At 66.1% G+C, this 54,594-nt stretch carries 56 protein-coding genes (1 of these 56 running past the window's edge); 24 read left to right on the top strand and 32 right to left on the bottom strand.

Annotation, left to right across the window (positions count from 1 at the left end):
- Window positions 1-55 precede the first annotated feature (55 nt).
- The 3 genes from ACP16H_RS09125 to ACP16H_RS09115 all read left to right on the top strand — a co-directional run bounded on the left by ACP16H_RS09125 (window position 56) and on the right by ACP16H_RS09115 (window position 3,453).
- Complete coding sequence (locus ACP16H_RS09125; protein ID WP_425071974.1) at window positions 56-1,897, top strand: pilus assembly protein TadG-related protein; 1,842 nt, start codon at window positions 56-58, stop codon at window positions 1,895-1,897.
- 150 nt (window positions 1,898-2,047) lie between these two features.
- The gene (locus ACP16H_RS09120; RefSeq protein WP_425071973.1) at window positions 2,048-2,581 is read left to right on the top strand and encodes a TadE/TadG family type IV pilus assembly protein; all 534 of its coding nucleotides are present in this window, start codon (window positions 2,048-2,050) and stop codon (window positions 2,579-2,581) included.
- A gap of 11 nt (window positions 2,582-2,592) precedes the next feature.
- Window positions 2,593-3,453, top strand: a complete 861-nt coding sequence (locus ACP16H_RS09115) for a TadE/TadG family type IV pilus assembly protein (protein ID WP_425071972.1) — start codon at window positions 2,593-2,595, stop codon at window positions 3,451-3,453.
- Between the two features lie 18 nt (window positions 3,454-3,471).
- Here the strand turns inward: ACP16H_RS09115 and ACP16H_RS09110 are convergent, their stop codons facing one another.
- The gene (locus ACP16H_RS09110; RefSeq protein WP_425071971.1) at window positions 3,472-3,942 is read right to left on the bottom strand and encodes a hypothetical protein; all 471 of its coding nucleotides are present in this window, start codon (window positions 3,940-3,942) and stop codon (window positions 3,472-3,474) included.
- A 66-nt stretch (window positions 3,943-4,008) separates the two neighbouring features.
- Entirely contained in the window at window positions 4,009-4,953 is a 945-nt protein-coding gene (locus ACP16H_RS09105; protein ID WP_425071970.1) for an NAD(P)-dependent oxidoreductase, read from the bottom strand.
- Between the two features lie 104 nt (window positions 4,954-5,057).
- Between ACP16H_RS09105 and ACP16H_RS09100 the strand changes: the two genes are divergently transcribed.
- Window positions 5,058-5,510 (top strand): methylated-DNA--[protein]-cysteine S-methyltransferase, encoded by a 453-nt coding sequence (locus ACP16H_RS09100; protein ID WP_425071969.1) that lies wholly within the window; start codon window positions 5,058-5,060, stop codon window positions 5,508-5,510.
- A gap of 96 nt (window positions 5,511-5,606) precedes the next feature.
- On the opposite strand, the gene ACP16H_RS09095 is transcribed toward ACP16H_RS09100, so the two are convergent.
- The gene (locus ACP16H_RS09095; protein WP_425071968.1) at window positions 5,607-7,181 is read right to left on the bottom strand and encodes a hypothetical protein; all 1,575 of its coding nucleotides are present in this window, start codon (window positions 7,179-7,181) and stop codon (window positions 5,607-5,609) included.
- A gap of 102 nt (window positions 7,182-7,283) precedes the next feature.
- Window positions 7,284-7,685 (bottom strand): hypothetical protein, encoded by a 402-nt coding sequence (locus ACP16H_RS09090; RefSeq protein WP_425071967.1) that lies wholly within the window; start codon window positions 7,683-7,685, stop codon window positions 7,284-7,286.
- A 243-nt stretch (window positions 7,686-7,928) separates the two neighbouring features.
- On the opposite strand from ACP16H_RS09090, the gene ACP16H_RS09085 reads away from it, so the two are divergent.
- The 9 genes from ACP16H_RS09085 (at window position 7,929) to ACP16H_RS09045 (ending at window position 17,629) form a co-directional block, all read left to right on the top strand.
- Window positions 7,929-8,975 carry a rod shape-determining protein gene (locus ACP16H_RS09085; protein ID WP_425071966.1) on the top strand — a complete coding sequence of 349 codons (1,047 nt, stop codon included), beginning with the start codon at window positions 7,929-7,931 and terminating at the stop codon, window positions 8,973-8,975.
- Window positions 8,976-9,063: 88 nt separating this feature from the next.
- Window positions 9,064-9,987, top strand: coding sequence for a rod shape-determining protein MreC (gene mreC, locus ACP16H_RS09080; RefSeq protein ID WP_425071965.1), 924 nt, complete (start codon window positions 9,064-9,066; stop codon window positions 9,985-9,987).
- On the top strand, window positions 9,980-10,519 hold the full coding sequence (locus ACP16H_RS09075) for a rod shape-determining protein MreD (protein ID WP_425071964.1): 540 nt from the start codon (window positions 9,980-9,982) through the stop codon (window positions 10,517-10,519). Before mreC ends, ACP16H_RS09075 begins: the two co-directional genes overlap by 8 nt.
- Window positions 10,520-10,538: 19 nt before the next feature.
- Window positions 10,539-12,455 carry a penicillin-binding protein 2 gene (gene mrdA / locus ACP16H_RS09070; protein ID WP_425071963.1) on the top strand — a complete coding sequence of 639 codons (1,917 nt, stop codon included), beginning with the start codon at window positions 10,539-10,541 and terminating at the stop codon, window positions 12,453-12,455.
- A 208-nt stretch (window positions 12,456-12,663) separates the two neighbouring features.
- The gene (rodA, locus tag ACP16H_RS09065) at window positions 12,664-13,803 is read left to right on the top strand and encodes a rod shape-determining protein RodA (RefSeq protein ID WP_425071962.1); all 1,140 of its coding nucleotides are present in this window, start codon (window positions 12,664-12,666) and stop codon (window positions 13,801-13,803) included.
- A 164-nt stretch (window positions 13,804-13,967) separates the two neighbouring features.
- Window positions 13,968-14,894: a 2-hydroxyacid dehydrogenase gene (locus ACP16H_RS09060; RefSeq protein ID WP_425071961.1), complete on the top strand. Its 927-nt coding sequence runs from the start codon at window positions 13,968-13,970 to the stop codon at window positions 14,892-14,894.
- Between the two features lie 32 nt (window positions 14,895-14,926).
- Complete coding sequence (rpe, locus tag ACP16H_RS09055; protein ID WP_425071960.1) at window positions 14,927-15,604, top strand: ribulose-phosphate 3-epimerase; 678 nt, start codon at window positions 14,927-14,929, stop codon at window positions 15,602-15,604.
- Window positions 15,604-16,251: a phosphoglycolate phosphatase gene (gene gph, locus ACP16H_RS09050; protein WP_425071959.1), complete on the top strand. Its 648-nt coding sequence runs from the start codon at window positions 15,604-15,606 to the stop codon at window positions 16,249-16,251. The genes rpe and gph overlap by 1 nt, the downstream gene beginning before the upstream one ends.
- A 175-nt stretch (window positions 16,252-16,426) precedes the next feature.
- Window positions 16,427-17,629, top strand: coding sequence for a hypothetical protein (locus ACP16H_RS09045; protein ID WP_425071958.1), 1,203 nt, complete (start codon window positions 16,427-16,429; stop codon window positions 17,627-17,629).
- A 45-nt stretch (window positions 17,630-17,674) separates the two neighbouring features.
- Here the strand turns inward: ACP16H_RS09045 and ACP16H_RS09040 are convergent, their stop codons facing one another.
- From ACP16H_RS09040 to ACP16H_RS09020, 5 genes are read right to left on the bottom strand one after another with little or no spacing between them, the layout of a single operon-like run.
- Complete coding sequence (locus ACP16H_RS09040; RefSeq protein ID WP_425071957.1) at window positions 17,675-18,076, bottom strand: PaaI family thioesterase; 402 nt, start codon at window positions 18,074-18,076, stop codon at window positions 17,675-17,677.
- Window positions 18,069-19,091, bottom strand: a complete 1,023-nt coding sequence (locus ACP16H_RS09035) for a phosphotransferase family protein (RefSeq protein WP_425071956.1) — start codon at window positions 19,089-19,091, stop codon at window positions 18,069-18,071. The genes ACP16H_RS09040 and ACP16H_RS09035 overlap by 8 nt, the downstream gene beginning before the upstream one ends.
- Window positions 19,081-20,310 (bottom strand): acyl-CoA dehydrogenase family protein, encoded by a 1,230-nt coding sequence (locus ACP16H_RS09030; RefSeq protein ID WP_425071955.1) that lies wholly within the window; start codon window positions 20,308-20,310, stop codon window positions 19,081-19,083. The genes ACP16H_RS09035 and ACP16H_RS09030 overlap by 11 nt, the downstream gene beginning before the upstream one ends.
- Window positions 20,311-20,319: 9 nt before the next feature.
- A complete protein-coding gene (locus ACP16H_RS09025) occupies window positions 20,320-20,772 on the bottom strand; it encodes a MaoC family dehydratase (protein WP_425071954.1) in 453 nt (150 codons plus the stop codon).
- A complete protein-coding gene (locus ACP16H_RS09020) occupies window positions 20,762-22,390 on the bottom strand; it encodes a long-chain-fatty-acid--CoA ligase (RefSeq protein WP_425072009.1) in 1,629 nt (542 codons plus the stop codon). Before ACP16H_RS09020 ends, ACP16H_RS09025 begins: the two co-directional genes overlap by 11 nt.
- A gap of 110 nt (window positions 22,391-22,500) precedes the next feature.
- On the opposite strand from ACP16H_RS09020, the gene ACP16H_RS09015 reads away from it, so the two are divergent.
- Window positions 22,501-23,520 carry an NADP-dependent oxidoreductase gene (locus tag ACP16H_RS09015; protein ID WP_425071953.1) on the top strand — a complete coding sequence of 340 codons (1,020 nt, stop codon included), beginning with the start codon at window positions 22,501-22,503 and terminating at the stop codon, window positions 23,518-23,520.
- A 149-nt stretch (window positions 23,521-23,669) separates the two neighbouring features.
- On the opposite strand, the gene ACP16H_RS09010 is transcribed toward ACP16H_RS09015, so the two are convergent.
- Window positions 23,670-24,386: a helix-turn-helix transcriptional regulator gene (locus ACP16H_RS09010; RefSeq protein ID WP_425071952.1), complete on the bottom strand. Its 717-nt coding sequence runs from the start codon at window positions 24,384-24,386 to the stop codon at window positions 23,670-23,672.
- Between the two features lie 259 nt (window positions 24,387-24,645).
- Here ACP16H_RS09010 and ACP16H_RS09005 point away from each other — a divergent pair, with 259 nt between their 5' ends.
- The 5 genes from ACP16H_RS09005 to ACP16H_RS08985 are packed head-to-tail and all read left to right on the top strand — an operon-like array spanning window position 24,646 to window position 31,892.
- On the top strand, window positions 24,646-27,114 hold the full coding sequence (locus ACP16H_RS09005) for a vWA domain-containing protein (protein ID WP_425071951.1): 2,469 nt from the start codon (window positions 24,646-24,648) through the stop codon (window positions 27,112-27,114).
- Window positions 27,111-27,866, top strand: a complete 756-nt coding sequence (locus ACP16H_RS09000; protein WP_425071950.1) for a hypothetical protein — start codon at window positions 27,111-27,113, stop codon at window positions 27,864-27,866. Before ACP16H_RS09005 ends, ACP16H_RS09000 begins: the two co-directional genes overlap by 4 nt.
- The gene (locus tag ACP16H_RS08995) at window positions 27,863-28,132 is read left to right on the top strand and encodes an SH3 domain-containing protein (protein ID WP_425071949.1); all 270 of its coding nucleotides are present in this window, start codon (window positions 27,863-27,865) and stop codon (window positions 28,130-28,132) included. The genes ACP16H_RS09000 and ACP16H_RS08995 overlap by 4 nt, the downstream gene beginning before the upstream one ends.
- Before the next feature lie 8 nt (window positions 28,133-28,140).
- Window positions 28,141-30,930, top strand: coding sequence for a hypothetical protein (locus ACP16H_RS08990; RefSeq protein ID WP_425071948.1), 2,790 nt, complete (start codon window positions 28,141-28,143; stop codon window positions 30,928-30,930).
- The gene (locus ACP16H_RS08985; RefSeq protein WP_425071947.1) at window positions 30,927-31,892 is read left to right on the top strand and encodes a hypothetical protein; all 966 of its coding nucleotides are present in this window, start codon (window positions 30,927-30,929) and stop codon (window positions 31,890-31,892) included. Before ACP16H_RS08990 ends, ACP16H_RS08985 begins: the two co-directional genes overlap by 4 nt.
- A gap of 17 nt (window positions 31,893-31,909) precedes the next feature.
- Here the strand turns inward: ACP16H_RS08985 and ACP16H_RS08980 are convergent, their stop codons facing one another.
- The 4 genes from ACP16H_RS08980 to ccrA form a co-directional block, all read right to left on the bottom strand.
- On the bottom strand, window positions 31,910-33,448 hold the full coding sequence (locus ACP16H_RS08980) for an ATP-dependent DNA helicase (protein WP_425071946.1): 1,539 nt from the start codon (window positions 33,446-33,448) through the stop codon (window positions 31,910-31,912).
- 178 nt (window positions 33,449-33,626) lie between these two features.
- Window positions 33,627-34,265, bottom strand: coding sequence for an acyl-homoserine-lactone synthase (locus tag ACP16H_RS08975; protein WP_425071945.1), 639 nt, complete (start codon window positions 34,263-34,265; stop codon window positions 33,627-33,629).
- Window positions 34,266-34,450: 185 nt separating this feature from the next.
- Window positions 34,451-35,179, bottom strand: coding sequence for a helix-turn-helix transcriptional regulator (locus ACP16H_RS08970; protein WP_425071944.1), 729 nt, complete (start codon window positions 35,177-35,179; stop codon window positions 34,451-34,453).
- A gap of 381 nt (window positions 35,180-35,560) precedes the next feature.
- Complete coding sequence (gene ccrA, locus ACP16H_RS08965) at window positions 35,561-36,847, bottom strand: crotonyl-CoA carboxylase/reductase (protein ID WP_425071943.1); 1,287 nt, start codon at window positions 36,845-36,847, stop codon at window positions 35,561-35,563.
- Between the two features lie 391 nt (window positions 36,848-37,238).
- Here ccrA and ACP16H_RS08960 point away from each other — a divergent pair, with 391 nt between their 5' ends.
- From ACP16H_RS08960 to deoD, 3 genes are all read left to right on the top strand, one after another.
- Window positions 37,239-39,203 (top strand): methylmalonyl-CoA mutase family protein, encoded by a 1,965-nt coding sequence (locus ACP16H_RS08960; RefSeq protein ID WP_425071942.1) that lies wholly within the window; start codon window positions 37,239-37,241, stop codon window positions 39,201-39,203.
- A 299-nt stretch (window positions 39,204-39,502) separates the two neighbouring features.
- Window positions 39,503-39,826 carry an H-NS family nucleoid-associated regulatory protein gene (locus ACP16H_RS08955; protein WP_425071941.1) on the top strand — a complete coding sequence of 108 codons (324 nt, stop codon included), beginning with the start codon at window positions 39,503-39,505 and terminating at the stop codon, window positions 39,824-39,826.
- A gap of 10 nt (window positions 39,827-39,836) precedes the next feature.
- Complete coding sequence (gene deoD / locus ACP16H_RS08950) at window positions 39,837-40,541, top strand: purine-nucleoside phosphorylase (RefSeq protein ID WP_425071940.1); 705 nt, start codon at window positions 39,837-39,839, stop codon at window positions 40,539-40,541.
- 40 nt (window positions 40,542-40,581) lie between these two features.
- On the opposite strand, the gene ACP16H_RS08945 is transcribed toward deoD, so the two are convergent.
- The 17 genes from ACP16H_RS08945 to ACP16H_RS08865 all read right to left on the bottom strand — a co-directional run bounded on the left by ACP16H_RS08945 (window position 40,582) and on the right by ACP16H_RS08865 (window position 52,563).
- Complete coding sequence (locus ACP16H_RS08945; protein ID WP_425071939.1) at window positions 40,582-41,433, bottom strand: urea carboxylase-associated family protein; 852 nt, start codon at window positions 41,431-41,433, stop codon at window positions 40,582-40,584.
- Entirely contained in the window at window positions 41,433-42,140 is a 708-nt protein-coding gene (locus ACP16H_RS08940; RefSeq protein ID WP_425071938.1) for a DUF6065 family protein, read from the bottom strand. The genes ACP16H_RS08945 and ACP16H_RS08940 overlap by 1 nt, the downstream gene beginning before the upstream one ends.
- Complete coding sequence (locus tag ACP16H_RS08935) at window positions 42,137-42,352, bottom strand: hypothetical protein (RefSeq protein WP_425071937.1); 216 nt, start codon at window positions 42,350-42,352, stop codon at window positions 42,137-42,139. Before ACP16H_RS08935 ends, ACP16H_RS08940 begins: the two co-directional genes overlap by 4 nt.
- 120 nt (window positions 42,353-42,472) lie before the next feature.
- The gene (locus ACP16H_RS08930; protein ID WP_425071936.1) at window positions 42,473-43,918 is read right to left on the bottom strand and encodes a tyrosinase family protein; all 1,446 of its coding nucleotides are present in this window, start codon (window positions 43,916-43,918) and stop codon (window positions 42,473-42,475) included.
- Window positions 43,919-44,027: 109 nt separating this feature from the next.
- Entirely contained in the window at window positions 44,028-44,171 is a 144-nt protein-coding gene (locus tag ACP16H_RS08925) for a hypothetical protein (protein WP_425071935.1), read from the bottom strand.
- A 177-nt stretch (window positions 44,172-44,348) separates the two neighbouring features.
- On the bottom strand, window positions 44,349-44,705 hold the full coding sequence (locus tag ACP16H_RS08920; protein ID WP_425071934.1) for a DUF6455 family protein: 357 nt from the start codon (window positions 44,703-44,705) through the stop codon (window positions 44,349-44,351).
- Window positions 44,706-44,918: 213 nt separating this feature from the next.
- Window positions 44,919-45,698, bottom strand: a complete 780-nt coding sequence (locus tag ACP16H_RS08915) for a succinate dehydrogenase iron-sulfur subunit (protein WP_425071933.1) — start codon at window positions 45,696-45,698, stop codon at window positions 44,919-44,921.
- Window positions 45,699-45,708: 10 nt separating this feature from the next.
- Complete coding sequence (locus tag ACP16H_RS08910) at window positions 45,709-46,032, bottom strand: hypothetical protein (protein WP_425071932.1); 324 nt, start codon at window positions 46,030-46,032, stop codon at window positions 45,709-45,711.
- Window positions 46,023-46,325 carry a hypothetical protein gene (locus tag ACP16H_RS08905; protein WP_425071931.1) on the bottom strand — a complete coding sequence of 101 codons (303 nt, stop codon included), beginning with the start codon at window positions 46,323-46,325 and terminating at the stop codon, window positions 46,023-46,025. Before ACP16H_RS08905 ends, ACP16H_RS08910 begins: the two co-directional genes overlap by 10 nt.
- Before the next feature lie 187 nt (window positions 46,326-46,512).
- A complete protein-coding gene (gene sdhA, locus ACP16H_RS08900) occupies window positions 46,513-48,315 on the bottom strand; it encodes a succinate dehydrogenase flavoprotein subunit (RefSeq protein WP_425071930.1) in 1,803 nt (600 codons plus the stop codon).
- Between the two features lie 67 nt (window positions 48,316-48,382).
- Window positions 48,383-48,754 (bottom strand): succinate dehydrogenase, hydrophobic membrane anchor protein, encoded by a 372-nt coding sequence (sdhD, locus tag ACP16H_RS08895; RefSeq protein ID WP_425071929.1) that lies wholly within the window; start codon window positions 48,752-48,754, stop codon window positions 48,383-48,385.
- A gap of 12 nt (window positions 48,755-48,766) precedes the next feature.
- Complete coding sequence (gene sdhC / locus ACP16H_RS08890; RefSeq protein WP_425071928.1) at window positions 48,767-49,156, bottom strand: succinate dehydrogenase, cytochrome b556 subunit; 390 nt, start codon at window positions 49,154-49,156, stop codon at window positions 48,767-48,769.
- Window positions 49,157-49,460: 304 nt separating this feature from the next.
- Complete coding sequence (locus ACP16H_RS08885) at window positions 49,461-49,664, bottom strand: hypothetical protein (protein ID WP_425071927.1); 204 nt, start codon at window positions 49,662-49,664, stop codon at window positions 49,461-49,463.
- A gap of 160 nt (window positions 49,665-49,824) precedes the next feature.
- The gene (locus ACP16H_RS08880) at window positions 49,825-50,853 is read right to left on the bottom strand and encodes a MaoC family dehydratase (protein ID WP_425071926.1); all 1,029 of its coding nucleotides are present in this window, start codon (window positions 50,851-50,853) and stop codon (window positions 49,825-49,827) included.
- A 59-nt stretch (window positions 50,854-50,912) separates the two neighbouring features.
- Complete coding sequence (locus ACP16H_RS08875) at window positions 50,913-51,116, bottom strand: DUF1737 domain-containing protein (protein ID WP_425071925.1); 204 nt, start codon at window positions 51,114-51,116, stop codon at window positions 50,913-50,915.
- A gap of 4 nt (window positions 51,117-51,120) precedes the next feature.
- A complete protein-coding gene (locus ACP16H_RS08870; RefSeq protein WP_425071924.1) occupies window positions 51,121-51,666 on the bottom strand; it encodes an NnrU family protein in 546 nt (181 codons plus the stop codon).
- 48 nt (window positions 51,667-51,714) lie between these two features.
- The gene (locus ACP16H_RS08865) at window positions 51,715-52,563 is read right to left on the bottom strand and encodes an HpcH/HpaI aldolase/citrate lyase family protein (protein WP_425071923.1); all 849 of its coding nucleotides are present in this window, start codon (window positions 52,561-52,563) and stop codon (window positions 51,715-51,717) included.
- Window positions 52,564-52,885: 322 nt separating this feature from the next.
- Here ACP16H_RS08865 and ACP16H_RS08860 point away from each other — a divergent pair, with 322 nt between their 5' ends.
- The gene (locus ACP16H_RS08860; protein ID WP_425072008.1) at window positions 52,886-53,197 is read left to right on the top strand and encodes a hypothetical protein; all 312 of its coding nucleotides are present in this window, start codon (window positions 52,886-52,888) and stop codon (window positions 53,195-53,197) included.
- Between the two features lie 93 nt (window positions 53,198-53,290).
- On the opposite strand, the gene ACP16H_RS08855 is transcribed toward ACP16H_RS08860, so the two are convergent.
- Window positions 53,291-54,049 carry a sulfite exporter TauE/SafE family protein gene (locus tag ACP16H_RS08855; protein WP_425071922.1) on the bottom strand — a complete coding sequence of 253 codons (759 nt, stop codon included), beginning with the start codon at window positions 54,047-54,049 and terminating at the stop codon, window positions 53,291-53,293.
- Window positions 54,050-54,202: 153 nt separating this feature from the next.
- Here ACP16H_RS08855 and mdh point away from each other — a divergent pair, with 153 nt between their 5' ends.
- On the top strand, window positions 54,203-54,594 hold the start of the coding sequence (gene mdh, locus ACP16H_RS08850; RefSeq protein ID WP_425071921.1) for a malate dehydrogenase. It continues 571 nt past the right edge of the window; 392 of the gene's 963 nt are visible here — the first part of the coding sequence; its start codon is at window positions 54,203-54,205; the stop codon falls past the right edge of the window.

Raw genomic sequence — 54,594 nt, 5'->3', positions numbered from 1 at the left:
TTGTTGCATCGGGCAGAGAATCGCCCCGGTGTGCCGCTGTTGACAAGGTGCCGATATGACCATGTTCAAGACCCAGACGAAGGCCCGCATCGCTCCTGCCGCCCGGTCCGTGACCGGTGGCTGGCTTGGCCGCTTCTGGGGCGACCAGTCGGGCAACATGTCCTACGTTGCCCTCGTGGGGTCGCTCATCATGATGATCTTCGGCGGCATCGGCATCGACATGATGAACGCCGAACGCGACCGCAACAAGGTGCAGCACACGCTGGACCGCGCTGTTCTGGCCGCCGCGAACCTGAACAACACCCGCGACCCCACGACCGTGGTGAACGACTACTTCAAGGCGATGAACCTCGAAGGGTTCCTGGACGACGTGGACCCGGACGTGGTCTCCGGGTCGAAGCGTGTGACCGCCGTGGGCAAGGGGACGATCTCCTCCAGCTTCCTGCCGCTGATCGGGGTGACGGGCCTGAACATCGACGGTCTCGCCACCGCCGAGAACGCCGTGGCACCGACCGAGATTTCGCTGGTGCTGGACGTCTCCGGCTCCATGCAGGGCGCCAAGCTCGAACAGCTGAAAACTGCGGCGAAGAACTTCGTCAACACCGTGCTGGGCGACGGCGGCGACAACAGCCGCGTGACCGTGTCGATCATCCCCTACAACGCGACCGTGAACATGGGCCCGGAACTGGCCGCCCGCTACGCCATGGAGATGGAGCATACCTTCTCCACCTGCGGCACCTTCGACGACGCGGCCTTTGACTCGACGACCTTCGACCCTGCGAACGACCGTCTGGGCCAGATCTCGCACTTCGATCCCTATTACGAGGACCAGATGTTCGTGGCACAGCCGTGGTGCTCCACCGGCACGACCTCGAACATCATCGCGCACAGTGCCGACCCGGCGTTCCTGAACACCTTCATCGAGAGCCTTGTCGCAGAGGGCAACACCGCCATCGACCTCGGGATGAAGTGGGGCGTCAGCCTGCTCGACCCGTCGGCACAGGAAGTGGTCGCGGACCTGTCCGACAAAAACCTTGCCCCCACCTCGGCGCAGTACCGCCCGGCGGAATTCGGCGCGAACACGCAGAAATATGTCGTGGTCATGACCGACGGCGAGAACACGCAGCAGTTCGACCTCCGGGAATACATGAAGGACCCGGCCAACCTGTCGAACGTCTGGGTCGACGATCACGGCACGCCCGGCACGGGTGATGACCGCTGGTCGATCCGCGTGATCGACAACCCCGGCGACACCAGCGACGTGTTCTATTGGCCCCATGCCACCGGCAACACACCGCGCTATCAAAGCGGCCCCTACAGCTGGGTCCTGAATGGTGCGGCGCCGCTGGTGAACGGGGTGGCCGTGGTCAACGGCGACGACGAGACGACCAAGCAGACCTGTTCCAGCTACAAGGGCGCAGGCGCGAATTCCAGCCAGTCGACGCTGGTCGAGGGCATGACCTCGATCGATTACGCGGCCCTGGCGGAAACGGCGGCGGCCACGGGCACCGACTGCGCCAACTACCCGCCGGTGCGCCTGAACTGGATGGAACTCTTCGGCACGGTCAAGACCTCGTACTACGCCAACATCTGGATGTGGCAGGCCTACGTCGACAACAAGATCCCCTACCAGGCCTACTACGACGCCTACTACTCGTGGGAGGAAAAGGTGAACGGCGACATGGCAGACAACCGCCTGTCCCGCATCTGCGGCGCCGCCAAGGCAAAGGGCATCGTCGTCTACTCCATCGGCGTCGAAGCCCCCGAACGCGGCCTGACCGCCATGGGCGACTGCGCCTCCTCCCCGGCCCATTTCTTTGACGTGACCGGCAGCGAGCTGGTCGACACCTTCAGCTCGATCTCGGACATGCTGGTCGAACTGCGCCTGACCGAATGAGCCTGACTGAATGAACCTGACCGACTGAACCGGCACCACATCTGACGACCCGCGCCGCCTGTCCCCCGCCGGCGCGGCCCCACCGAAAAGACCTGTACCCAACCGATGCCGCGGCACCGGACCGAGTTACCCTTACCAAAGGCCACGACAATGACCCGCTTCCTTCTGCCCAGACTGCGCCATCACGTCGCCAGCGAAGACGGCACCATGGCCCCCTCCGTCGCCCTGTGGATGCCGGTGTTCCTGTTGCTGATCGTCTCCTCGATCGAACTGGGAACGCTGACCGCCCGCCACACCATGCTGGAAAAGGCGCTGGATCAGACCATGCGCGAGGTGAAGATCGGCATCGGCCCGACCAACCACCAGCAGATGAAGGAATCGATCTGCGAGAAGGCGCGTATCCTGCCCGATTGCACCGAGAACCTGCGTCTCGAGATGATCCCGATGGACATGAACGCCTGGGTCGAACCGCCCGCGATGGTCGACTGCACCGATGCGGCGCAGCCGCTGACCCCGCAGCGCCAGTTCACCATGGGCGGCGGCGGACAGATGATGTTCCTGCGCGCCTGCTTCAAGTTCCGGCCGGCGACCGCGATCAGCGGCTTCAACGCCAGCCTGGGCAAGGATTCCTCGGGCTACGCCGCGCTGGTCTCCACCACCGCCTTCGTAAACGAACCGAGCTGAGGACGTTTGCCATGTTGACCAAGTTTATCAAAGCCCCGCTGAACCGGTTCTCCAGGGACACCGACGGCTACGTTTCGGTTGAATCGATCATCGTCCTGCCCGCGATGCTGTGGCTGTTCGGGGTGGGCTGGACCTACTTCGATGCCTTCCACCAGCAAAGCGTCAACCAGAAGGCCAACTACGTGATCGGCGACATGGTCTCTCGCGAGACCGAGATGATCGACTCCACCTACGTGGACAGCGCCTTCAAGCTGCTGACCAACATGACCGTGTCGAACGCCGCGACCACCGACATGCGCATTGCCGTGGTGCAATTCGACTCCGACACCCGAAAATGGTCCGTGGTCTGGTCGCAGCAGCGCGGTGACGCCATGGGGTCGTCCAGCGCCGCGCTGGACGATACGGACATGGATGCCTACCAGTCCCGCCTGCCCCCGGGCATGAACAACGAACAGCTGGTCATCGTCGAAACCTGGGAAGACTGGCACCCGACCTTCGACGTGGGTCTCGGCAGCTTCGAGATCACGACCTACAGCTTCACCAGCCCGCGTTACGCGCCGCAGGTGGTGTTCGACATGGACAGCATCCCGGCAGCGGCTCAGATCGCGACGGCAGACCCGAGCTCCACCGGCTCCGGCAGCTCGAATGCGGGCGGAAACGGTTCGACGTCGGGCGGCTCGACCTCTGGCGGGTCCACGTCCGGCAGCACCCAAGCCGACCCGACACAGGGAACCACGGGCCAGACGAGCTCCAAGTCCGATGCGGACGGTGGTTCCACGGACGGTGGCTCCACCAGCGGCAGCACCAGCCTTGTCGGCGCGGTCGTGAACACCGTGACCAGCGTCGTGAGCTTCATCGGCGGCCTGTTCTGAGGTCCCGCGTCGGCTGGCTCAGGTCTCCTGGGTCAGCCGCGCAGCCATCATGTCGGCAACAGGCTTGGTCGCCGCGCCAGAGGTCACGCCGCCAATGGCGACCCGGCGGCCCATCCGCCACCACAGTCCCGGACGCCACGCGCGCGGGGCTGGTTCCTTGAGAAAGATGACAAAACCGTTCGACGGCTTCATGGCAAAAGGCGAGCGGTCCACCTTCTCGATCTCGTCCAGGCGCGCGATCACCGTGCCGTCGCTGTCCGTCAGGGCGTCTTCGGTCAGGGTCAGCACATGCCCCGTCGCCTGCCACATCTGGATCGAGAACCACAGCGCAAAGCCCCCGATCACCAGCAGGAACACCTGCCAGACCAGCATCTCGGGCGGTTTGGCCATGGCGACGTAGATCAGCAGCGCCCCCAACAGCAGCATCGCCCCTACTCCCATCACCCGCCGGGGCGGCGATGCGGTGATCTGTGCCAAGTGCTCTGCCATGCTGATGTCCTTTGTCGCCCTGGGTCTGCGCCCCCTGTTACCGACAACTCGCCCCGTGGGAAAGCGTCAACGGCGCGGCACGACCTCTGCCCCGAGGGCGGGCGGCTGGTCATCCACCAGTTCGGTCGGGAAACCGGGCGCGGTGACGTCCAGCCCGCAGGCGGTCTCCAGCCGTTCGATCATGCGGTCGGACTGCCCGCGCATCCCGAACCGCGCCGCGCCGTTCTGCATCATGCGGATCATCAGCGGCGAGATTTCCAGCGGCACGCCATGCGCCTCGGCCAGCGACTGGAACAGGCCGATGTCCTTCAACACGAGGTCGATGGTGAAATCCACGTCGCGGTTGCCGGACAGGATCAGCTGGCTTTCGGTCTCGTGCACAAAGGAATTGCCCGAGGAGATGCGGATCGCCTCATAGGTCGTCGCCATGTCCAGCCCGGCGGCGGACATGGTGGCCAGCGCCTCGCACAGCGTCAGCAGGTTCGCGGTGGCAAGGTAGTTGGTCATGACCTTCAACCGCGACGCGGTGCCGATCTCGCCGGTGTGCAGGATCTGGCGACCGAGAATGGTCAGCAGCGGCAGCACGGCCTCGAACTCGGCCCGCGCACCGCCCACGAAGATCGAGATATTGCCCGTCGCCGCCCGGTGGCAGCCGCCCGACACCGGCGCCTCGACCGCCTGCCCGCCGGTCGCGGCCACCCGCTGCGCCTGCGCCACGATCACCTCGGGATCGGTGGTGGACATCTCGACCCAGGTCTTGCCCGGTCCCATCTCGGGCAGCATGGCGGCCAGCACCGCCTCGGAGGCCGCCGGGCTGGGCAACGAGGTGATGACCACGTCGCAGGCCCGCATCACCGCCGCCGCATCGCTGGCCCCTGTCGCGCCACGCGCGACGAACTCCGCCACGCGCGCCGCGTCGAGGTCGTGCACCATCAGCGCCTCGCCATTGGCCAGCAGGTTGCCCGCCAGCTTGCCGCCCACCGCGCCCAGTCCAATGAAACCCGTGGTCATGTCGGTCCTCCCTGTCCGTCCGGGCGCAGCCTCGCGCGTCCGGCGGCAGGGGTCCATTCCAATTGCGACATCCGCGTGCCACCCTGGCCCGGAAAGGAACCGCCATGCCCGAGATCACCGTCGACACGCCCAACGGCCCCTTTGCGCTGACCGAAGCGGATGGCGTCCTGATCGCCTGCGGGTGGCGCAGCGGCGGCAGCGACCGCACGCCGCTCCTGCAAGAGGCCGCAGCCCAGGTCCGCGCCTATCACGACGGGGCGCTCAGGACCTTTGACCTGCCGTGGCGCGCGCCGGGCAGCGCGTTTCAGCAGGCGGCCTGCGCCTATATCGCCAGCATTCCCTTCGGCGACACCGTCACCTACGCGGAGATGGCAAAGGCGCTGAACGTCTCGGCGCAGGCCGCGGGCAAGGGCTGTGGCGGCAACCCTTTGCCGCTAGTCGTCCCCTGCCACCGGGTGCTCGGCTCGAACGGTCTGGGCGGTTTTTCCGGTACGGGCGGGATAGAAACCAAGGTCTGGCTGCTGCGCCACGAGGGCGCGGCGGGCCTGCTCATCTGATCCGGGGGCCTGTGGTCCGGGCACATGTGGTCCGGGCACCTGTGATCCGGGCCCCTGCGCGCACAGGCGCGAAGCCGCCTGTCATCGCGACGCGGGTCAGTTCCCGCCGACCTTGCAAAAGCTGCCACCGCCGCAGCCGCTGGCGCTGACACGCCCCTTCTGGCCGAAACGGTTGACCTTGATTTCTGCCCGCGGGACCGGGGCGGCAGGCGCGTCCAGTTCGGCCTTCTGCACCGGCGCGGCACGCGTGCCCTCCGGCGATGCGGGGGACACCGCCGCAGACTGCGTCCCGTTCAGCAGCCGCTCGCGCTGCTCCTGCCAGGTGATGTCCTTGTTGCTCCGCTGGTTGGCGTGACTGAAGCGCAGCCGCTCCGCGAGGATACCGCAGAACACATGCCCCGACCGGACCTGAAGGCAACTGCCCGTGGGCAGGCCTTCGACCGCCTCCGCCTCGCGCACGGCATAGCCCGGCTCGCCCTGCGCCATCTGCCCGGCGGCGTATCTCGCCGCATCCGCCTCGGCCCCCGGCCACAGGCCGTCATAGGCCAGTTCCATATCCGCGCCCTGCAACCCAAGGCTGACCTGCAACTCTGCCCGGACCATGCCGAACCTCTGGACGTCCTGATCGCCAAGCTGCTCGTAACGGGCCGCGATTTCATCCAGCCCCATGACGCGCATGTCCCCCGACAACGAACGGTCGGGAAAGCCCATCTCCGCGAACTTCTGCTCTTTGGCCCGCGCGGCGGCGATGCCCTGCGGGGTGGCATCGGCCATGGCCATCAGCGCCTTCCCCTGCCGGGCAAAGCTCTCGTTGGCCGCGTCGGTGCGCGCGGCGCTCTTTGCCCGCTCGGCCCCCAGCGTCTTGTTCCCGCTCGCTTCTTCCGCGCCCAGCGGCAGCAAGGGGGCCGCGCTTCCGATGCCGTCCACGGGCTGATCGAAGGAGGCATTCAGCCCGTCGTAGTCGATGCTTTCGAGGAAGGTCCGGATGACGACCTCGGGCAACGCCTGCGTACGCAGGTACAGCGCCACATCGCCGACGGTCGCCGTCAACACCCACTCCGGCTGATCCTCCGGACGAGTTTGTGCCATGCTGATGCGGTAGCGGCCCTGACGCGTCCAAGGAACGCCCTGCACGACCATGTAGGCCTCTCCCTGCTCGCCCTGTCGCATCGTGTTGGCAACAGCATCCATCGCAGGCGCGCTGAACATCCCCGTCTGCGCACCCAAGACCGGGATCGCGGACATCTCCACCAGCGCGGGTCCCTGCTCGTACATCCAGACGAACTTCTGCCGCATGTCGTTGAAAACCGCATCATCGCCCTTCACGTTGCGCACGACCGTGCCCGCGCCGGTGAAATATTGCATGGCCTGGCGCTCTTCCTCGGCACCGATGGAGCCTTTCAGTCGAAGCCCGTCGTCGGGCACCCAGGCGCGACGCGTCCAGCCCGCCGGAGCCTCTGGCAGGAACCGCTTCGGCCCCCGGGCCACCTCGGACGGCCGCGCCGCACCCTCGGCGTCGCTTTCGTCATTACCGTCCAGCATCCCCAGCCGCTTTTGCCAGGCCACGGCATAAGGCTCGCCCGTCTCCGCCGACGCGTGTTCGACGAAATCCGCCACAAGGACCAAGAGTCCGAAACCAACGAAGGCCAGAAAGGTCAGGACGTACTTCATGACGGGCACCCTCACACTGAATCACGCAAGGGTTGCACCACCAGCTTGGCAAAACCGTGGCAGACCTCGGGCCAAAACGGGCAATTCGTGATTAATCGCGCCTTAGCAGCTGGACATGTAGCTGAAGACCAGCACGTCCTCGCGCCATTGACCCGTCGGCGCGCAGTTGCGGTAGACCTCGCGCCGCCCGCGCATCTCGATCCGCAGCGGGTTCTGCAACACCGGGCCGGAGACCTCGTACTGCAGCGGCGCGCAGCCACCGCCGGAAAAGACGCGCGCAACCCCCGTGTACCACTCGCCCTGTTTCTGCCCCGAGAACAGCCATGTTCCGGGGCTGACGCCCACCTCCCACAGCCCCGATCGCGGCTGCTCATACAGGAATGTCCGCTGCGCCCCCGCCGCCGTCAGCCGCATGACGGAGCCGTTGTGGGTCCAGCAGCTGTCCGCCGCAGCCCCCTGAGCCAGGCCGCAAATCCCGGCGACCAGCGCAAAAATCCGCACCATCCGACAATCCCTCCCTGAAATATCCGGCCAGCCTGCGACCCCGCCCCGCCCCTGTCAAACGAAACCGCGCAACGCGGGACATCCACAGCGGGGACAGCCCTGCGGCGATTCCCCGCTGATTTGCCCGCGCCGCCCCCTTTCGCAACCCGCACCACCTGCCTATAAGGGCCGCTGTCAGCACTCCGGGAGTCGCGGGCTCTTCAGGCAATTGGTGCGCATCCCACGCGCAATGAGGCAGTACTTATGTTTGGCATGGACAGACTCCTTGGCATGTTCTCTTCGGACATGGCCATCGACCTCGGGACCGCGAACACGCTGGTCTACGTGAAGGGAAAGGGCGTCGTCCTGTCGGAGCCCTCCGTGGTGGCCTACCATATCAAGGACGGGGTGAAGAAAGTCCTCGCCGTGGGCGAAGACGCCAAGCTAATGCTGGGCCGCACCCCCGGCTCCATCGAGGCCATCCGCCCGATGCGCGAAGGCGTGATCGCCGACTTCGACACCGCCGAAGCGATGATCAAGGAATTCATCCGCAAGGTGCACCGCCGCTCGACGTTTTCCAAGCCGAAGATCATCGTCTGCGTCCCCCATGGCGCAACCCCCGTTGAAAAACGCGCCATCCGCCAGTCGGTTCTGTCCGCGGGCGCGCGCAAGGCCGGCCTGATCGCTGAACCCATCGCGGCGGCCATCGGCGCGGGCATGCCGATCACCGACCCGACCGGCAACATGGTCGTCGACATCGGCGGCGGCACCACCGAGGTGGCCGTGCTGTCCCTTGGCGACATCGTTTATGCCCGTTCGGTGCGCGTCGGTGGCGACCGCATGGACGAGGCCATCATCAACTACCTGCGCCGCCAGCAGAACCTGCTGGTCGGTGAATCCACCGCCGAACGGATCAAGACCTCCATCGGCACGGCGCGGATGCCCGACGACGGGCGCGGCTCGTCGATGCAGATCCGGGGCCGCGACCTGCTGAACGGCGTGCCGAAGGAAACCGAGATCAGCCAGGCGCAGATCGCCGAGGCGCTGGCGGAACCCGTGCAGGCCATCTGCGACGCGGTCATGCAGGCGCTCGAAGCGACGCCGCCGGACCTCGCCGCCGACATCGTCGACCGTGGCGTGATGCTGACGGGGGGCGGTGCGCTGCTGGGCGATCTCGACCTCGCGCTGCGCGAACAGACCGGCCTCGCCGTGTCCATCGCCGACGAATCGCTGAACTGCGTGGCGCTCGGCACCGGCAAGGCGCTGGAATACGAAAAGCAGCTGCGTCACGCCATCGACTACGACAGCTGACCTCATGGGGGCAGGATACGATTTTTCACCGAAAAATCGCCCCCACCCCCCACTTGCGACCCGCAACAAGGCTTCGGTAACCTGACCCATGGCCAGCGACCGCACAAACAACGACGATTTCACCGGCCCGCTGAAGCGCCTGCTTCTGGCGATCCTCGTCCTCTTCCTGCTCGCCATCTTCCTGATCTGGCGCATCGACAGCCCGCGCGTCGAACGGTTCCGCGCGCAGGTGATCGACCGCGTGGTGCCCAACATGGACTGGGCCATGGCGCCGGTCACCGGCTCCATCCGGCTGGTGCGTGACTTCCAAAGCTACCAGCGCCTCGCCCAGCAGAACGACGAACTGCGCCGCGAGCTGCGCCAGATGACCGCCTGGAAAGAGGCCGCGCTGCAGCTGGAGCAGGAAAACGCCCGCCTGCGCGACCTCAACAACGTGCGGCTCGACCCGCGCCTGACCTATATCACCGCCGTGGTGCTGGCCGATTCCGGCTCGCCCTTCCGCCAGTCGGTCCTCATCAACGTGGGCTCGCGCGATGGCATCGTGGACGGCTGGGCCACCATGGATGGCATCGGCCTCGTGGGGCGCGTGTCGGGCGTGGGGCGCAACACCGCCCGCGTGATCCTGCTGACCGACGCCACCTCGCGCATTCCCGCCGAGATCCAGCCCTCCGGCCAGCGCGCGCTGATCGTCGGCGACAACACCGCCGCGCCGCCCATCGACTTCCTCGAGAACCCCGACCTCGTGCGCCCCGGAGACCGCATCGTCACCTCCGGCGACGGCGAGGTGTTTCCGCCGGGCCTGCTGATCGGCCAGGTGGCCGAAGATCCCGGTGGCCGTCTGCGCGTGCGGCTGTCGGCGGATTACGAACGGCTGGAATTCCTCCGTGTGCTGCGCGACCACGGCGCGCGCCGGGTGGCGAATCCCTCTGGCCTGATTCTGCCCGAGGACCTCCCCGACGCAGGCCTCCCGCCCGAGGAACAGCTCCCCGAAGAGCTGCCCACCGATGGCTGAGAACAGCCCCGCCCGCCTCTGGACCATGCGCGCGCTCTATCCGCTGGTGGCGCTGCTGCTGATGTTCGCGCATCTCCTGCCCCTGCAACTGACGCCCTCGCGCATCGCCGGACCGGATGTGCTGACCGCGCTGACGCTCGCCTGGTGCCTGCGCCGTCCCGATTACGTGCCCGCGCTGTCGATCGCACTGGTGATGCTGCTGGCCGACCTGCTGTTCCAGCGCCCGCCCGCGCTTTGGGCGCTGCTGGTGCTGCTGGCCTCGGAGTTCCTGAAATCCCGAGGCCGCCACATCCGCGAGAACACCTTTGTCGCGGAATGGCTCGTGTTCGGCGCATCCCTGCTGACGATCACGGTCCTGTACCAGCTTACTCTCGCAATCTTGATCATCTCGCCCGGAATGCTGTCGTTGACGCTGATGCAATATGGTATGACCGTCGCCGTCTACCCGCTCGTGACCGCCGTGTCGTACCTCGCCTTCGGGGTGCGCCGCTCGGCACCGGGCGAATACGACCACACCGGACGCAGCCTCTGACCGCATTCAGGACACCGACATGAGACGCAGCCCCCGCGAGACCGCCGATTCCGCCCGCCGCATCACGCGGCGCGGGCTGATCCTTGGCGGGTTGCAACTGTCCGTCGCCTCGACGCTGGCCTTCCGGATGCATCATATGCAGGTGGACCAGGCCGACGAATTCCGCCTGCTGGCCGAGGAAAACCGCATCAACATCCGGCTGCTGCCCCCGGCGCGCGGGCGGATCTTTGACCGCAACGGCGTGGTGATCGCCGACAATGAACCGACCTACCGCATCACGCTGACCCGCGAGGACGCGGGCGACGTGGCCGAGGTCATCGGGCGGCTTGGCCAATTGGTCGAACTGGACGAAAACGACCTCAACCGCGCGCTGGCCGAGATGGAGCGCACGCCGCCCTTCTTCCCCGTCACCATCGCCGAGCGTGTCAGCTGGGAGGACATCTCGCGCGTGGCCGTAAACGCGCCCGCCCTGCCCGGTGTCACCACCGAGGTCGGCCTGTCGCGCCTCTACCCGCAGCGGGAACTGTATGCCCATGTGGCGGGCTACGTCGGCCCGGTGTCCGAACGCGACCTGTCGCGCTACGAGGACCCGCCACCCCTGCTGCGCATCCCGCGCTTTCAGGTGGGCAAGGTCGGCGTCGAGGCCAAGCACGAGGAAATGCTGCGCGGCCAGGCCGGGACCAAGCGGGTCGAGGTCAACGCCGTGGGCCGCGTCATGCGCGAACTCGACCGGCGCGAGGGGACCTCGGGCTCGGACATCCAGCTGACCGTGGACACGGACCTTCAGGACTACGTTCTGGCGCGGCTCGGGTCCGAGAGCGCCTCGGCGGTGGTGCTCGACCTGGAAAAGGGCGACATCCTCGCCATCGGCTCGGCGCCGTCCTATGATCCGAACCTCTTTGTGCGCGGGATTTCCCACACCGATTTCAACGCGCTCAACACCAACGACCACCGCCCGCTGGCGTCGAAGACCGTGCAGGACGCCTACCCGCCGGGGTCCACCTTCAAGATGGTCACCGCGCTGGCGGCGCTGGACGCCGGGCTGATCACGCCTGATGACACCTCCTATTGCTCGGGCAGCTTCGAGGTCGGCTCACGGTCGTTCCGATGCTGGAAGCGCTCGGGGCATGGACGCGTGGACCTGACCGGCTCGCTGCAACACTCCTGCGACGTCTATTACTACGAGCTCGCGCTGAAGGTCGGGATCGAGCGCATCGCCGCCATGGCGCGCAAGCTCGGCCTCGGCCAGCCGCATCCGCTGCCCATGTCCGCCGTGACCTCGGGGCTGGTGCCGGACAAGGAATGGAAGCTGCGCGAGCGCGGGGCGGAATGGGTCATTGGCGACAGCGTGAACGCCGCCATCGGCCAGGGCTTTGTCCTGACCTCGCCGCTGCAACTGGCGGTGATGACGGCGCGCGTGGCCACCGGTCGGTCGGTCTCGCCCCGGCTGGTGCGGTCGATCGACGGCATCGAGACGCCGCACATGGGCGGCGAGGATCTGGGTCTGAACCCCAACCACCTGATCCAGGTGCGCCGCGGCATGTACGAGGTGATGAACAACCGCCGCGGCACCGCCTACGGCTCGCGCATCATCGCCGACGGCATGCGTATGGCGGGCAAGACCGGCACGGCGCAGGTCGTGTCGCGCATCACCTCCGAGGCGGACCCCTGGGAGGACCGCGACCACGCGCTTTTTGTCTGTTTTGCCCCCTTCGACAATCCGACCGTGGCCGTGTCCATCGTGGTGGAGCATGGCGTCGGCGGGTCCAAGACCGCCGCCCCCATCGCCCGCGACATCGCCCTTCAGGCGCTGTACAAGGGCGATCCGCCGCTGGAGGCCTACCCCTCCAAGGACCGCGCGCGCATCAAGGCCCAGCAGGAGCGTCTTGCCCGCGAGAAAGTCGCGCGCCAGACCGAGAATTCGAGCCGCGCATGATGCTCCGGCCCGCAACACCCCGCCCGGCTGCGCCGGGGTTTCGCCGCGCTGACGCGCGTCGATCCGCGCGCCTGCGGCGCGCGGAAGGTATCCGGCGGCGCGCCCTTCGGGCGCACATCCTGGTCCTGGGGGGCTCTGCCCCCGTCGTCCGTACCGGACGACTCCCCCGCGGTATTTGTATCAAGATGAAGGTGAGAGGGCGCGCCACGTGACCTATCTCGAGTATAACGTCAAGACGGTTCCCACGGGCTGGCGCAAGGTGCTGCACCTGAACTGGCCGCTCGTGCTGCTGCTGTCGTCGGTGGCGGGGATCGGGTTCCTGATGCTCTACTCCGTCGCGGGCGGGTCCTGGAACCCCTGGGCCGAGCCGCAGATGAAACGCTACGCCCTTGGGCTGGCAGTGATGTTCGTCATCGGCATGGTGCCGATCTGGTTCTGGCGCAACATGGCCCTGGTGTTCTATGCCTTGGCCTTCTTCCTGCTTGTTCTGGTGGAACTCTTCGGTGCCATCGGCATGGGGGCGCAGCGCTGGATCGACCTCGGCTTCATGCGCCTGCAACCCTCCGAGCTGATGAAGATCGCCCTCGTGGTGCTGCTGGCCGCCTATTACGACTGGCTGCCTCTGTCCAAGACCTCGCGCCCACTCTGGGTGCTGCTGCCCATTGTCATCATCCTCGCGCCAACCGCGCTGGTGCTGATGCAGCCGGACCTTGGCACCGCGCTGCTGCTGATGATCGCGGGCGGATTGATGATGTTCCTTGCGGGCGTGCACTGGCTCTACTTCGCCACCGTGATCAGCGCCGGGGTGGGCGTCATCTACGCCGTGTTCGAAAGCCGCGGCACCGACTGGCAGCTCATCAAGGACTACCAGTTCCGCCGTATCGACACCTTCCTCGATCCCTCCTCCGATCCGCTGGGTGCGGGCTACCACATCACGCAGGCCAAGATCGCCATGGGCTCGGGCGGCTGGACCGGGCGCGGCTTCATGCAGGGCACGCAAAGCCGCCTGAACTTCCTGCCGGAAAAGCACACCGACTTCATCTTCAACACGCTGGCCGAGGAATTCGGCTTTGTCGGTGGGGTCTCGCTGCTGGTGCTTTACGTTCTGATCCTCGTTTTCTGCATCTCGGCGGCGATCCAGAACCGGGACCGGTTTTCCTCGCTTCTGATCCTTGGCATCGGGCTGACGTTCTTCCTGTTCTACGCGGTGAACATGTCCATGGTCATGGGCCTCGCCCCGGTGGTCGGCGTGCCGCTGCCGCTGGTTTCATACGGTGGCTCGGCCATGCTGGTGCTCATGCTCGCCTTTGGCCTGGTCCAAAGCGCGCATGTCCACAGACCCAGGTAAACGGGCCGCGGTAATCTTGCCCCGATAGTCGGACCGCGATAAATCCCCCAAGGGGTTGCGCCCCTGCTCCCCTGCTGCTTCTTCTTGGTCCAAATATCTCCGGGGGGAGTCGCGGCACGCGACGGGGGGCAGCGCCCCCCCCCTCTGCCGACCAAGGACACGCCATGCCCAATATCCTCTTCGCCGCCCTCACCGAAGCCTGGGCGGACTACGAAACCCACCTGCGCACGGCCCTCGACGCCCAAGGTCTCGACTACACGCTGGCCACCGATCTGCCGCCCGAAGGGGTCGACTACATGATCTATGCCCCCAACTCGACGGTGCAGGATTTCAGCCCCTTCACAAGGCTCAAGGCCGTGATGAACCTCTGGGCCGGGGTCGAGAGGGTGGTGAAGAACGACACCCTCACCGTCCCCCTCACCCGCATGGTCGACGACGAGGGCCTGACGCAGGGCATGGTGGAATGGGTCACCGGACATACCCTGCGCCATCATCTGGGCATGGATGCGCATATCGTGAACCCCGACCGCACCTGGGACGACACCCCGCCGCCCTTGTCCAAAGACCGCCCCGTGACGATCCTGGGCATGGGCGCGCTGGGGCAGGCCTGCGCCGCGGCGCTCGGCCAATTGGGTTTCCCCGTCACCGGCTGGTCGCGCTCGCCCAAGTCCCTGCCCTTCCGCACAACCCACGGCGCGGACGGCCTGCGCGAGGCGCTCACCGGCGCCCAGATCGTCATCCTGCTGCTGCCGGACACGCCCGCCACCGCCAATACCCTGAACGCCGAGACCCTCGCGCTCCCGGCGCCGGGCGCGGTGATCCTCAACCCAGGTCGCGGCCCGCTGATCGACGATGACGCCCTGCTGGCGGCGCTCGACGCCAACATCGGCCACGCCACGCTCGACACCTTCCGAACCGAGCCGCTGCCCCGCGACCACCCCTTCTGGTCCCATCCGCGTGTCACCGTCACGCCGCATATCGCCTCGACCACCCGGCCCGACAGCGCCGCCCGCGTCATTGCCGCCAATATCGCGCGGGCCGAGCGGGGCGAGACACTCCACCACCTTGTGGACCGGGCGTCCGGCTACTAAACGGCTTTCCAGACCCACGCAGGAGCATCCCCATGGCCTTCGACCGCTCGGTAAAAATCGCCCCCTCCATCCTTTCCGCCGATTTCGCCGACTTCGGGCGCGAAATTCAGGCCGTCGAGAAGGAAGGCGCGGACTGGATCCATGTCGATGTGATGGACGGGCATTTCGTGCCGAACCTCACCTTCGGCCCGCCCGCCGTCAAAGCCTTCCGCAAGCACGTGAAGACCTTCATGGACGTGCACCTGATGATCGCGCCGGTGGATGCCTACATCGACGCCTACGCCGACGCCGGGGCCGACATGCTGACGGCCCATGTGGAGGCCGGGCCACACCCGCACCGCACGCTTCAGGCGATCAAGGCGGCCGGCATGCAGGCCGGCATCGCGCTCAACCCCGGCACCCCGGCCGAGGCCGTGCGCGACCTGCTGCCGCTGGCCGACATGGTGCTGGTGATGACCGTGAACCCGGGCTTTGGCGGGCAGAAGTTCATCGACATGACCCAGAAGGTCCGCACCATCCGCGACTGGATCGGCGACCGCGAGATCCACATCCAGATCGACGGCGGCGTCACGCCCGAAACCGCGCCGCTGGTGGTGAACGCCGGGGCGGACGTGCTGGTCGCGGGCAGCGCCGTATTCAAGGGCGGCTCGGTCGACAACCCCGCCCCCTACGGCGAGAACATGCGCGCCATCCGCGCCTCCCTCGCGTGATGACCACCATCGCCTTCGACCTCGACGGCACGCTGATCGACAGCGTGCCGCATATCCACCACGCCGTCGCTTTGGCGCTGGCGGAGCTGGACTTGCCCACCATCACGGTGCAGGAGACCCCCGGCTTTGTCGGGCGCGGCCTGCCGATCCTGTGTGAACGGGTGCTGGCCCATATCGGCGCGGACGCCGCGCTACAGCAGGCGCTCTACGACCGCACCATGGTGCATTACGTGCACACGCCCAGCGATCCCTCGCAGCTCTACCCCGGCGCCCTCGCCGCGCTCGACGCGCTGAAGGCCGCGGGCCACCGCCTGACGCTCTGCACGAACAAGCCCTTCGCCGCGACCGAAACCGCCCTGCGCGACATCGGCCTCACCTCCTATTTCGACGTGGTCCTCGGCGGAGACAGCCTCGAAACCCGCAAACCCGCGCCCCAGATGCTGTTCGCCGCCCTCGACGGCTCCGACCCCGCGCAGGCCCTTTATATCGGCGACAGCGAAACCGATTGCGAAACCGCACAGGCCGCAGGCATCCGCTTTGTCCTCTACACCGAGGGCTACCGCAAATCCCCGCCCGAGGCCCTGCCCCACGTGGCGCAGTTCTCTCACTGGGACGCCCTTCCGGACATCGTCGCCCGCCTCTGCTGATGGCCTGAGGGTGTGCAGGTCTGGCGGCAACCGGATCGCATCGCCCCCTTCGCGACCAAGCCCAACCAATCACCCCAATCGCGTCAAAATCGCGCCCTAAACCATGGTTACCAAAGCACAAAGCCCGCAGGTCAAAACCCCTGTGCCAAAGCCCCCCGTGCCAAAGGTAACCATCATGCTCGTATTCGCCACGCTCCTGACCGCCGCGCTGATCGCCTGGCTCGCCAGCCTGCCCAGGTTCGCCCTGCTCAGGCTCGCCCTCGACGATACCTTGAGGCCAAAAATGAAGGGCCTCTTCATGGTCCGTGGCATCAACGCACTGGCCCATTACAACCTCGACGCGGTGTCGCGACACAGCTATCGCTACCGCCGCGAGGCACCTTTCGATCTGAAGCCCGTGGCCTGGGCGCTTGGCCTGTCCGGACTGTTCGTCACGACAGCGCTCTGCCTCGGCTGGCTGATCTGGGACATCCCCGGCTACGGCGGGTGGAATTACTTCACGGACAACCTGTCCTTCGCCGCCCGCCTGCCGCAAACGCTGGTGACAATTGGCTGCATGCTCGGCTTCGTACTGTACGCCGGGGCGATCGAGTGGGAAGGCATCCTGCCCCCCTCCGAAGACCAACTGCGCAACAACCTCTATTCCTTGGCCTTCCTGGTTTTCTTCTTTGGCCACAAGCAGATTTTCGGAGACCACGGCCTCATACTGTTCACCGCGCCACTTCTGTTGCTCGTGCCGCAGACGCGAGGTCGGGTCCTCCCTATCGCGGTCATCGGCCTTCTTGCGATCGCCTTCGGCATCCTGTTCAACCAATCTCCCTCGTTGCGGGCCATCCTGGTCGCGATCCTCGTGATCGCTGTCATGACCTGGGTCGCCTGGACCATCGCGGTCGAGGTGCTTGCAACCGTGAAGTGGTACGATCCCGAACCCCTGCTCATCCTGGCCGGACATGCCGTTGCGATCGTCGCCGGCCTGCTCTGCGCCATCGCCGCGCCGCTGCTGACGCTCGCCCTGCTGCCCTACGTGGTGCCCGATGCGGTGGTGGGCGAGACGGACATCACGGCGCCCTTCCGCAACCACACGCCCGGCGCCCTGATCACCCTCGCCATCGCCTGCTCCGCGCCCCTGATCCCCGCGCTGAACTTCCTGCTGCGCGGATTGGGCGATGCCATCGCCAACGCGACCCCCGCGATGAAGTCCTTCCTCCACAAGCTGGAGACCACGACGGGCGAGCTCGACAGGCAGGGCCTGCACACGCTCTTCGCGCCGTACCGCAAGGCAAATGCGCTGGGCTTCGCCGTCGCCACAGTCATCGTCGCACAGATCTACGCAGCCCTGCTGATGAAGCTAACCCTGATCCTGGTATCCCTGACCTGAGCCGTCTCGCGCAGGTCGGGGTTATACCCCGACTTCCCCTCAGTCTCAGGCGGACCGGCGGTACTTGAACACCCCGGTCCCCTTGGCCACCAGTTCGCCGGTCTCGTCGCTGATCTCGGCCTCGGCAAAGAAGGTGCCCTTGCCGCCCCCGGTGCGCCGCCCGGTCCCGGTCAGCAACACCCCCTTGGGGCGCGAGATATACTGCACGTTCAGAGACAGCGTCAGGCACAGCTGCACCCGCTCCGGGTCACCGGTCCAGCACCCGGCGTAGCCCATGCAGGTGTCCAGCAAGGATGCGTAGACCCCGCCATGCACGTTCATATGGCGGTTCATCAGGTGGTGATCGACGGGCAGTTCGATCACGCAGAGGTCTGGCCCCCAGTCCTCCACCCGCATCCCCAGATGCGCCTGAAAGGGATATGGCTCTTCGCGGAAACGCTCATCCATAGCGGTGCCGGGCCTCCAGCCCCAACTCCGCGAAGCGCGGCACGTAAGCGCCCAGCTTCAAACCCTTTTCCGGGTTGGCCGCATTGCCGTCCAGCGCGCGCTTCTTAACCCCTTGCAAGATCGCCGCCATCCGGAAGAACGCAAAGGCCACGTAGAAGCCGAAGCCCTCCGGCGGCGCGATGCCCCGCCGCGCGCAGTAATCAGCGATGAAGTCCTGATCCGTGGGCAGGCCCAGCGCGGCCCGGTCGACCCCCGCCAGCCCACGCCCCTCGGCCCCGGGCGGCAACTGCCACTGCATGATGACCCCGGCGAGGTCGGCATAGGGATGGCCCAGCGTCGACAGCTCCCAGTCCAGCACCGCCAGGCACTCTGGCCCGACCTCGGAAAACAGCATGTTGTCGATGCGGTAATCCCCGTGCACCAGCGTCCGCTGGCCGTCGTCGGCGGGCAGGTTCTCCTCCAGCCAGCCGATCAAGGCATCCATGCCCGGCTGTTCTTCGGTCGCGCTGGCGCGGTACTGCTTCGTCCAGCGGCCCAGTTGCCGTTCGTAGTACGACCCCGGCGCGCCGAAGTCGCCGAGGCCCACGGCCTCCACATCGACGTCATGGATCGCCGCCAGCACGCGGGCCATTTCACCGAAGATCGCTGTCCGCCCCTCGGGCACCTCTCCCGGCAGGCTCGGGTCCACCAGATTGCGCCCCGAGACATGGCTCATGACGTAGAACTTCACGCCCAATACGGCGTCATCCTCGCAGAGCGCCAGCATCCGCGGCACCGGCACCCCGCTCCCGGCCAGGGCCTTCTGCACGCGATATTCGCGATCCACCGCATGGGCCGATTTCAGCAGCACACCGGGGGGCTGGCGGCGCAGCACATAGGTCCCCGACGCCCCGCGCAACAGATACGTTGGATTGGACTGCCCGACCGAGAACTTCTCGGCCATCAACGGCCCTTCGAAACCCTCGACATGGACCTTCATCCACGCCGCGACGCGCGCCAGTTCCTCATCCGTCATTGCGATACTTCTTCAATTCCGCACGGGCCACCTGCCGCCGATGCACCGCGTCCGGCCCGTCGGCAAAGCGCAAGGTGCGCACATGCGTCCACATGTTCGCAAGGTCGAAGTCCTGCGAAATCCCCGCCGCGCCATGCAGCTGCATCGCCTCGTCGATGACCTTCCCGGCCATCAGGGGCGCGACCACCTTGATCTTGGAAATCCACGGCTGCGCGGCGCGCACGCCCGCAGTGTCCATCATCCACGCGGCCTTCAGGCACAGAAGCCGCGCCATCTCGATTTCCATCCGGGCATTGGCGATGATGTCGTAATTTGCCCCCAACTCGCTGATCTGCTTGCCGAAAGCCTCGCGCGCCAGACCCCGGCGGCACATCATCTCCAGCGCCTTCTCAGCCTGCCCGATGGCCCGCATGCAGTGGTGGATGCGCCCCGGTCCAAGCCGCCCCTGCGCCACCTCGAACCCGCGCCCGTAGCCCAGCACGATGTTCTTTGCCGGCACCCGAACATCGGTGAACCGGATGTGCATATGCCCATGCGGCGCGTCGTCCGCGCCAAAGACCGTCATGGGCCGCAGCACCTCGATCCCGGGCGTGTCGGGGTCCATGACGAACATCGTGTGCCGCGCGTGTTTCGCCGCGTCCGGGTCGGTGCAGGCCATCAGGATGTACAGCCCACAGCGCGGATCGCCCGCGCCACTGATCCACCATTTCTCGCCGTTCAGGACAAAGTCGTCGCCGTCCTTCACCGCCGAAAACGCCAGCTGCGCCGCGTCGGAGGACGCCACCCCCGGCTCCGTCATGACATAGGCCGACCGGATCTCGCCAGCCAACAGCCGCGTCAGCCAGCGTTCCTTCATCCAGTCCTCGCCGTAGCGTTCCAGCACCTCCATGTTGCCGGTGTCGGGCGCGTTGCAGTTGAAGACCTCGGCGGCGATATGCACCTTGCCCATCTCCTCGGCGAGATAGGCATATTCGACGGTCGTCAGGCCATAGCCGCGATCCGACTCCGTCAGCCAGAAGTTCCACAACCCGCGTTCCCGCGCCTTGGCCTTCAGCCCGTCGAGGATCTCCAACTGCCTGTTGGTATGAAAGAAACGCCCCTTCGGGTGTTTGCCTACCTCGGCGTGAAACTCGGCGTCCAGCGGCGCGATCTCGTCCTCGATCATGCGGCGCACCGCGTCGATCAGCGGCTTCACCCGCTCGGTCATTCCAAGGTCCATGACCCTCTCCTATTCCGTGTAAAACCGCGTGATCCAGCTGGCCACAAGGGCAGGCCGTGCCTCTCCCTCGATTTCCACCTCGACCTCCCAATGCACGTCCAGCCAGCGCGCATCTGAATCCTCCGGTGCCTCGTCCACCCCGGCCACGCTGAACCGTCCGCGCACCCGCCGCCCCACCCTGACGGGCGAGACAAAGCGGATGCGGTCAAAGCCGTAGTTGACCGAGGACGCCACGCCCTTCAGCCCCTCGACCACCTGATAAGACATGGCGGACAGCATCGACAGCGTCAGGAACCCATGCGCGATGGTCCCCCCGAACGGCGTCCCCGAGGCGAATTCCGCATCAAGGTGGATGTCCTGCCAATCCTCCGTGGCATCGGCAAAGGCCTTCACCCGCGCGGGCGACAGCGTGAACCAGTCGCTTTCGCGGGGGGCCATGCCCCTGAGGTCATCAGCCAGCATCAGGCAACTCGTAGCCGTCGAACCGTTCGCGCAGGGTCAGTTTCGACACCTTGCCCGTGGCGGTCAGCGGCAGGTCCTCGACGAACTCCATGGCGTCGGGCAACTGCCACTTGGCGACATGTTCCAGCATCATCTCGTGGATCTCGTCCAGCGTCGGCCCGCCGTCCTTGGGCACCACGACCAGCAGGGGACGCTCCTCCCACTTGGGATGCGGCACGGCGATCACGGCGCACATGGCGACCTTGGGATGCGCCATGGCGATGTTTTCCAGATCAATGGACGAAATCCATTCCCCGCCCGACTTGATGAGGTCCTTGGACCGGTCCTGGATATACAGGAACCCCTCGGCGTCGATGCTGGCGACGTCCCCCGTGCCAAACCAACCCTCTGCATCAAATGCCTTTTCCGAAGCTTCAGGGTTGTTGAAATACCCCGAGATGATCGAGTTGCCACGCACATACAGCTCGCCCACCGCCTTGCCGTCATGCGGCAGACGCTGGCCCTCGTCGTCGTTGATCTTCAACTCGACGCCGAACACCCGCCGCCCCTGCTTGGCCTTCAGCGCCATCTGCGCGTCGAAGGGCAGCGCCTTCATCGGCTCGGACAACTGGCCGTGGGTACCGACGGGCGACATCTCGGTCATGCCCCAGGCGTGGCAGACGTCGACGCCCTGCTTTTCAAAGAACTCGATCATGGCGCGCGGCGCGGCCGACCCGCCGATCACCAGCTGCTCCAGCTTCGACGGCACGGCGCCGCGTTTCTCGACCTCGGCGCGCAGGCCCATCCAGACGGTCGGCACCCCCCAGGAGGCGGTGACGCCCTCCTGCTCCATCAGGGTATAGACCGACTCGCCGTCCAGCTTGCCCCCCGGCATGATGAGCGAGGCCCCCACCAGCGGCGCGGCATAGGGCAGCCCCCAGGAATTGACGTGGAACATCGGCACCACCGGCAGGATGCGCGACCCTTCGTGCAGCGACTTCGGCAGGGTCACGGAAAGGAACAGCGCGTGCAGCACGGTCGAACGGTGGGAATACAGCGCACCCTTGGGGTGGCCCGTCGTCCCCGAGGTATAACACAGCCCGGCGGCGGCGTTTTCATCCACCAAGGGCCAGTCGTAGGTCTCTGGCTCGCCCTCCAGCAGGTCCTCGTAGCAAAGGAACGCGACGCGGCTTTCCGGCATATGGGCGCGGTCGGTCATGGCCACCAGTGTCAGCCCCTCGGGCAGGTGGTCGGCCAGCGCTTCGATGATGGGGACAAAGGTCAGGTCGACGCACAGCACCCGGTCGCCCGCGTGCTGGATGATATACAGCATCTGCTCGGCCGACAGGCGCGGGTTGATCGTGTGACAGACCGCCCCCATGCCACTGATTCCGTAGTACAATTCGAAATGGCGATAGCCGTTCCATGCCAGCGTCGCGACCCGGTCGCCGGGCTGGACACCGATCCCCGCCAGCCCGTGCGCCAGTTGCGCCACGCGGGCATAGGTCTGGCTATAGCTCTGGCGATGCATGTCGCCCTCGGTCCGGACCGAGACGATCTCGCCCCCCGGGTGCGCGGTGGCAGCGTAATCGAGAATCTCGATGATCCTCAGGGGCATGTTCATCATCATGCCCTGCATCATGGTCTGCATCTGGCCCTCCCTTGCCGTCTGCACGTCTGGCTCTAGACTGCGCAAGATGCGCCGCCCGGTGCAACCGATTTTCCTGACTGCGACGTAGAGGAACTTTCATGTCCGACCAGATGACCCGCATCACCCTCGCCCGCCGCCCCGAGGGCACGCCCGTTCCCGAGGACTTTGGCCTTGAAACCGGCCCCCTCCCCGAGGTCGCGGACGGCGAAATGCTGGTGGCGGTCGAGGTGTTTTCGCTCGATCCCTACATGCGCGGGCGGATGAACGCGGTCAAAAGCTACGCCGCCGCAACCGAGATCGGCGATACCATGACCGCGCAGGGCGTGGGCCGCGTGCTGGTGTCCAAGGCCGAGGGATTCGCCGAGGGCGACATGGTCATGGGGACGACCGGCTGGGCCAGCCACGCGGTGCTGAAAGCCACCGAGGCGCTGAAATGGGACAACGGCCTGCCGCCCTCGACCGCGCTTGGCGTGCTGGGGATGCCAGGTTTCACCGCCTGGACGGGCCTGCGCGAATACGGTCGCCCCAAGGCGGGCGAGACGCTGGTGATCGCCGCCGCCACCGGCCCGGTGGGCGCCATGGTCGGCCAGCTGGCCAAGGCCGCCGGTCTGCGCACCGTCGCCGTCGCGGGCGGGGCAGACAAGTGCGCATTGGCCAGGGAGAAATTCGGCTTTGACGCGGCGGTGGATCACCGGGCGTATGACGACGCCTCGTCGCTGCGCAAGGCGCTGGCCGAGGCCTGCCCGGACGGCGTCGACATCTACTGGGAAAACGTCGGCGGCAAGGTGCTGGAGGCGGTCATCCCGCTGATGAACGACCATGGCCGCGTGCCGATCTGCGGCACGATCGCGTGGTATTCGGGCGTGGACGGCGACACGGACCGCCTGCCGATGGTCTGGCGCTCGATGTTGACGAAACGCCTTTCGGTGAATGGCTTCATCATCTTCGACCACTGGGGCGGCTACCGCGATTTCCTGACCGAGGTCGCGCCGAAGGTCGCCAGCGGCGAGATCACCTACCTGGAAGACGTGACCGAGGGGCTGGAGAACGCGCCCGAGGCCTTCATCTCGATGCTCTCGGGCGGGAACATGGGCAAGACGCTGGTGCGTCTGGCCTGAGGTTTGAACAGAGGTTTGACCGGAGGGGTTTCGGACCGCTGCGCGATCCGACCGGCCCGGTGGGGGGGGGGGGGGGGTCGGGCCGGGGGCCCCGCCCCCGGGGGGGGGGGGCCGGCCCCCCCCCCCCGCCCCCGACTAAAAGGCACGTCTCAGGCGCCTTCCAGCACCGACAGGGCCTCTTGCAGGTTCCGCGCGCCGAGCTTGCTGTAGGCGGATTTCAGATGCGTCGAGACCGTGCCGTGCGACACGCCAAGGCGCGCCGCGCAGTCCTGCCGCGTCAGGCCGATCCGCATGAGGTCCAGCACCTCGGCCTCGCGCCGCGTCAGCACGGTGCTGCGCAGGTCCCCGCCACCTGACAGCGCGAGATGCGGCACAAGTGCCATGTCCGTGACAAGGCACAGCGTGCGCAGCACCTCCACATGCGGGAAGACGCGCGCCTCCACCTCGGCGCGCGTCAGCGGACCGCACAGGTTGAACCCGCCGCGCAAGCCCCCCGACCCGCCCCGCAGCCGCGTCGCAAGGGCAACGCCCCCCGACATGCCGAACCGCGCCATGCCCTCGATGAAGGCGCGCGCCGCGTCGGGCAGATAGGGATAATCCTCGACGAAGACCGCGCCGGTGGGCGTCATGCGGAAGTCGTTGCAACAGTAGTCGAAGAACGGGTCGCCCTGCTCGCCCGCCACTGGCGGCAGGTCCAGACTGCTCAGCCGCACCGACCGCCCTGCCGTCCGGTCCTCCAGCGCGTAGATGTAATGCTCCAGCCCCAGCCGCGCGATGGCCCGGCCAAAGAGGTCGAGCACCTCGGCGCGCCCGGTGGCCCGGTGAATCGCCGCCGCCGCGCCCAGGATATGTGCCGCCTGTTCCATGCCCGCTCCTTCTGCCCTGACGGAAATGGTTAACGCTGCCGCGGTGCGGTTCAAGACCCGCCCTTGGGGAAAGCCGTCATTCCCCCGATCGGGGGAGGGCCAAAAGGGAACAGGGACCTAAACTGCCGAAAAGATTGACGAGGCCCGCCGTATGCTCCGACAGATTTCATCCTTTTCCCCACCCCGGTCCCCGCTGCTGAAAGCATTCCGAGGGATCCGGGCGACCCCCTCGAAATCCCTGCTCGCCGTCGTGTCGGCCATGGCGCTGGCCACCCTGCCTGTGCCGTCCCGCGCCCAGCAGGCTCAGCAGACGGACATGATGATCGTCTTCGATGCCTCGAATTCCATGTGGGGCCAGATCGACGGGCGCGCCAAGGTCGAGATCGCCCGCGACGCACTGTCGACCGTGGTGCGGGACCTCGCGCCCGGCACGCGGTTGGGGATGATGGTCTATGGCGCCGAGCGGCGCGGCGACTGCTCGGACATCGCCCTGCGCGTGCCGGTCGATGACGCCACCCGCGCGGCCCCCGGCATCACCGCCATCGCGCAAGGGCTGACGCCGCGCGGCAAGACGCCCCTGACCGATGCGGTGCGCCGCGCCGCCGAGGCGCTGCGCTATACCGAAAACCGCGCCACGGTGGTGCTCATCACCGATGGAATCGAAAGCTGCGACGCCGATCCCTGCAGCCTTGCCACGACGCTGGAACAGGCGGGCGTGGATTTCACCGCGCATGTGGTGGGCTTTGGCCTCAGCCCCGAAGAAGGCCAGCAGGTCGCCTGCCTGGCCACGCGCACCGGCGGCGTCTACCTGCCCGCCTCGGATGCGGGGCAGCTGTCCGACGCGCTGGGACGCGCGCTGACGCCCATCGCGCCCGATGCGGCAGATTTCACCCCCGCCGAGACGCCCGCCGTCCCGGAAGCCAATGTCACGCTGATCCTGCGCGACGCCGAGGGGAGCTTTGTGCTGAACGCGCGCAGCTTCTCGGAGGTGGTCCTGCGCGGCCCCGACGGGCAGGAGCTGCGCCCCGACCTGTCCTATGACCGCGATTTCACGGCGCAGATGCGACTGGCCCCCGGTGCCTGGAGCCTGGATGCCCGGCGCGTGGCGCAGGATGGCGCGGGAGAGGGCTACGTCGTGGAAGGCCTGCCGCTGACGATCGCGTCGGACGCCGCGCAGCAGACGCTGGACCTGGCCCTGCACGCCCGTCTCGTGGTGGAAACGCGCCTGTCCGAGGACGAGATCGTCCCGCCCCGCACCAACCTGCCCAGCCTCAGCGGCGATGGCCGCGCGGATTACGCGCTGTTTGCCCTGCAGGACGGCAGGATGGCCGAGAAGCCCCTCGCCCGTGGCGCCATGGGGTTCGACGAGGCGGTGGCCCCCGGCGATTACATCCTGCGCGGCACCTTTGCCCGCATGATCACCCGCGACAAGCTGGTGCATGTGGGCGCGGGGCAGAACCGCCTGTTTGTCTTTGATTTCGGCGTCTCACGGGTGCTGCCCTATGCACTGACGCCCGAGGGGGTGCGGGTGATCGACGCGGGCGGCAAGCCGCAGACGACCTACGCCTACCCCGATGCACAGGCCGACGCGATCCGGCGCGGCGGTGCGCCGAGGACGTCGAAGGGCGGCCCTGCGCCGCTTTACCTGACACCCGGCCAGTGGAAGCTGAACGTCGGCGCGGAAGGCGGCGGCAAGGCGCGCAGCGAGATCCTGCTGACCGTCGGCGCGCCCGGCGAGACGCTGGAATTCGACGTACCGGCGGGACAGACCCTCTCGGCGGAGGACGTGGCGCTGCTCGACACGCCTGAGCCGGGCGACTGCCTTGCGCGGGTGGGCGTGGGGCACAAGGCCTGTCTGGTCGAAAGCCCGTTCGCGTGGGTGGAGGGCAAGCCCGGCGCGCTGAAGGCCGCGCCTCCCGCTGCCGCGCAACCGATCCCGGTCCCGACAGCTGACCCAGCCCCCGTGTCCCCGGCCTCTCCGACCGGCACCGCGCCGGGCTTCAGCCTCGATGGCTTTGCCGCCCCGCCTGCCAGCGGTCTGTTCCGGACCTTCGCACCGGGGGACTATGGCATGATCGCGGATGCGGCGATGTGCTCGGCGCGTCTGGCACGTCTGGCGCCCGAGGGCCTGAGCCTCGTGTACCCGGGCAAGGGGGAAATGGATTTCGCCTGTGCCCCGGCGGCGGGCGGCGACGGCATCGACTGCACGGCAACGGCAGCACGTCAGAACGGAGCGCCCGTGGCCGTGCCGGACGTGAAGGTCAGCGTGGCGAGCACGGCGGGCGGGCCGCAGCTGTGCCTTGGCTCGGAATGCGAGTTGCTGGCCCCCTGCCCGACCGGCAGCGCGGGATCTGCTCCGACCCCCGCCCCGAGCCTGTCTCCGGCGCCCGCGCCCGTCCCTGCGCCTGTACCTGCACCTCAGTCCGCCGACAGCCGCCCGGAGGGGGCATGGAGCTTTGTCGGCTGTACCCGTCAGGCCGTGGTCCTGCGCGGCGATGGCGCGGGAATGCTGCGCTTCCGCCCCAGCGAGAGCGCGGCGTGGACCACGCGCGAGACGTTGTCGTGTGACTGGCAGGCGCCCGCCGTCGAATGCACCTCTGTCGGGGGGCCGGTCCGCGTCGATTTCAGCCAGCCCGCGCGCCCAGCGCTTTGCCTCGACGGCGAGTGCTTCGGCCTCGAAGCCTGCCCGCCCGACGCGGCGCGCGATGCCTTCGGAGCCGGTCAATGAAAGGCTGGCTGATCCCCGTTCTGCTGCTGGGCAGCGCCGCCCAGGCGCAGGTCACATGGGACGTTCAACCCGCCTGGACCCTGCCCATGCTGTCGCTGGACGGCGTGGTGTCGGGGCCTGGCGGCGGGCCGCTGGGCGAAATCCGCCTCAGCGAGGGGCAAGGCACCGGCACGATCCGCTGGCCCGGCGGCGACGGGCGCGTCGTGCCGCTGGCCCTGACCGCCGAACCGCGCGGCGAGATGGGAGTCGAGATTGACCTGCGGCCCACGTCGGGCCGGATCGAGGACGAGATGGCCGGTCGCCTGTTGCTCGCCCGCACGCCCGAGGGGCGGATCACCGGCACGCTGCTGACCGAGGTGGGCTTTACCGAGGTCGCCCTTGCCACCAGTGCCCCGCTGCGCGTCGAACCGCCCGAACCCGAGCCCGATGAGCGGGACAGTCACGACGCCCCGGCCTTTGGCGTCACGAAATCCTATTACCACCTGCGCGGCGTGCCCTCCGGGCAGAACCTCACCCTGCGGGCCGCGCCCTCCCGGGAGGCACGCAGCACCGGCAGCACCAATGCAAACGCCTCGGGCCTGCTGGTGATCGAGTGTACGCCGCAGATCGACCAGATCGCCTTTGAGGAAGCGCCGCATGCGCGCAAGCTGGCCCTGCTGGATGCGCTCTGGTGCCATGTCACCGTGCCGATGGCTGGGGATGCCTTTCTCGAGGGCTGGGTCCCCGGTCGCTACCTGGAGCCCGACGCATGACACGCCTGTTCCTCGTCCTCCTGCTCGTCCCTTTGCCAGCCCTGGCCGAGGATCTCCCCGTCGCCTTCCGCTACTGCGTCGAGGGCGTGCGCACGGACCTCAACATGCGCGCGGGCCCCGGCACGCAGCACGGACCGCTTGGCGCGATCCCGGCGCAGGCCTGCGACGTCGAAGGCGTGCGCTGGCGCACCCGCGACTGGGTACTGGTGTCATGGCAGGGGACGCTGGGCTGGGTCGCCCTGCGCTACCTGCGGCCAGTCGAGTGAAGCAGGGAATGAAACGGCGAATGATGCGCGCGGGCCTCGCGGTGCAGCTGTGCCTGTTGCCGTTGTCCGCGCTGGCGCAGGGCATGGATGCGGACAGGGCCGCGCGCCTGCGCGCCCGTGCCGCTGCCGTGACGGCCTGCGACGGCTTTGCCGTGCCAGCCTCGGTGCAGCCGATGGCGCATGTCCCGCTGACCGCACCGCCCGGCATGGGCGACGCGCCGCGCATGGTCTACGAGACCCGCAAAGGCCTGATCCCGGTGCTGCCGATGCAAGGCGAAACCGGGCTGGAGGTCTTTGCCCCGCTGCACCCGGACGGCGCGGGCGGCGGCGAGGGATACCTGCACATCGGCTGGACCGACGCGGCGACGGGGGTCTCGGTCACCTGCGCGCCGCGCCCCATGACCATCGCCGCCGCCGTGCCGCCAAAGGGCGCGTGGACGGGCATGATCGCCGCCCTGACCGAGGATGTTCAGGCCCTTGAGGCGCACCGCCCCGGCGCCACGGGCGATGGCCCGAACGGGGCGACCGCCCAGATCGCCGATCTCGAGGCCACCTATGCCGAGGCCCCGGCGGAGCAACGCGCCCTGTTGGACATCTGGGCCGCCGAGGCCGGGCCAAAGCCCGACCGCCCGCGCCTGCCACCGCCCTCCGACAAGCCCACCGTGATCGACGCTGGCCCCGCGCCGGTCCCTGCGACCCGCGCCTTTCCAACCCCCGACCCCGCGCCGACGGGCAATGACGCGCTGTGTCCGGGCAGTCCCGAAAGCTACCTTGCCTCGCTCGACGCGCTGGCCTGGGCCAATGCCCACAATGACGCCGAGGTCCAGCAGTACTACACCGCCGGAACGACCCTTGCGGGGATCTCGGCAGGACTGTTCGGCGCGATGGTCTCGCCCAAGCTGGGACAGCGCATCGAGAACGGCGTGGGCGCGGCGGCCGGACTGACCAACCTGCTGTCCAACATGGTGCAGGGGCTGGTGCCCGGAGAGGTGAAGCGGCTCGACGCCGCGCTTTCCGTTGAAGAGCTGACGGAGGACACCACCGACCCGGTGGTGCATGTCCTCAACCCCGTCCTACACCTCGAAAGCAAGGGCTGGAGCACCGCCAAGGCGCGGCTCGACCTTGCCATCATCGGCCTGCAGCTTCAGGGGCAGGCCCTGCCCGGCGGCACGGCAGCGTCGAAGGCCACACGGCGGCTGTTGGGGAAATCGTCTGACGAACTGCTCGACGCGGCGCAGGCACTGCAAAAGTCCAATCCCGACCTGATGAACTGGAAACAGATCTACGCCACGCCCGTGGGCCGCGAAGTGGCTGACACGCTCTTTGACGAGGCGGCGCTGGACAGCCTGATGAAACCGCTTACGGCGCTGCTGGACAACGAGATCGTCAACAAGGCGTGGGATACGGGCGTTGGTGTCGGGCTGGACGGCACGGACCGCAGCATCGTGCGGACGACCTGTCGCCTTGCCGATCCGCAGTGGAAACTGATGCGGCACGAGCTGCTGCGCCCCTTCGGTCTGGAACCGCTTTATGCCGCGTCGAACAACACGCCCTATCAGGCCGTGCGCCCCGCCATCGCCACGGTGCATGTGCGCCTGCGCGAAGAGGTGCCGATCCGGCTGTCGAAACGCCCGACGCTGGACCTGCCCATGGTCATCCATCCGGCGCGGCTCTACCCATTGCGGGCCGACGGGCCGGTGATGGCCGGGGAAAGCGCCGAGATCCACCTTGATGCGCAGGTGCTGGAACATCCCGCGCGGGTGCGCTGGGAGGTGAGCGGCGGCCCGCCCGCCTCGGTCACCGAACTGCCCGTGGAGCCCGGCCGCGCCGCCGGGGTGCGCATCGCCACGGCGAAGGACAGCGACGCGCCGATCCATGTCCGCGCGACACTGGAGGGCAAGACCCTGCGTGACAGCGAACCGGCGGTCTTCAGCCATGTCATCCACATCGGCAAAGTCGAGGCGCAGGCCCTGCCGAAGTGCGGCTGGGTCGGCGCGAAGGCGCGGATCGAACTGCGCGTCATGCCGGGCGGGCGTCTGCTGGATCCTGCCGGATACGCCTGGAGCGTGTCGCCCGGCGGCACCCTCCTCGCGCCCGGTGTCATCGGCATCACGCAAAGCGGTCCGCCGCTGAGTGTCACCGCGACACCGACCGCGGGACGGGACCGCACGCCCATCCGCACGCTGGTCGAACGCGACTGTGCCTGCGGGCGCGCGCTGTTTCCCGGCGTGAAGATCGAGAGCCAGCCCTTCTCGCCGCTCGCCACCAGCCTGTTCGGTGCGGAGTTCTTTGCCATCGTGGGCGAGGGCCGCTGGTCCGTCACCGGGCCGGGAGAGCGGTCCGGGGTCGAGCCCGAAATGCGCCTGACGCTCACGACGCGTCAGGACGAGGCGACGGGCGCATGCCGCGTGGTCACCGCGCCGACGCTGGCCCGCAAGGGGGTGGTGCAGACCTTCGTCGACAAGGACGTGGCGGCCTTCACCGAAGACAGTCTCAACATCTTTGGCGATGCGCTGGATTTCGACATCCTCGACCCCGCGCCGCAACGTTTCGAAAGCAGCTTTGACGCGGACGTTCCCCTGCGTGGCTCGGTCCTGCCGGTCGATTATCGAGGCCCGGGCGACCTGTTCGTCACGCGCGGAGGGAGCGGCCTGAGCGTCACCTACAGCGTCGACGGCACCGCGCGCCCCCGCGTCGACCGGGGCTGGCCCACGCGACGTACCAACCTTGGCGACACGCTGGAATTCCACGCCCGCTACAGGGCCTCCTTTACCGCCTACCCCGAGGACCCGAAATGAAACGACTGCTTGCCCTGCTGATCCTTGCCACGCCCCTGCATGCCGAAATCCCACAGGCCGCCACGGGCCTGTACGCGCCGCCGCTGCAACCTGCCGCGCTTTGCCCCATGGGCCATTACCGGCTGTACCCGGACGGTCGCCTGCTGGGCGTCGGCACCGTCGTCAAGCCCGGCTACCTCTGCCGCGACGGCGGCGAGGCGCTGGACTGCTACGAAGGCGAGATGGACGGCGCGGTCCTGCATGTCCCCCGCCGCGACGGCACCGCGCCGCGCACGCGGATGCTGCCCGTGCCGGAGGAAGGTGTGCTGCTTTGGGATGTGGACGGGCGGTTGCCGAAACCGATGGAGCGTTGCCCGGCCTTCACCCCCCTGATGCCCGAACTGACCCTAGCGGACGATGCCCCTGCCGCGGTGGTCGATGAGGCCGCGCTTGACGCGGCGGGCGGCGCGGTGATTGCCACGGCGGGACAGCCGGGCGCGGGCACGCCGGGGGCCTTCCCGGTCACCGGGATCTTCGGCCTCGTCCCGGAGAGCCCATTGCTGCTGAAGGCGCTCGACACCCTTGCCGCCCCGGAGGGCAGCGTCGAGGAGAAAGAGCGACAGACCGCCGAGGGGCTGCTGGGCGCGGCCTGCTCGCCGCCCTACGCGCTGGGGGCCGATGGGCGGATGACCACCTTTCTCGTGGTGCAGGGCGTGCTGCGGGCCAAGGATGTTCTGGGCTGCGCGCCCGAGGAGGGTCGCCTGACCTGTCGCTACCACGCGAAGCGCAACGGGCAGTTCATCGCCGACCCCGAGGGGCGGCAGGCGCTGGTCCGGATCGACACCACGCAGGAGCCCGCGCGCCTGTGCCGCGAGGACGCCGGGGTCTGCACCGTCATGATCCCCTGCCCCGAGACCATGGCCGATATGCCGGTGGAGGGGCTGGCGCCGGGGGCCACGCTGGGCAGCCTTGTGCAGCCCTGACGCGAGGCTTCGTTCGGTCAGACGAAGGGATTGTCGTCCTGCATCTCCAGCGCCAGCGGCGCGGGCGTGCCGCCGAGGTCGTCGATCCTCAGACCCTCGGTCGGCTTTGACAGGCGATTGCGCACCACCCAGTACAGGCGCGACTGGGCGCGGGTAATCGCCACATAGGCCAGCCGCTTCCACAACGGTTGCCCCGCCTCGTTCCGGCCCATGCGCGCGGCGGTGAAGAGGTCCGGGGCAAAGACCTGCACGTCCTCCCACTGTGACCCTTGCGCCTTGTGGATGGTCACCGCCGCACCATGCAGAAAGGTCGCCCCCATGCGCGCGGCATAGGGGATGAAGGGCTCTTCCTCGTCGGGTTTCTCGATCTTCACGATGGACGCCGCCGAGACCTGCGGTTCCAGCGCGCCCACCACGTGCAACTTCGAGAACCCCGGCTTGCGCCCCGGGCCGAGGTAGATGACCTGCGCGCCCTTGATGAGGCCGCGGGCCTCGAGGTCGAGCCGCTTTTTGCGATGTTTCAAAGGCAGTTCAAGGCCATCGCAGATCAGCGGCTCGCCCGGCAGAAGCTCGGTCATGGGCGCGCCGTGGACATGGCGGAAGGCGTTGATCAGGCGGATGCGCGTGGCATTGCGCCAGACCAGCACGGGAGAGCGCGCCATGAGGTCGACCTCGACCCGCTGGGCATAGACGACGCGGTCGTCCTGACGGGCCTTGTCCTCGACCAGCCGTTCGAAATCCTCGAAACCGATCTGGGGATCGGCGAGCGCATGGGCGAGGTCGAGGATCGGGTTGTCGGCCTCCTGACGGTGGATGCGATGCAGCTCGAACTTCTGGCTGTCCTTGAGCTTGTCGAACACCATGCCGCCGGACTGTCCCACGGGGGCCAGCTGCGCCGGGTCGCCAAAGAGGACGAGGTTGGGAAAGATCTCCTGCAGGTCGCCGAACTGCTTTTCATCCAGCATCGACGCCTCGTCGACGAACCCGATATCCAGCGGCTCGTCGCGGCGCTTCCACCCGGTGATGAAATCGCTGCCCCTGAGACCGGCGGCCGCCAGCGCGGCGGGGATGGATTTATGCACCTCGTAGGAGGCCTGCGCGCGGGCGAGCGCCTCTTCGGGGAAGCCTTCGATCTCGGGCGCGTCGCCGGTGCCGTCGAGCCAGTCGGCGATCTTTTCGTACTCGGGATCATAGACCGGCGTGTAGATGATGCGGTGGATCGTGGTGGCGGGCACGCCGCGCATACGCAGGACCGAGGCGGCCTTGTTGGTGGGGGCGAGCACCGCCAGGGTGCGGGCATCGCGGGCGCGTTTGGATTCGTAATCTCCCGAGACGATCTCGACCCCGTTGGCCTCCAGCGCCTTGACCAGTTCCGACAGCAGCAGGGTCTTGCCCGACCCGGCCTTGCCCATCAGGGCCATGACATTGGCGTCGCTTTCCTTGGCAGGCAGGCAGAGGCCGTTTTCGAGATCGACCCCCGCCGCGCGCAGCATCGAGGAGACGCGGTCATGGGCTTCGGCCTGGTCGTCGGAATAGGTGATCGCGGTGCTGGACATGGCGCGCACCCTACCCTTGGGACGCGGGGGCTGCCAGACATGAAAACGCGCGCCAGAGCGGCGCGCTGCGGGTTTTTCGGTGGGGCGGATTTCTCCGGATTGCGGGGGCAAATTGTCAGCCGGCAATTTGGTCCCGCAATCCGCAACTGTTTCAGATCAATGGGTTGCCTCGCCCCGATCAGGCGGCAATCAGGCCCGCCTCGTCGACGATCTCGCCAAAGGAGAGTTCGAACCAGCGCTTTGACAGCTCGGGCGTGATGCCTGCGGTCTTGGACACCTTGGCCTGCGCCTCGGCAGTGAATTCCCACAGGCCGACGGCGATCAGGGCGCGGCCTTCGCCTTCCTGGCCGAGGATGTCGGGGGAGGAGCCGATGCGCTTGTAGATGCGGACCATGCGGGCGTCGAAGACACCGACGTAATGTTGCACGCCGAATTCCTGCATGACCTCGCCGCCCGCCAGCATCAGGGCCGCCGCGACGCCGGGGGTGGCGGTGCGCGACAGGCAGAAGCGGGTGCATTCCCAGATCAGCGGGCTTTCGATGCGGACGCCGTCGGTGAGGTGGATGAAGTGGTCGTTCACCATGGTGCGGCCCACGGTGGGCAGCAGGCGCATCGAGCCGCCGTGGGTGCCGTCGGCGTTTTCCCAGATGACATAGAGCGGGTTCTCGGCGTCGTACTCGTCGCGCTCGAAGCCCTTTTCGTCCACGGTGACGTCCCAGCCGAGGCGGGTCTTGAACTGGTCGGCACGGTCCAAGAACATGGTGCGGGCCAGTTTCGGGAACTTGTGCAGGTCGTTGCCGTAGATGTAGCGGATCATGTGGGTCATTCCTTTCTGGAGCCGTTCTGGCTGCGTTGATCTGGAATGACCCTGCATTTTACGTGGTTAAGGGATTTCACCACATCCGAACGGGCCGGTAACCAATGGTTTACCAGCCGAGCCGCAATCCTTGTGCGCGTGCCCGTGGGTGCGCCCGTTCAGAGGACCCGATGCGACAGACCGGATCATACCACGATGACCCCTCGGCTAAGCGCCCGCGCGACCGCGTGGGTCGTGTTCATGGCCCCCAGTTTGTGCCTGGCGCTTTCGACGTAGACCCGGAGCGTGTGCTCGGAAATCGAGAGCGTGTCGGCGGCCTGAGCACGGTTGTAGCCGATGGCCAGAAGGGTCATCGCCTCGATCTCGCGCGGGGACAGCGGTTGCGCTGCGTCCGGCGTGCGGCCCGGTTCGAACTCCAGCGCCTTGGAGTTGAAGTAATGGGCCACGAGGATCAGGTCGCGCCGGTTCTCGGAGGTGAATTTCTCCCATTCTTCGTCAGTGCCGTTATGCGACAGCGAAAACAGGGCGAACTGGCCATTCGGGCCGCGGATGGGGATCGAGTAGCCCTGGTTGCCGATCCCGTGTTTGATCGCGTCGTCAAGGAAGGCGCGGGCGGATTTCGAGGACCAGTCCAGCCGCTTCCAGTTGACCGGGTGGAAGCGTTGGTAACAGCCCTGGATCACCGGGTCGATCCGCAGGTATCCCTTTTCGATGTAGTGATTGACCCAGTCGAGGTCGTAGGTGCCACAGCCATATTGTTCGCCGGCGCTGTTCACCCAGTGATAGACGATGTGATCGACACCGTATTCGTCGCGCAGTTCCTCGATCAGGACCTGGAGATCCTCCAGTCCCTCAGCGGACTCCAAACGTTCGATCAGCCCGTCCAGCCGCGGCGCGTTTCGCAAAAAGCCCAATACCGTTTCCTTCGGCAAGGGACGTCATTTCCGCCTGCGCGACGAAGGACGCGTCGTCGAGCTGCGCTGCAAGGGAGGGCATCCCGTTGGCACGCGCAAAGGTCTTCAGGTCGGTCAGTACGTCCAAGATCCAATCATGTCCCATAGCAGCCTCATCCTTAGGTGGTTAACGATTGATTAAGGTAACTCTAGCACGAGGCTAAGCGCGCTAACATTCACGGAATTTTCCTCCCCAGAAATAGCGAGGGGCGGAGTTGTAAGTGACTGAAATGCGGGAAACCGGGCTTTGGACACGAAAAAGCCCGCGAACCGGTGGGCGATTCGCGGGCCTGTGGCACAACCTCCGCAGGGTCAGACACCCCGCGGAGACGACTCGGTTACTTACTTCCGCGCGTCGAGGCAATCCTCAAGCGTGCGCAGGCCGGTCTTGGGGGCCTGCACCAGCACGGCCATGTTGCCCGGCTTGTGCTCGTTGCGCAGCATCTTGGTGTGGGCCTGCGGGATTTCATCCCACGGGAAGACCTCGGACATGCAGGGATCGAGGCGACGCTCACACATGAGGCGGTTTGCGGACGCCGCCTGCTTGAGGTTGGCGAAGTGCGAGCCCTGCAGGCGCTTCTGGTGCATCCACATGTAACGCACGTCGAAGGTGCAGTTGAAGCCGGAGGTGCCGGCGCAGATCACCACGATGCCGCCTTTCTTCACGATCAGGGTCGACACCGGGAAGGTCGCCTCGCCCGGGTGTTCGAACACCATGTCGACGTTCACGCCCTTGCCGGTGATGTCCCAGATCGCCTTGCCGAACTTGCGCGCCTCTTTCAGCCACGCGTTGTATTCCGGCGAGTTCACGGTCGGCAGCTGGCCCCAGCAGTCGAAGTCCTTGCGGTTGATGACGCCCTTCGCACCCTGATCCAGCACGAACTGGCGCTTGGATTCATCCGAGATCACGCCGATCGCATTGGCACCGGCGGTGTTCGCCAGCTGGATCGCGTAGGAGCCGAGGCCGCCCGACGCACCCCAGACCAGGACGTTCTGGCCGGGCTTCAGCTCGTGCGGGTGGTGGCCGAACAGCATCCGGTAGGCGGTCGCCAGCGTCAGCGTGTAGCAGGCGCTCTCTTCCCAGGTCAGGTGCTTGGGGCGCGGCATCAACTGCTGGGCCTGCACCTTGGTGAACTGCGAGAAGGAGCCGTCGCCGGTCTCGTAGCCCCAGATGCGCTGGGACGGAGAGAACATCGGGTCGCCGCCGTTGCATTCCTCGTCGTCGCCGTCGTCCTGGTTGCAGTGGATCACGACCTCGTCGCCCACTTTCCAGTTCTTCACCGCCGAACCGACCTGCCAGACGATGCCCGAGGCGTCGGAACCGGCGATGTGGTAGTCCTGACCGTGCACGTCGAACGGCGAGATCGGCTTGCCCAGGCCCGCCCAGACACCGTTGTAGTTCACACCGGCGGCCATCACGAGAACCAGCACTTCGTGGCTGTCCAGTTGCCAGGTGTCGACGACTTCCTGCTGGAACGACTGCTCCGGCTCGCCGTGGCGGTCACGGCGGATCGCCCAAGCGTACATCTTCTTCGGCACGTAGCCCATCGGGGGCATTTCACCAATCTCGTAGAGATCTTTCTCCGGCGCGTCGTACTGGGCGATGCCCGTCTGCTGATCCAGTGCCATGTCGGCCTCCTGTAGGGTCTGAGGTCGTTAAGGTTTTGCCGCTTTTCGCAGTCGCAGAATCGCGGCGATGACCATGAGATACGGGCGGTCACGCAACTTTGCAACACCATTTGCCAGCATTTTGAAATTTTATAACCGAGCGGATGCAGAAATTTCCACGCAAACGCAGCATCGCTTAACCTTTGCCCTTGTTGGATGCCGATGTGTCAGGCACTCCCCCCGGCTGGCGACGCACAGGACAATTGGCCCACTTGCATGACCCGAACCCGTGCCGCCATGCTGCGACAGCAGCGCCGCATCGCGGCGAATTGACAGAGACATAATCTTTCGCGTATCCCGTCACGGACGCAACAAGATTGCCCTTTCACGATTCATGCCTGAGGAGGCCCCGATGACCGAGACCAAGAAAGACCGGCCCTGGTTGATCCGCACCTACGCGGGGCATTCGACCGCCGAAAAATCCAACGAGCTGTATCGCACGAACCTCGCCAAGGGGCAGACGGGCCTGTCCGTGGCCTTCGACCTGCCGACCCAGACGGGCTATGACAGCGACCACATCCTCGCGCGCGGCGAAGTGGGCAAGGTCGGCGTGCCGGTCTGCCACCTGGGCGACATGCGGACCCTGTTCAAGGACATCCCGCTGGAGCAGATGAACACCTCGATGACGATCAACGCCACCGCCCCCTGGCTGCTGGCGCTGTATATCGCCGTGGCGGAGGAACAGGGTGCCGACGTCACCAAGCTGAACGGCACCGTGCAGAACGACCTCATCAAGGAATACCTGTCGCGCGGCACCTATATCTGCCCGCCGAAACCGAGCCTGAAGATGATCGGCGACGTGGCGGAGTATTGCTACAAGAACGTGCCGAAGTGGAACCCGATGAACGTGTGTTCCTACCACCTGCAAGAGGCCGGCGCGACGCCCGAGCAGGAACTGGCCTTTGCGCTGGCCACGGCGATTGCGGTTCTGGACGAACTCAAGCCGCGTATCCCGGCAGAGGATTTCCCGACCGTCTGCGGGCGGATTTCGTTCTTTGTGAATGCGGGCATCCGCTTCGTGACCGAGATGTGCAAGATGCGCGCCTTCGTCGACCTCTGGGACGAGATCGTGCTGGAGCGCTACGGCGTCGAGGACGAGAAGATGCGCCGCTTCCGCTACGGCGTGCAGGTGAACTCGCTCGGCCTGACCGAACAGCAGCCGGAAAACAACGTCTACCGCATCCTGATCGAGATGCTGGCTGTGACCCTGTCGAAAAAAGCCCGGGCGCGCGCGGTGCAGTTGCCCGCGTGGAACGAGGCACTCGGCCTGCCCCGCCCCTGGGACCAGCAGTGGTCAATGCGGATGCAGCAGATCCTGGCATACGAGACTGACCTGCTGGAATTCGGCGACCTGTTCGATGGCAACCCGGCGGTGGATGCCAAGGTCGAGGCGCTGAAGGACGGCGCGCGGGCCGAACTGGCGAACATCGAGTCGATGGGCGGCGCGATCGGGTCCATCGAATACATGAAGTCGCGTCTGGTGGATTCCAACGCCGAGCGCCTGAACCGCATCGAACGCGAAGAGACCATCGTCGTCGGCGTGAACAAGTGGCAGCAGGGCGAACCTTCGCCGCTGATGGGCGAAGACGGCGGCATCATGGTGGTCGATCCGGCGGTCGAGGAGACGCAGAAGGCACGTCTGGCAGAATGGAAAGCCGGGCGTGACGCCGAGGCGGTGAAGGCCGCGCTGGCCAAGCTGCGCGCGGCGGCTCAGGCGGGCGAGAACGTGGTGCCTGCCTCCATCGAGTGTGCCCGCGCGGGTGTCACCACCGGCGAATGGGCCGGCGAGATGCGCGCCGTGCATGGCGAATTCCGTGGCCCGACCGGCGTGTCGCGCGCCGTGTCGAACAAGACCGAAGGCCTCGACGACCTGCGTTCCATGGTCGACGCCGTGTCGGACCGCCTGGGCAAGCGGATGCGTTTTCTCGTCGGCAAGCCGGGTCTGGATGGCCATTCCAACGGCGCCGAACAGATCGCCTTCCGCGCGCGGGATTGCGGCATGGAGATCGACTACGAAGGCATCCGCCTGACGCCCGAACAGATCGTCACGGCGGCGCAGAACGGCGCGCATGTGGTGGGCCTGTCGATCCTGTCCGGCTCGCATATCCCGCTGGTCGAGGACGTGATGAACCGCATGCGCGAGGCGGGTCTGGGTCATGTGCCGGTGATCGTTGGCGGCATCATCCCCGACGAGGACGCGGCGCGGCTGAAAGCGATGGGCGTGGCCCGCGTCTACACGCCGAAGGATTTCGAACTGAACACCATCATGAAGGACATCGTGACCCTGGTGGATCCTCAGTCTGTGGCGGCCGAATAAGCCCATTTGACGCGACATTACGGAGAGGCCGGGCCCAAGGGTCCGGCCTTTTCGTTTGTGTAGGTCAAGGATTGTTCTGCGGTCATGGCCTCTCGTTTGAGTGGAAAAAACTGACGCGCGTTAGAGTCAGAATTGTTGATAAGGCCCGCGTCGCAATGAATTTGGTTTTGGAATTGAGCGCATAAATCACAGCTAAATCAATTCTTTGTCGGGCTCGCGCATTAACCTTTCATTAACCCGGGATTTTTACTATCTTGTAAAAGCCTCAAAAATTTTGCACTTGGGCGGCACCATTCAAAATGAAGGACCTGGGAATGACCGTAGATCTTGAATCCCTTTCCCGTGAAGAGTTGCAGAAATTGATCGTCGACGCGCAAAAAGCGCTGAAGACCGTGGATGCCCGCAAGCTGGCAGAGGCGAAGCGCGCCGTTGAATTGGCCGCCAAAGAGCACGGCTTCTCGCTCGACGAGGTTTATCAGTCCGGCGGAAAATCCTCCAAGGGTGCGCCGAAATATGCCAACCCCGCAGATCCGACGCAGACCTGGACCGGCCGTGGCCGCAAGCCGAATTGGCTGATCGAGGCGATGGACGCCGGGAAATCCCTCGACGACATGTCGCTTTGAGAGCGGCGGGATGACCGTTCATATCGGTGCACAGCCGGGCGAGATCGCGGAAGTGGTCCTTATGCCCGGCGACCCGCTGCGCGCGGAATGGGCCGCGCAGACCTTTCTGGACGACGCCGTTTGCGTGAACCGCGTGCGCGGGATGCTGGGCTATACCGGCACCTGGAAAGGCCAGCGCGTCACGATCCAGGGGTCGGGCATGGGAATGCCGAGCCTGTCGATCTATGCCAACGAACTGATCCGGGATTACGGTGCCAAAACGCTGATCCGTATCGGGTCGTGCGGGGCCATGCAGGAGAAGGTGCAGATCCGCGATATCATCATCGCGATGACCGCCTCGACGCTCTCGACGCCGTCGCGAGGTATATTCCGGGATTTGAATTTCGCGCCCTGTGCGGATTACGATCTGTTGGAGGCGGCTGTTTCGGCGGCGCGTGCCAAGGGGTCGGCCGTGCATGTCGGCGGGATTTATTCCTCGGACGTGTTTTACGACGAGCGCCCGGATCTGAATGAGCAGATGGTGCGTCACGGCATTCTGGGCGTCGAAATGGAAGCGGCCGAGCTATACAACCTTGCAGCCCGGCACGGTGTGCGGGCCTTGGCCGTGTTGACGGTGTCGGACCATTTGCTGACCCACGAGGCGCTGCCTTCGGAAGATCGGGAACGGACTTTCGGTGAAATGGTGGAAATCGCTCTGGAGGCGGCTTTCGCCTGATTGGGAGGGGGGATATCCCCCCTTCCGTGATTTTGCGCCCCTATTTCCCGTGGCTGCGGTCATAGGCATTGCGCGCCGGAGACTGCCAATTGCCCAGGGTGCCGGAGGCGGGCGTCAGGACCTCGACCTTCAGCGGTGCGCAGATCGCGGTGTCGGAACTGTGCTCTGATCCGCAATCGCCGCCCGGACAGGCGCTGAGCGCACCAAGCAGATCAATTTCCGCGAAGAATGTCAGGACATCGCCCGGGCGCACCGGCGAGGCCTTCATGAAATATTGACCGGTGTCGCGGGTAAATCCCGTACACATGAAGACGTTCAGAACGTCGTGCACATGCGGTTCCGCCTCGGCCAGCGACAGGCCGCGGGCGTCGGCCAGCGCGCGAGTCAGGTTCGAATGGCAACAGTGGTGGTAGTCGCCGCCCGACAGAAGGCGATGCGTGTAGGGATCGCAGCGCGTGCCGATCACGTCATGGACGGAGCCGCCGAAAGCGTCGATGCCGTACCATGACAGCGAATCCTCGACGATGGTGGCCATGGGCCGCAGGGACGGCAGGTTGGACCACAGGCGGTCCCCGGTGGTGACATGGGTGCCGTGCAGGGCGCGGGTCTTGCCGGAGAAGAAACGCTCGGTCAGGTCATGGGCGTTCCAGAGGTTGAGATCACCGACCTGCGGCGCCTCGACCGAAGTGATGCGGAAGAAACTGCCCGCCGGGACCTCGAACCAGCAGGCATCGCGCGGCGGGGCCATGGTCGTGGCCGTGACCTGCGCGTTGGACAGGGCGCTTTGGTACAGCGGCAGATCGGCGGGTGGCAGGCTGTCGGTGGGATAGCAGATCACCGGGCGGATGGCGCGGCGGGCCTCGGCGTCGGCGGGTGTGGTCGGCTGGGTCATCAGGTGCCTTCTATCTGGTGTCGGCGGTGCCATTTGCGGGCATAGTCGGACTGCCCGTTTTGCGCGACGCGACGGGCCTCGGTTTCCTGAGGTGTCTCGGCGCGGATTTCGGCCTCGGGCGGGGCGAGCCGGCGTTCGAACGGGACGATCTGGGCGATGGGCGTCCCGGCGGGCAGAAGGACCTGCGGCGCGGGACTGGTCCAGCGAAAAGGGACGTTGAAGGGGCGTTGCAATACGTCGCAATCCACCACGGCGTCGAAACAGGTGAACGGCAGTTCGAAATGGTTCAGCGGATGCAGCACCGCCGCCGACCATCCGGGCGGCAGCATGACGCGCCACGGGTTCACAAAGCGCAACGGCAGTTCGCCCGGAAAGGGGCCGGTCTCGCCCCCCACCTGATCCGGGTGCATCAGTTCGACCGGATGAAACGGCACGGTATCGGGCCATTGGAACAGCAACTGCCCCTCGTCGTCGCGGCCAACAGTGAGGTCGAAAGGCAGGGGCAGCATCCAGCCAAGCGCGAAGGCATCGGCGAAGGGCAGGCAGGCGCGGACAGTCCCCGGCGGCGGGAGACCGTCGTCGCGCTGGAGGTTCAGCCGATCCGGCAGCGCGCGATACCAGTCCGGCAGATGATGCGCGGCGGGCGTAGGGTATGGGATGTGACCGGCCAGCTCGGGCGGGCAGAGAAAGGTCAGCTCGGTCGTCATGGGGCGCGGTCCTTGCCGTCTGGGCGATCGGGGCGGTGGCAGCGGTCGGGGCGCTGCCCCGGTTCGCGCGTCACCGTGGCCCCGCAGTGCACGCATGTCCAGCGGGTGCTGCCGGGTTCGCGGTATTCTCGCCATCGGCAGAGACGGGTTTCCGGCTTGTTGAAGATCAACAGCAGGACAAAGGCCACGATCAGAAGGACGGGGATGAGCATGCCCCTGCCCTAGCGCGTTTTCCGCGACGGGGCAAAGGGGCGGAATTGGACAGGGCGGGGAAGATCCCCGCCCTGCGCGCGACCCTGACCGGGGAGTGAAGCGGGCCGCGCGATCCGGTGTTATTCCAGCACGAAGCGGATGTTGCCGATCAGCGGCTCGGCCTCGGCGGCGGGTGCGTCCGCCGGGGCAAAGGTGACCTGCGGCAGAGGATTGCCGCCCTGTTCGGCCGCGAGGACGGCCATCTGATCCGTCACGTCGAAGGTGAAGATCGCGTTTGCCTTGGCCTCTGCCTCCAGCGACGGGGCCGCGTTGAAGAAGTGAATCTGACCGACGCGCCACGCCTCGTTGCGGGCTTCGGCGATCTGCTGACCGCCGAGGTAGACGTCGTAGGTGACACCCGGCTGCACCTCGGTCGCGAGGTCGCTGATGACGAGGTAGGTCCGCTTTGCTTCGTCGCCGCTGCCGGCGGTGAGGGGCATCTGCGGCGCCGCGACGCGGGCGGTGACCGGGCCGGTGCCGAGTTTGACCGGCCCCTCGGAGGGGGCGCCGGCGGTCAGGGGCACGTCGGCGAGGACGAGAGGGAGGCTTTCCATCAGTTTGTCGTTTTCGACCATGGCGGTGAGGGGCTGCGGCGCGGGGATGAGGTCCTGATAGACGTAGCCCAGACCCTCGGTGGTGGACACGGTGCCGGTCTTCGTGCTGACCAGCTGGTTCGAGACCGGGTCGTAGAACTGGAATTCCTTGTCGGTCCAGCTGGCGTCGGTGGGATTGGCGCCCCCGGCAGCGTTCCAGCTGGCCCAGCAGCGATCCACCTGCGCGTGGTGAATCCAGAAGACCGGGTCCTTGGCTGCGGTCGGAACGTTGCCCATGTTCGTTCTGGTTCCAACGTTCACATGCACTTGGCCGTGCGGGTTTGCGTCCAGCATGGAGTTGAAGCCGCCGATCGCGGTGTCGAGGTAGTTCCTGCTCCGCATGAAATCCAGGTTCAGCTCCGTCATGACACGCGTGCCAACGTTGATCCCGGGGTTGCGATCCTCAACGTAAAGCGGAGACGCCGGGTCGCGGAATTCCTCGGGGATCGCGGCCTTGGCCGGGTCGGTGTAATTCCAGTACGGCAGGGTAAAGCTGTCGTCGCCCGAGACCTGACGCACGATGCGTTCAAGGTAGAGCACGTACATGCGGTGCCACGGCACGAACCAATCGCCTTCGCCAGACCAGGTGATGTGGCCACGGCAGGTGTCCCACATGGCCTCGGCTGCGAGCTTTTCGGGCGTGGTGTCGGGGCCGTAGATGCGTTCGATGGCGGCGGCCTTGTCCTCGGGCATCCAGTGGGTAAAGAACTGGAACTGCCAGGAGAGCGGGTCGGTCGGCGGCCTCGCCTTCATCTGGCCGACGGCGTCGGCGTAGATCTTCAGCATCGCCTTGCCTTCGGGAGAGGCCGCGTCGTAGCGGGTCATGGTGTACTCTGCCCGCGCCTGCCGGATCCAGACGTCCAGAGGAACGACGCTTGCGGTGATGAGGCCCGCCCCGCCGAGGGACAGGGCCTGTCTGCGTGAAAGTGCCATAATATGTCTCCCTCAAATAATGAGGAAAGCATATATCAAAGCGCCGCTATTATCAACTTATGGGTGTATTTTGTGCAAGTGATGGTCGCGGAAGGGTTTTCCGCGTCGCTCAGCTTGCCAGCGGCAGGTCTTCGTAGACGGGCATGGTGGAGACCACACGCGGTTCCGGGGTGAAGTATGCCCAAGCCTGTTCGAGGATACGCAGGGCCGCTTCGGCCTTGATGTCATGGACTTTTTTCGACTGCTCTTGCATCGGGTGACCTTTCTTCGAGCGCGTCCTCCCTGCGACCTGATATAGACCTGCCCCCTGCCCCGCACACCCGCCGTTACCGCAATCGCGCCATGCACGGAGGGCAAGGCAGAGGACAAAGGAAAAGGGGCGCCCGCGCTGGGTGCCCCTGCGGTTGCATGCGCGGGATATGTGACCGGGTCAGCCCTCGGCCATGGCGGCGTAGAGGGATGCGTTGGGGCAATAATCCAGGCGTGCCGTGTCGGACACGCCCGCAGCGAGGTCGCGGCGGCAGCGCCCGTTGTCGGCGCAATGGGCGCAGCGCAGGGAAAGCTCCGCCTGATCGCGCGGGTCGAGGTCGTGGTGCATGTCGACGCCATGCAGCGCCCCCATGCGGCGCATCCGTGCAATCTGTTCGGCAGGCATCAGGGCCACGTCGCGCAGGGCAGCGCGCGTCAGGCCAAGGGTTGCGAGGTCTTCGGGGCCGACGGTCCCGATCTCGCGGGCCAGCTGGCTGCGGTGGCGGAGGGTGTCAAAGGGGGTACGGGCAAAACGCATGGCGGGGCTCCTGCGTGGTGTGTTTCGCCCGTGGTGCGCCCGCATGGGACCGGACTCCTTGATCGGCATCAAATCGCCTTTGAGGCTGGCGGCGATCGTCGCAAACGTCTCATTCCGCGCGGTTTTGGTTGAACCGAAATGAAACGCCCCGGTGCGGGCAAAGAAAAAGCCCCGGCGTTTCCACCGGGGCCTTTGCCGTGCGTGCGGGTCAGATCAGACCGCGCGTTCCAGCATCATCTTCTTGATCTCTGCAATGGCCTTGGCCGGGTTCAGACCCTTCGGGCAGGTCTTGGAGCAGTTCATGATCGTGTGGCAGCGGTACAGCTTGAACGGGTCTTCGAGCTGGTCGAGACGCTCGCCGGTCGCCTCGTCGCGCGAGTCGATGATCCAGCGGTAGGCGTGCAGCAGTGCTGCCGGGCCGAGGTACTTGTCGCCGTTCCACCAGTACGACGGGCAAGAGGTCGAGCACGACGCGCACATCACGCATTCATACAGGCCATCCAGCTTCTTGCGATCCTCGATGGACTGGCGCCATTCCTTGGCCGGGCGGTTGGTCTTGGTCTCGAGCCACGGCATGATCGACGCGTGCTGGGCGTAGAAATGCGTCAGGTCGGGGATCAGGTCCTTCACCACCGGCATGTGCGGCAGCGGGTAGATGCGCACGTCGCCGGAGATCTCGTCGAGGCCGTAGATGCAGGCCAGCGTGTTGATCCCGTCGATGTTCATCGCGCAGGAGCCACAGATCCCCTCGCGGCAGGAGCGGCGGAAGGTCAGGGTCGGGTCGATCTCGTTCTTGATCTTGATGAGCGCGTCCAGAACCATCGGACCGCATTCATCCATGTTCAGGTAATAGGTGTCGACGCGCGGCGTATCGCCGTCATCGGGGTTCCAGCGGTAGATCTTGAACGCGCGGACATTGGACGCGCCGGATGGCTTGGGCCAGGTCTTGCCCGTGCGTATCTTGGAATTCTTGGGGAGGGTAAACTGGACCATCTCTCTCTCCTTATCGAAGCAGGGCTGGCAGGCCGGTGGTCGCCAGGCAGGTTATAGTCTCGGGCTGCGAGACGATGTCGGTCACGATCTGCACGCTGCTTTCGGTGGCCCCAAGCACGCTGTCGGCGGCTAGGGCTGCGATCTGCGCGGCAGATGCGTTGTTGATGATGCAGTCGAGCGTCGGCTCGACCGGCACGCCCGGGAACTGCTCCGTCACGATGGGCGTGATGGTGGACCGCGCGGCATTGCGCGCAATCTGGTCCGTCTGTTGCGCCGAGCACGCGGTCAACGCAACAAGGGCCATCACGGCCGTGGAGAGGCGGATCAACGGCAATAGAGCGTTCCCCGGTAAAGGATGGGTGCGTGCGCCGGGCAGTTGCCGGTGATCGGCGCACGGGCGCGATGTGCGGGCGGGTTGTAACCGGCGTAACGCGCCGAGCCACGGGCAAGGCAATCGTTGACGGCGGCATTGTAGGCGGCGGCATAGCCGACCTTTGCGCCCGAGAAGTCGATCGTGTTGGCCTCGGCATAGCACCGCTGCGCGGCGAGGACCGAGTTGCCATTGGCGAGCGCCGGGAGGGTCGTGGCAGCGACCATCAGGGCGGCAAGGGTCATCGTGGTTTTCATGGCAGAACCTTTTCCTGAGCAGACATTCCAAGGTTAACGCTACAGGCCCGGAAGGGATGCATCGAGTCCGAAAGACTCTGCTGCCCTGTGGTCCTGTCGCCCACGACCGGACCGGGCCACATCCCCTTGGCGGCCCGCACGCGGGTGCAGGCCGTCGGGGTTGACGTGGTGGTCCGGTTCGCCGCCATCAGAAGGTACGGGCCTTCGGCGCGATCTTCTTGAGGCTGATGCCGCCCTCGTCTTCGGTGGTCAGCGGATCGGTGATGACCGGGCGATAGGACAGATCGACCTTGTTGCCGTCCACGCGGGACACAGTGTGCACGCGCCAGTTCTCGTCGTCGCGGGCCGAGAAATCCTCGTGCGCGTGGGCGCCGCGCGATTCCTTGCGCGCCTCGGCACCGACGATGGTTGCCAGCGCGTTGGGCATGAGGTTCGTCAGTTCCAGCGTCTCCATGAGGTCGGAGTTCCAGATCAGCGAGGTGTCGGTGACGCGCAGGTCGCCCATCTTGCCCGCGATGGCGGTCATCTTCTCGACGCCTTCGGCCAGCGATTCGGAGGCGCGGAAGACGGCGGCGTCGGCCTGCATGGTCTTCTGCATCTCGAGGCGCAGTTCGGCCGTCGGGATCGCACCCTGCGCGTAGCGCAGCCCGTCGAAGCGGGAGAAGGCCTTGTCGATCTCGGCCTGCGGCGCGGTCGGGATGGCCGACGCGCGGTCGACCACCTGACCGGCGCGGATCGCGGCGGCCCGGCCGAAGACCACGAGGTCGATCAGCGAGTTGGAGCCAAGGCGGTTCGCACCATGCACCGAGGCACAACCGGCTTCGCCCACGGCCATCAGGCCCGGCACGACGGCAGTCGGGTTGTCGGCGGTCGGGTTCAGAACCTCGCCCCAGTAGTTGGTCGGAATGCCGCCCATGTTGTAGTGCACGGTGGGCAGAACCGGGATCGGCTCCTTGGTCACGTCGACGCCGGCGAAGATCTTTGCCGATTCCGAGATGCCCGGCAGGCGCTCTGCCAGCGCCTCGGCGGGCAGGTGCGACAGGTTCAGGTGGATGTGATCGCCGTCCTTGCCGACGCCACGGCCCTCGCGGATTTCCATGGTCATGGAGCGGGAGACGTAGTCGCGCGGGGCGAGGTCCTTGTACTGGGGCGCATAACGTTCCATGAACCGCTCGCCTTCGGAGTTGGTCAGGTAACCACCCTCGCCGCGCGCACCCTCGGTGATGAGGCAGCCCGAACCGTAGATGCCGGTCGGGTGGAACTGGACGAATTCCATGTCCTGAAGCGCGAGGCCCGCGCGGGCGACCATGCCGCCACCGTCGCCGGTGCAGGTATGGGCCGAGGTGGCCGAGAAATACGCGCGACCGTAGCCGCCGGTGGCCAGCACGACCATCTTGGCGTTGAAGACATGCATGGTGCCGTCATCGAGCTTCCAGCACAGGACGCCCTTGCAGACGCCGTCCTCCATCAGAAGGTCGATGGCGAAGTATTCGATGTAGAACTCGGCCTTTTCCTTCACCGACTGGCCGTAGAGCGTGTGCAGGATGGCGTGGCCGGTGCGGTCGGCGGCAGCACAGGTGCGCTGCACGGGCGGGCCTTCACCGAACTCGGTGGTGTGGCCGCCAAAGGGACGCTGGTAGATCTTGCCCTCTTCGGTCCGGCTGAAAGGCACGCCGTAGTGCTCCAGCTCGTAGACCGCCTTGGGCGCCTCGCGCGCGAGGTACTCCATCGCGTCGGTATCGCCCAGCCAGTCGGACCCCTTCACGGTGTCGTACATATGCCACTGCCAGTTGTCGGGGCCCATGTTGGACAGCGACGCGGCGATGCCACCCTGCGCGGCGACGGTGTGCGACCGTGTCGGAAAGACCTTGGTCACGCAGGCGGTGCGCAGGCCCTGCTCGGCCATGCCGAGCGTGGCCCGCAGGCCCGCGCCCCCGGCACCGACCACCACCACGTCGTAATCATGCGTCTCGTATTGATATGCAGCCATGTTCAGCCTCGTCTCTGTGGGGGACACGAATTTTCCCGGGAAAATTCGCGCACCGCCCGGAATGTCGTTACAGCGCCAGCTTGACCAGGGCGAACAGCCCCGCGGCGATCAGGAGGTAGGAAAACCCGGTGACGGCGGCGCTCAGCAGCGCGCCCTTCAGGCCGTGGACGTAGTCCTCGATGGCCTCCTGGCATTCGCCGTTGAAGTGCAGGACGCCGACGACCAGCATCAGGCCGGTGATGATCGCCGGGAAGGGGCGCGAGAAGAAGGCCAGCGTCTCTTCGTAGGTGCCGCCGAGGCCGGTGCCGAAGGTGAAGATGAAGATCGGCGCGAGGATGACCAGCGCCATGGAGGTCATCAGCATCCGCTTGTGGTGATGGGTGCCGGAGCGCCCCGAGCCCATGCCGGTTGCACGCTTGCGGTCGGTGAGGAATTGCATCGGTCCGTCTCCTTACACGACGATGGCGGTGAACAGCGCCAGGATGGTCGCCGCGATGAACATGATCCAGCCGAACATCTCGCCGAACTCGACATTCACGTTGTAGCCGAGGTCCCAGATCACGTGACGCAGGCGGCCAAATACATGATACCAGATCGCCCAGGACGCGAGGAACAGCAGCACGTCGCCAACAAAGCTGGTAAGCACCCCGTTCACCGTAGCGTACATCTCGGGCGAGGTGGCCGCCGACAGCAGCCACAGCACCAGCAGCGCGGCGGTGCCCAGCGAGGCGATGCCGGTGATGCGGACCATGATCGACGAGATCGAGGTCATCTGCGGGCGGTAGTACTGCCCGATCATGAAGGGTGAGAGCGGGCGGTTGCCCCGGTTCACGTCGGCCATGGGTTCATCCTCGCGTAAACAGAAATCGTCGTTGCTCGTTTTAGAGGGTTTTACACGCCTGTCACCTATGCGGACGCCGGGAAATCGCGGTTTTTTGGCGCATTTCGCAGAAATCTGTTTATTTGTGATCACAGCTGGCAAGCGCGTGATCACAGTTTGGGCGGTAACAATGACGCAGTGCAGCGAAGCGGCCCGCAGGTCGCGATCATGAGGGATTCTGTCGGATTAGCGCAGCGGACCGCCCGCGCCGTCGCAGGCGGTCCGGTCGGTGGCGCAGGTCGGTGGTACTGGCCCGGGCCTGCACTCAGACCACGAACCCGAGACGCTCCAGCGCCGCACGAGAGGTCTGCCGCAGCGCGCGATCGCCGGACCCCAGATCACGGTGGATCTGACGCAGAAGCGACGACATGCGGTGCGCGCGGACCAGTTGCCGGAAGGTCTCCGGTAGCTCGGCATCAAGCAGTTTCAGGATGTCGGCGGGTGAGTTCGGCAGTTGGCCTACGGTCATGGCAATTCCCCTAGGTTGAGATCCGCAGTTGAACGACTCTCTCGTCCCGATTGCAGGGTACACCGCGCGGGTCCGCCCTCAAACCCCGGATGTGGCCGCCGTGAACGCAGACGGGCGGCCCCGTGAAACCGCCCGTCATTTGTTCAAAGTTTTGCCGCGCTCAGACCGGCATCAGCGCCCAGTAATCAAGGTCCAGCAGCACGTCCGGCAGGTACTTGCCGTCCGCGCCCTTCAGGTCGAACGGCGCGCCGCCCTTGGTCGCCACCAGCCGCAGCCGGATCGCGCCGACGCCCGGGGCGGAGGTCTCGGCCTTGTCCAGCACCTCGGACCAGGCACGCACGGTCGCGCCCGCCAGACAGGGGTTCGCGTGCGCGCCCCCGTTCAAACCGACGATCATCTGCGCGTTGGCCAGACCGTTGAAGGACAGCGCCCGTGCCATGGAAATGACGTGGCCGCCGTAGATCAGCCGCTGGTCGGGCCGCGCCGTGACGTCGAAATGCACCTTGGACGTGTTCTGCCAAAGGCGCGTCGCCATCATGTGCTCCGCTTCCTCGATCGTCACGCCATCCACGTGGTCGATCTTCTCGCCGATCTCGTAGTCGCCCAGCCGGTGCGGCTCCCCCGCCAGCGTGAAATCGTAGTTGGTGAAATCCAGCCCCTCGGGGATCACCAGATCGCTGGGGTCCAGAACCGACTTGAGTTCGGGCAGGACGGCCTCGGGCGCCGGGGCGTCGATGTCGCGTTTGCGCAGCATGACCCAGCGTTTGTATTCCATCACGCATTCGTCGTTCTGGTTGAAGCCCTTCGAATGCACGTAGACCACGCCGGTGCGCCCGTTGGAGTTCTGCTTCAGCCCGATCACCTCGGATTGCGCGCGCAGGGTGTCGCCCGGCCAGACCGGCTTCAGCCAGCGGCCTTCGGCATAACCCAGGTTCGCCACGGCGTTCAGCGACACATCCGGCACGGTCTTGCCGAACACGATGTGGAAGGCCGCGAGATCATCCAGCGGGCCACCGGGCAGACCGCAATCGCGGGCGAATTCGTCCGAGGAATACAGCGCATGCCGCATCGGGTACAGCGCGTGGTACAAGGCCCGCTCGCCCCCCGACACGGTGCGCGGCACGGCGTGCTGGATCACGTCACCGACGGTGTAGTCCTCGAAGAAACGGCCCGCGTTGGTCTTTTGCATCTGTCAGTCTCCTATGGTGCCCCGCCGGACGCGGCGGGGCCTTGCGCGTGACGCCCTGGTCACTGCTCTCCCAGCTTGATGTCGGGGCTGTAGTCGCCCGGAACCTCTTTGGTGACGGCCTGCCCGCAGCGCATTACGCCGTTGGCCGCGTCGAAGGCGTAGGTCGGGCCGCCGTGCAGCGCCCACCCCTTGCTGAGCGCCGCGCTGACCTTGTGGCAGAACTCCGACGTGTCGTCGGCAGACAGGAAACGGTAGAGTTTCATGGGCTTATCCAAAAGGTACGGGGCCGAGAAGGCCATGGATGTAGCCGATCACGCCCAGAAGGACGACCGAGGCCACGAGAAAAATGATGTCTTTTCTGATCGGCCCTTTGGCGGGCGGGGTCCACGACGGTTCGGCACGGTTGATGACCAGCATCTCGACCACGGCCCAAAGGCCCAGTCCGCCGAACAGGACAAAGGATTCCACGTCACCGTTCACCAGCAGGTGCGCCACGGCCCAGAGCAGGAAGCCGAACAGCATCGGGTGGCGCATCTTGTAGAAGAGCGCGCCCTTCTTTGGCCCCGGAGAGGTGAAGTACAGCGCGAAGATCATGATGAGGTTGTTGATCCCCACCGTCGCCGGATGACGCCCCCAGAAGAACGCGCCGTCGGCCATGCGATAGCCAAGGATCATCAGGACGATCGAGGCGAGCAGCGCAAGGGCGATCAGTCCCTTGCCCTTGTCGCCCATGGAGGCACGCGCATCGGGCGCCAGTCGCTTGAAGAGGTGCGCCGCCCACCACAGGACAACGCCGAGAACGAGTAGAAGCATGGGAACCCCCTTGGCCCGGGCCTTTGGCGACCCGGTGCCACCCTGCCGTTATTCTGCCAGTGCAGCAATGGCCTCGGCTTTGGCGAGGGTCTTCTTGGCGGTTTCCACGTGCAGGTTCTCGACGATCTTGCCATCGACCACGGCGACGCCCTGCCCTGCGGCCTTGGCTTCCTCGAAGGCTTCGATCTGGCGGCGGGCGAGGTCGATTTCCTTGTCGTCGGGGGCAAAGGCCGCGTTGGTGATCTCCACCTGTGCGGGGTGGATCAGCGTCTTGCCGTCCATGCCCATGTCACGGCCCTGCTCGCATTCCGCCTTCAGGCCCTCGTCGTCCTTGAACGCATTATAGACGCCATCCACGACCACCTTGCCAAAGGCCTTGGCGGCCAGAACGCAGAGGCCCAGCCCCGTTATCATCGGCAGACGATCGGCGCGGAATCGGGCGTTCAGCTCCTTTGCGAGGTCATTGGTCCCCATCACCATGCCCTGCAGGCGCGGATGCGCGGCGATGTCCTTGGCATTCAACATGCCCATCGGCGTTTCCATCATCGCCCACAGCGGTTTGTCGGTGATTGCTGCAAGCGCATCCAGTTGCGCCGGGCTGTCGACCTTGGGCAACAGAATCGCGTCGCAGTCCATCTGGGCGGCGGCCTTGGCGTCCTCCAGACCCCATTCGGTGTCCAGCGAGTTGATGCGCACGATGCGCACGCGGTTGCCATAAGAGGCGGTCAGCGCCTCGGCCAGCGTGGCCCGTGCGGTGACTTTTTCTTCAGGCGCGACAGCATCTTCGAGGTCAAAGATGATGGCGTCGATGGTCATGGCGCGCGCCTTTTCCAGCGCCCGTTCCTTGGAGGCGGGAATGTAGAGAACCGAGCGGTAAGGACGGTTTGCCAGATCCATGAGAGTCTCCATCGGTAATAATGTTGCGTTTGGATGCGCAGAATTTGCCGGATCGTTCAACCCAAAATTTGCCGCAGCGCAGAAATTGGGCATAGGTTCGCTGTATACCGTGGCATATCTGTTGCATTTGACGCAGCGCGCGCTGCGTTAACCTGATTGAAGGCGATGCGGGCGAAGGATGTTCGCATGTCGTTCGAAAACGGCAGGGACGCCCCCGACAGGGACCGTGATGAAAGGTCAGGACAGGCGTTCCGGGAACCGAGGGGACCCAACGGGCGTTGACGGAAAAACCCGGGCGCCGAGCCGAAAGGTGACAACGATGATGGACGTTAAACTTGGCCTGCTCTCCGCCGGATTTCTGCTGGGCGCGGCCTCGCTGGCACATGCCCAGCAACTTCAGCACTGCGCGCCGCGCGATCAGGTGGTGGAACGCCTGGCCGACAAATACGGCGAAACCCGTCAAAGCATGGGGCTGGGTTCCAACAACGCCGTGATGGAGGTGTTTGCCTCCGCCGACAGCGGTTCCTGGACCATCACCGTGACCATGACCAACGGCATCACCTGCCTCGTCGCCTCCGGTCAGGCCTTCGAGGAGCTGGCCGAGATGCTTCCGCCGAAGGGAGACCCGGCCTGACCCCGCCGCGGGCACGGCTGTTTCACAAACGCGTGCCCCGGTACTGCCGGTTTCGCCTTTGGCCGGAGCGTGCCCTTATCCCCTTCGCGTGGATCAGAACAGGGCATCCCACATCAGCTTGGCCCCGGTGATCGTCAGGGCCACGTAGGTGATGCCAAAGAACCATTTCTCCGGCAGCATGTGATGCGCCTTGATGCCCATCCACGTCCCCGCGATGGCAAACGGGATCAGCACGAGGTCCAGCAGCAGGGTGTCATAGGTGAAGATGCCCATGAAGGCGTAGAAGAACGCCTTGAAGAAGTTCACCGCCCAGAACACCAGCACGGTGGTCGCCTGATAGGACGTCTTGGACATGCCCTGCCCCAGCATGTAGACCGCCGCCGCCGGCCCGCCCGCGTGGCTGACGAAGCTGGTAAAGCCCAGCACAACGCCGGAAATCACGCCGCCCGTCGGCCCGATCTGCGCGCCGAGCTTGATCCAGTTCAGCGCGCGTGCGCCCTGCCAGGCGACGAAGAGCAGCGCCACCGCCCCGATCAGGAAACGGATCATGTCCGGGTTGGCCGAGGCCCAGAACAGCGCGCCGATGATCGTGCCGGGAACCGAGCCGATGAGCAGGACCTTGGACACGCCCCAGTCCCACTTCTTCCAGTAGGCCCAGAGGCTGGTGACATCCATCAGCATCAAGAGCGGCAGCATCAGGCCCACGGCCACGGCGGGCGGCAGGACCAGTGCCAGAATCGAGCTCGACGCAAAGGCCACGCCCGACCCGAAACCGCCCTTGGAAATGCCCGCAAAGATCACGGCGGGCACCACGAAGGCCAAAACCGACCAGGTCAACAGCTCCACCGACATCCCCCTAACGTCCAGTCTGCTTTGGGCTTTATCGCAGCAGACCGCGCGATGATAGCCCTAACGGCTCGAATGCCGCGCTGCCGCGCCCTTGCGTTGTTTCCACAAGGGGCGTAGGCAATCGGCCAAATTCAAGCAGGACCGGAGATTGAATCCATGGCCAGACCCAAGATCGCCCTCATCGGCGCGGGACAGATCGGTGGCACCCTTGCCCACCTCGCTGCAATGAAGGAACTGGGCGACGTCGTCCTCTTCGACATCGCCGAAGGCATCCCCGAGGGCAAGGCTCTCGACATCGCCGAATCCGGCCCGTCCGAAGGTTTCGACGCGAAACTGCGCGGCACCCAGGATTATGCCGACATTGCGGGCGCGGACGTCTGCATCGTCACCGCCGGTGTCGCCCGCAAGCCGGGCATGTCGCGCGATGACCTGCTGGGCATCAACCTGAAGGTCATGAAATCCGTGGGCGAAGGCATTGCTGCCCATGCTCCGGACGCCTTTGTGATCTGCATCACCAACCCGCTCGACGCGATGGTCTGGGCGCTGCA

Origin of the sequence: Sagittula sp. S175 (genome assembly GCF_049800975.1) — a bacterium.
Classification (GTDB): Bacteria; Pseudomonadota; Alphaproteobacteria; order Rhodobacterales; family Rhodobacteraceae; genus Sagittula.
Note: the sequence above shows the minus strand (reverse complement) of the source record. Positions and strands in the feature narration are given on the sequence as shown.

Excerpts from the sequence above, each read along its gene's own strand:
- ACP16H_RS09125 (WP_425071974.1), top strand. The coding sequence starts at position 56 with ATGACCATGTTCAAGACCCAGACGAAGGCCCGCATCGCTCCTGCCGCC.
- ACP16H_RS09120 (WP_425071973.1), top strand. The coding sequence starts at position 2,048 with ATGACCCGCTTCCTTCTGCCCAGACTGCGCCATCACGTCGCCAGCGAA.
- ACP16H_RS09115 (WP_425071972.1), top strand. The coding sequence starts at position 2,593 with ATGTTGACCAAGTTTATCAAAGCCCCGCTGAACCGGTTCTCCAGGGAC.
- ACP16H_RS09110 (WP_425071971.1), bottom strand. The coding sequence starts at position 3,942 with ATGGCAGAGCACTTGGCACAGATCACCGCATCGCCGCCCCGGCGGGTG.
- ACP16H_RS09105 (WP_425071970.1), bottom strand. The coding sequence starts at position 4,953 with ATGACCACGGGTTTCATTGGACTGGGCGCGGTGGGCGGCAAGCTGGCG.
- ACP16H_RS09100 (WP_425071969.1), top strand. The coding sequence starts at position 5,058 with ATGCCCGAGATCACCGTCGACACGCCCAACGGCCCCTTTGCGCTGACC.
- ACP16H_RS09095 (WP_425071968.1), bottom strand. The coding sequence starts at position 7,181 with ATGAAGTACGTCCTGACCTTTCTGGCCTTCGTTGGTTTCGGACTCTTG.
- ACP16H_RS09090 (WP_425071967.1), bottom strand. The coding sequence starts at position 7,685 with ATGGTGCGGATTTTTGCGCTGGTCGCCGGGATTTGCGGCCTGGCTCAG.
- ACP16H_RS09085 (WP_425071966.1), top strand. The coding sequence starts at position 7,929 with ATGTTTGGCATGGACAGACTCCTTGGCATGTTCTCTTCGGACATGGCC.
- mreC (WP_425071965.1), top strand. The coding sequence starts at position 9,064 with ATGGCCAGCGACCGCACAAACAACGACGATTTCACCGGCCCGCTGAAG.
- ACP16H_RS09075 (WP_425071964.1), top strand. The coding sequence starts at position 9,980 with ATGGCTGAGAACAGCCCCGCCCGCCTCTGGACCATGCGCGCGCTCTAT.
- mrdA (WP_425071963.1), top strand. The coding sequence starts at position 10,539 with ATGAGACGCAGCCCCCGCGAGACCGCCGATTCCGCCCGCCGCATCACG.
- ACP16H_RS09060 (WP_425071961.1), top strand. The coding sequence starts at position 13,968 with ATGCCCAATATCCTCTTCGCCGCCCTCACCGAAGCCTGGGCGGACTAC.
- rpe (WP_425071960.1), top strand. The coding sequence starts at position 14,927 with ATGGCCTTCGACCGCTCGGTAAAAATCGCCCCCTCCATCCTTTCCGCC.
- gph (WP_425071959.1), top strand. The coding sequence starts at position 15,604 with ATGACCACCATCGCCTTCGACCTCGACGGCACGCTGATCGACAGCGTG.
- ACP16H_RS09045 (WP_425071958.1), top strand. The coding sequence starts at position 16,427 with ATGCTCGTATTCGCCACGCTCCTGACCGCCGCGCTGATCGCCTGGCTC.
- ACP16H_RS09040 (WP_425071957.1), bottom strand. The coding sequence starts at position 18,076 with ATGGATGAGCGTTTCCGCGAAGAGCCATATCCCTTTCAGGCGCATCTG.
- ACP16H_RS09035 (WP_425071956.1), bottom strand. The coding sequence starts at position 19,091 with ATGACGGATGAGGAACTGGCGCGCGTCGCGGCGTGGATGAAGGTCCAT.
- ACP16H_RS09030 (WP_425071955.1), bottom strand. The coding sequence starts at position 20,310 with ATGGACCTTGGAATGACCGAGCGGGTGAAGCCGCTGATCGACGCGGTG.
- ACP16H_RS09025 (WP_425071954.1), bottom strand. The coding sequence starts at position 20,772 with ATGCTGGCTGATGACCTCAGGGGCATGGCCCCCCGCGAAAGCGACTGG.
- ACP16H_RS09020 (WP_425072009.1), bottom strand. The coding sequence starts at position 22,390 with ATGCAGGGCATGATGATGAACATGCCCCTGAGGATCATCGAGATTCTC.
- ACP16H_RS09015 (WP_425071953.1), top strand. The coding sequence starts at position 22,501 with ATGTCCGACCAGATGACCCGCATCACCCTCGCCCGCCGCCCCGAGGGC.
- ACP16H_RS09010 (WP_425071952.1), bottom strand. The coding sequence starts at position 24,386 with ATGGAACAGGCGGCACATATCCTGGGCGCGGCGGCGGCGATTCACCGG.
- ACP16H_RS09005 (WP_425071951.1), top strand. The coding sequence starts at position 24,646 with ATGGCGCTGGCCACCCTGCCTGTGCCGTCCCGCGCCCAGCAGGCTCAG.
- ACP16H_RS09000 (WP_425071950.1), top strand. The coding sequence starts at position 27,111 with ATGAAAGGCTGGCTGATCCCCGTTCTGCTGCTGGGCAGCGCCGCCCAG.
- ACP16H_RS08995 (WP_425071949.1), top strand. The coding sequence starts at position 27,863 with ATGACACGCCTGTTCCTCGTCCTCCTGCTCGTCCCTTTGCCAGCCCTG.
- ACP16H_RS08990 (WP_425071948.1), top strand. The coding sequence starts at position 28,141 with ATGAAACGGCGAATGATGCGCGCGGGCCTCGCGGTGCAGCTGTGCCTG.
- ACP16H_RS08985 (WP_425071947.1), top strand. The coding sequence starts at position 30,927 with ATGAAACGACTGCTTGCCCTGCTGATCCTTGCCACGCCCCTGCATGCC.
- ACP16H_RS08980 (WP_425071946.1), bottom strand. The coding sequence starts at position 33,448 with ATGTCCAGCACCGCGATCACCTATTCCGACGACCAGGCCGAAGCCCAT.
- ACP16H_RS08975 (WP_425071945.1), bottom strand. The coding sequence starts at position 34,265 with ATGATCCGCTACATCTACGGCAACGACCTGCACAAGTTCCCGAAACTG.
- ccrA (WP_425071943.1), bottom strand. The coding sequence starts at position 36,847 with ATGGCACTGGATCAGCAGACGGGCATCGCCCAGTACGACGCGCCGGAG.
- ACP16H_RS08960 (WP_425071942.1), top strand. The coding sequence starts at position 37,239 with ATGACCGAGACCAAGAAAGACCGGCCCTGGTTGATCCGCACCTACGCG.
- ACP16H_RS08955 (WP_425071941.1), top strand. The coding sequence starts at position 39,503 with ATGAAGGACCTGGGAATGACCGTAGATCTTGAATCCCTTTCCCGTGAA.
- deoD (WP_425071940.1), top strand. The coding sequence starts at position 39,837 with ATGACCGTTCATATCGGTGCACAGCCGGGCGAGATCGCGGAAGTGGTC.
- ACP16H_RS08945 (WP_425071939.1), bottom strand. The coding sequence starts at position 41,433 with ATGACCCAGCCGACCACACCCGCCGACGCCGAGGCCCGCCGCGCCATC.
- ACP16H_RS08940 (WP_425071938.1), bottom strand. The coding sequence starts at position 42,140 with ATGACGACCGAGCTGACCTTTCTCTGCCCGCCCGAGCTGGCCGGTCAC.
- ACP16H_RS08935 (WP_425071937.1), bottom strand. The coding sequence starts at position 42,352 with ATGCTCATCCCCGTCCTTCTGATCGTGGCCTTTGTCCTGCTGTTGATC.
- ACP16H_RS08930 (WP_425071936.1), bottom strand. The coding sequence starts at position 43,918 with ATGGCACTTTCACGCAGACAGGCCCTGTCCCTCGGCGGGGCGGGCCTC.
- ACP16H_RS08925 (WP_425071935.1), bottom strand. The coding sequence starts at position 44,171 with ATGCAAGAGCAGTCGAAAAAAGTCCATGACATCAAGGCCGAAGCGGCC.
- ACP16H_RS08920 (WP_425071934.1), bottom strand. The coding sequence starts at position 44,705 with ATGCGTTTTGCCCGTACCCCCTTTGACACCCTCCGCCACCGCAGCCAG.
- ACP16H_RS08915 (WP_425071933.1), bottom strand. The coding sequence starts at position 45,698 with ATGGTCCAGTTTACCCTCCCCAAGAATTCCAAGATACGCACGGGCAAG.
- ACP16H_RS08905 (WP_425071931.1), bottom strand. The coding sequence starts at position 46,325 with ATGAAAACCACGATGACCCTTGCCGCCCTGATGGTCGCTGCCACGACC.
- sdhA (WP_425071930.1), bottom strand. The coding sequence starts at position 48,315 with ATGGCTGCATATCAATACGAGACGCATGATTACGACGTGGTGGTGGTC.
- sdhD (WP_425071929.1), bottom strand. The coding sequence starts at position 48,754 with ATGCAATTCCTCACCGACCGCAAGCGTGCAACCGGCATGGGCTCGGGG.
- sdhC (WP_425071928.1), bottom strand. The coding sequence starts at position 49,156 with ATGGCCGACGTGAACCGGGGCAACCGCCCGCTCTCACCCTTCATGATC.
- ACP16H_RS08885 (WP_425071927.1), bottom strand. The coding sequence starts at position 49,664 with ATGACCGTAGGCCAACTGCCGAACTCACCCGCCGACATCCTGAAACTG.
- ACP16H_RS08880 (WP_425071926.1), bottom strand. The coding sequence starts at position 50,853 with ATGCAAAAGACCAACGCGGGCCGTTTCTTCGAGGACTACACCGTCGGT.
- ACP16H_RS08875 (WP_425071925.1), bottom strand. The coding sequence starts at position 51,116 with ATGAAACTCTACCGTTTCCTGTCTGCCGACGACACGTCGGAGTTCTGC.
- ACP16H_RS08870 (WP_425071924.1), bottom strand. The coding sequence starts at position 51,666 with ATGCTTCTACTCGTTCTCGGCGTTGTCCTGTGGTGGGCGGCGCACCTC.
- ACP16H_RS08865 (WP_425071923.1), bottom strand. The coding sequence starts at position 52,563 with ATGGATCTGGCAAACCGTCCTTACCGCTCGGTTCTCTACATTCCCGCC.
- ACP16H_RS08860 (WP_425072008.1), top strand. The coding sequence starts at position 52,886 with ATGGACGTTAAACTTGGCCTGCTCTCCGCCGGATTTCTGCTGGGCGCG.
- ACP16H_RS08855 (WP_425071922.1), bottom strand. The coding sequence starts at position 54,049 with ATGTCGGTGGAGCTGTTGACCTGGTCGGTTTTGGCCTTCGTGGTGCCC.